At 47.7% G+C, this 57,671-nt stretch carries 54 protein-coding genes (1 of these 54 cut by a window edge); 5 read left to right on the forward strand and 49 right to left on the reverse strand.

The genetic code is table 11. From position 1 onward, the window contains the following. From xseA to BN1360_RS21180, 22 genes are all read right to left on the reverse strand, one after another. Nucleotides 1-787, reverse strand: a 787-nt coding sequence (gene xseA / locus BN1360_RS26070; RefSeq protein WP_069188398.1) for an exodeoxyribonuclease VII large subunit, incomplete at its 3' end; no start/stop codon positions are given. A gap of 504 nt (nucleotides 788-1,291) precedes the next feature. Next, the gene (gene folD, locus BN1360_RS21080; RefSeq protein WP_068781839.1) at nucleotides 1,292-2,149 is read right to left on the reverse strand and encodes a bifunctional methylenetetrahydrofolate dehydrogenase/methenyltetrahydrofolate cyclohydrolase FolD; all 858 of its coding nucleotides are present in this window, start codon (nucleotides 2,147-2,149) and stop codon (nucleotides 1,292-1,294) included. A gap of 508 nt (nucleotides 2,150-2,657) precedes the next feature. Further along, the gene (gene nusB / locus BN1360_RS21085) at nucleotides 2,658-3,110 is read right to left on the reverse strand and encodes a transcription antitermination factor NusB (protein WP_068781840.1); all 453 of its coding nucleotides are present in this window, start codon (nucleotides 3,108-3,110) and stop codon (nucleotides 2,658-2,660) included. 210 nt (nucleotides 3,111-3,320) lie between these two features. Then, nucleotides 3,321-3,554, reverse strand: coding sequence for a DUF2273 domain-containing protein (locus BN1360_RS21090; protein WP_068781841.1), 234 nt, complete (start codon nucleotides 3,552-3,554; stop codon nucleotides 3,321-3,323). An 11-nt stretch (nucleotides 3,555-3,565) separates the two neighbouring features. After that, a complete protein-coding gene (gene amaP, locus BN1360_RS21095; RefSeq protein ID WP_068781842.1) occupies nucleotides 3,566-4,105 on the reverse strand; it encodes an alkaline shock response membrane anchor protein AmaP in 540 nt (179 codons plus the stop codon). A 138-nt stretch (nucleotides 4,106-4,243) separates the two neighbouring features. Further along, nucleotides 4,244-4,651: an Asp23/Gls24 family envelope stress response protein gene (locus tag BN1360_RS21100; RefSeq protein WP_068781843.1), complete on the reverse strand. Its 408-nt coding sequence runs from the start codon at nucleotides 4,649-4,651 to the stop codon at nucleotides 4,244-4,246. A gap of 115 nt (nucleotides 4,652-4,766) precedes the next feature. Beyond that, on the reverse strand, nucleotides 4,767-6,110 hold the full coding sequence (gene accC / locus BN1360_RS21105; RefSeq protein ID WP_068781844.1) for an acetyl-CoA carboxylase biotin carboxylase subunit: 1,344 nt from the start codon (nucleotides 6,108-6,110) through the stop codon (nucleotides 4,767-4,769). A gap of 43 nt (nucleotides 6,111-6,153) precedes the next feature. After that, nucleotides 6,154-6,645, reverse strand: a complete 492-nt coding sequence (gene accB / locus BN1360_RS21110) for an acetyl-CoA carboxylase biotin carboxyl carrier protein (RefSeq protein WP_068781900.1) — start codon at nucleotides 6,643-6,645, stop codon at nucleotides 6,154-6,156. Nucleotides 6,646-6,852: 207 nt separating this feature from the next. Beyond that, nucleotides 6,853-7,662 (reverse strand): SpoIIIAH-like family protein, encoded by an 810-nt coding sequence (locus tag BN1360_RS21115; protein ID WP_068781845.1) that lies wholly within the window; start codon nucleotides 7,660-7,662, stop codon nucleotides 6,853-6,855. A 282-nt stretch (nucleotides 7,663-7,944) separates the two neighbouring features. After that, nucleotides 7,945-8,583: a stage III sporulation protein AG gene (spoIIIAG, locus tag BN1360_RS21120; RefSeq protein WP_179014177.1), complete on the reverse strand. Its 639-nt coding sequence runs from the start codon at nucleotides 8,581-8,583 to the stop codon at nucleotides 7,945-7,947. A 27-nt stretch (nucleotides 8,584-8,610) separates the two neighbouring features. Continuing rightward, a complete protein-coding gene (gene spoIIIAF, locus BN1360_RS21125; protein WP_068781847.1) occupies nucleotides 8,611-9,396 on the reverse strand; it encodes a stage III sporulation protein AF in 786 nt (261 codons plus the stop codon). 27 nt (nucleotides 9,397-9,423) lie between these two features. Beyond that, on the reverse strand, nucleotides 9,424-10,614 hold the full coding sequence (gene spoIIIAE, locus BN1360_RS21130) for a stage III sporulation protein AE (RefSeq protein WP_068781848.1): 1,191 nt from the start codon (nucleotides 10,612-10,614) through the stop codon (nucleotides 9,424-9,426). A 17-nt stretch (nucleotides 10,615-10,631) separates the two neighbouring features. Further along, on the reverse strand, nucleotides 10,632-11,021 hold the full coding sequence (gene spoIIIAD / locus BN1360_RS21135) for a stage III sporulation protein AD (protein WP_068781849.1): 390 nt from the start codon (nucleotides 11,019-11,021) through the stop codon (nucleotides 10,632-10,634). Between the two features lie 10 nt (nucleotides 11,022-11,031). Further along, nucleotides 11,032-11,235, reverse strand: coding sequence for a stage III sporulation protein AC (spoIIIAC, locus tag BN1360_RS21140; RefSeq protein ID WP_036621734.1), 204 nt, complete (start codon nucleotides 11,233-11,235; stop codon nucleotides 11,032-11,034). 57 nt (nucleotides 11,236-11,292) lie between these two features. Beyond that, on the reverse strand, nucleotides 11,293-11,811 hold the full coding sequence (gene spoIIIAB, locus BN1360_RS21145; protein WP_068781850.1) for a stage III sporulation protein SpoIIIAB: 519 nt from the start codon (nucleotides 11,809-11,811) through the stop codon (nucleotides 11,293-11,295). Then, nucleotides 11,804-12,802: a stage III sporulation protein AA gene (gene spoIIIAA, locus BN1360_RS21150; protein ID WP_068781851.1), complete on the reverse strand. Its 999-nt coding sequence runs from the start codon at nucleotides 12,800-12,802 to the stop codon at nucleotides 11,804-11,806. The genes spoIIIAB and spoIIIAA overlap by 8 nt, the downstream gene beginning before the upstream one ends. 137 nt (nucleotides 12,803-12,939) lie before the next feature. Then, the gene (locus BN1360_RS21155) at nucleotides 12,940-13,206 is read right to left on the reverse strand and encodes a YqhV family protein (RefSeq protein WP_068781852.1); all 267 of its coding nucleotides are present in this window, start codon (nucleotides 13,204-13,206) and stop codon (nucleotides 12,940-12,942) included. Between the two features lie 162 nt (nucleotides 13,207-13,368). Then, complete coding sequence (locus tag BN1360_RS21160) at nucleotides 13,369-14,622, reverse strand: aspartate kinase (RefSeq protein ID WP_068781853.1); 1,254 nt, start codon at nucleotides 14,620-14,622, stop codon at nucleotides 13,369-13,371. Between the two features lie 260 nt (nucleotides 14,623-14,882). After that, complete coding sequence (efp, locus tag BN1360_RS21165) at nucleotides 14,883-15,440, reverse strand: elongation factor P (RefSeq protein ID WP_068781854.1); 558 nt, start codon at nucleotides 15,438-15,440, stop codon at nucleotides 14,883-14,885. Nucleotides 15,441-15,475: 35 nt separating this feature from the next. Then, nucleotides 15,476-16,549, reverse strand: coding sequence for a M24 family metallopeptidase (locus BN1360_RS21170; protein WP_068781855.1), 1,074 nt, complete (start codon nucleotides 16,547-16,549; stop codon nucleotides 15,476-15,478). Nucleotides 16,550-16,606: 57 nt separating this feature from the next. Then, entirely contained in the window at nucleotides 16,607-17,044 is a 438-nt protein-coding gene (gene aroQ / locus BN1360_RS21175) for a type II 3-dehydroquinate dehydratase (RefSeq protein ID WP_068781856.1), read from the reverse strand. 127 nt (nucleotides 17,045-17,171) lie between these two features. Continuing rightward, complete coding sequence (locus BN1360_RS21180) at nucleotides 17,172-17,714, reverse strand: YqhR family membrane protein (RefSeq protein WP_068781857.1); 543 nt, start codon at nucleotides 17,712-17,714, stop codon at nucleotides 17,172-17,174. A gap of 260 nt (nucleotides 17,715-17,974) precedes the next feature. Between BN1360_RS21180 and BN1360_RS21185 the strand changes: the two genes are divergently transcribed. Both BN1360_RS21185 and BN1360_RS21190 read left to right on the forward strand, forming a co-directional pair. Next, nucleotides 17,975-18,976, forward strand: coding sequence for a DUF1385 domain-containing protein (locus BN1360_RS21185; protein ID WP_068781858.1), 1,002 nt, complete (start codon nucleotides 17,975-17,977; stop codon nucleotides 18,974-18,976). A gap of 7 nt (nucleotides 18,977-18,983) precedes the next feature. Next, entirely contained in the window at nucleotides 18,984-19,310 is a 327-nt protein-coding gene (locus BN1360_RS21190) for a hypothetical protein (protein ID WP_068781859.1), read from the forward strand. Between the two features lie 216 nt (nucleotides 19,311-19,526). On the opposite strand, the gene BN1360_RS21195 is transcribed toward BN1360_RS21190, so the two are convergent. From BN1360_RS21195 to adhE, 20 genes are all read right to left on the reverse strand, one after another. Continuing rightward, the gene (locus BN1360_RS21195) at nucleotides 19,527-20,504 is read right to left on the reverse strand and encodes a patatin-like phospholipase family protein (protein ID WP_068781860.1); all 978 of its coding nucleotides are present in this window, start codon (nucleotides 20,502-20,504) and stop codon (nucleotides 19,527-19,529) included. 96 nt (nucleotides 20,505-20,600) lie between these two features. Beyond that, complete coding sequence (locus BN1360_RS21200) at nucleotides 20,601-22,226, reverse strand: family 10 glycosylhydrolase (RefSeq protein ID WP_068781861.1); 1,626 nt, start codon at nucleotides 22,224-22,226, stop codon at nucleotides 20,601-20,603. Nucleotides 22,227-22,370: 144 nt separating this feature from the next. Then, complete coding sequence (gene mntR / locus BN1360_RS21205; RefSeq protein WP_068781862.1) at nucleotides 22,371-22,796, reverse strand: transcriptional regulator MntR; 426 nt, start codon at nucleotides 22,794-22,796, stop codon at nucleotides 22,371-22,373. Between the two features lie 285 nt (nucleotides 22,797-23,081). Then, nucleotides 23,082-23,795 (reverse strand): cytochrome c biogenesis CcdA family protein, encoded by a 714-nt coding sequence (locus tag BN1360_RS21210; protein ID WP_068781863.1) that lies wholly within the window; start codon nucleotides 23,793-23,795, stop codon nucleotides 23,082-23,084. 94 nt (nucleotides 23,796-23,889) lie between these two features. Beyond that, nucleotides 23,890-24,693 carry a metal ABC transporter permease gene (locus tag BN1360_RS21215; protein ID WP_068781864.1) on the reverse strand — a complete coding sequence of 268 codons (804 nt, stop codon included), beginning with the start codon at nucleotides 24,691-24,693 and terminating at the stop codon, nucleotides 23,890-23,892. Between the two features lie 71 nt (nucleotides 24,694-24,764). Beyond that, complete coding sequence (locus tag BN1360_RS21220) at nucleotides 24,765-25,523, reverse strand: metal ABC transporter ATP-binding protein (protein ID WP_082790161.1); 759 nt, start codon at nucleotides 25,521-25,523, stop codon at nucleotides 24,765-24,767. Nucleotides 25,524-25,573: 50 nt separating this feature from the next. Beyond that, a complete protein-coding gene (locus BN1360_RS21225) occupies nucleotides 25,574-26,575 on the reverse strand; it encodes a metal ABC transporter substrate-binding protein (protein WP_068781865.1) in 1,002 nt (333 codons plus the stop codon). A gap of 319 nt (nucleotides 26,576-26,894) precedes the next feature. Next, nucleotides 26,895-28,901 carry a methionine--tRNA ligase gene (gene metG / locus BN1360_RS21230; RefSeq protein WP_068781866.1) on the reverse strand — a complete coding sequence of 669 codons (2,007 nt, stop codon included), beginning with the start codon at nucleotides 28,899-28,901 and terminating at the stop codon, nucleotides 26,895-26,897. A 380-nt stretch (nucleotides 28,902-29,281) separates the two neighbouring features. Beyond that, complete coding sequence (yidD, locus tag BN1360_RS21235) at nucleotides 29,282-29,545, reverse strand: membrane protein insertion efficiency factor YidD (protein ID WP_068781867.1); 264 nt, start codon at nucleotides 29,543-29,545, stop codon at nucleotides 29,282-29,284. Between the two features lies 1 nt (nucleotide 29,546). Then, nucleotides 29,547-30,017 (reverse strand): Fur family transcriptional regulator, encoded by a 471-nt coding sequence (locus BN1360_RS21240; protein ID WP_068781868.1) that lies wholly within the window; start codon nucleotides 30,015-30,017, stop codon nucleotides 29,547-29,549. Nucleotides 30,018-30,534: 517 nt separating this feature from the next. Next, complete coding sequence (locus BN1360_RS21245) at nucleotides 30,535-32,829, reverse strand: copper amine oxidase N-terminal domain-containing protein (protein WP_068781869.1); 2,295 nt, start codon at nucleotides 32,827-32,829, stop codon at nucleotides 30,535-30,537. Nucleotides 32,830-33,112: 283 nt separating this feature from the next. Further along, on the reverse strand, nucleotides 33,113-34,717 hold the full coding sequence (gene nagZ / locus BN1360_RS21250; RefSeq protein WP_068781870.1) for a beta-N-acetylhexosaminidase: 1,605 nt from the start codon (nucleotides 34,715-34,717) through the stop codon (nucleotides 33,113-33,115). A gap of 172 nt (nucleotides 34,718-34,889) precedes the next feature. Further along, nucleotides 34,890-36,506, reverse strand: coding sequence for a response regulator transcription factor (locus tag BN1360_RS21255; RefSeq protein ID WP_068781871.1), 1,617 nt, complete (start codon nucleotides 36,504-36,506; stop codon nucleotides 34,890-34,892). After that, a complete protein-coding gene (locus tag BN1360_RS21260) occupies nucleotides 36,481-38,328 on the reverse strand; it encodes a cache domain-containing sensor histidine kinase (RefSeq protein ID WP_068781872.1) in 1,848 nt (615 codons plus the stop codon). The genes BN1360_RS21255 and BN1360_RS21260 overlap by 26 nt, the downstream gene beginning before the upstream one ends. A 27-nt stretch (nucleotides 38,329-38,355) precedes the next feature. Next, entirely contained in the window at nucleotides 38,356-39,183 is an 828-nt protein-coding gene (locus BN1360_RS21265) for a carbohydrate ABC transporter permease (RefSeq protein WP_068781873.1), read from the reverse strand. Beyond that, entirely contained in the window at nucleotides 39,183-40,067 is an 885-nt protein-coding gene (locus BN1360_RS21270; RefSeq protein ID WP_068781874.1) for a carbohydrate ABC transporter permease, read from the reverse strand. The genes BN1360_RS21265 and BN1360_RS21270 overlap by 1 nt, the downstream gene beginning before the upstream one ends. A 141-nt stretch (nucleotides 40,068-40,208) precedes the next feature. Continuing rightward, nucleotides 40,209-41,588 (reverse strand): ABC transporter substrate-binding protein, encoded by a 1,380-nt coding sequence (locus tag BN1360_RS21275; protein ID WP_068781875.1) that lies wholly within the window; start codon nucleotides 41,586-41,588, stop codon nucleotides 40,209-40,211. A 213-nt stretch (nucleotides 41,589-41,801) separates the two neighbouring features. Next, on the reverse strand, nucleotides 41,802-42,542 hold the full coding sequence (gene pflA / locus BN1360_RS21280; protein WP_068781876.1) for a pyruvate formate-lyase-activating protein: 741 nt from the start codon (nucleotides 42,540-42,542) through the stop codon (nucleotides 41,802-41,804). A gap of 73 nt (nucleotides 42,543-42,615) precedes the next feature. After that, nucleotides 42,616-44,886, reverse strand: a complete 2,271-nt coding sequence (pflB, locus tag BN1360_RS21285; protein WP_068781877.1) for a formate C-acetyltransferase — start codon at nucleotides 44,884-44,886, stop codon at nucleotides 42,616-42,618. Nucleotides 44,887-45,131: 245 nt separating this feature from the next. Beyond that, the gene (gene adhE, locus BN1360_RS21290; RefSeq protein ID WP_068781878.1) at nucleotides 45,132-47,750 is read right to left on the reverse strand and encodes a bifunctional acetaldehyde-CoA/alcohol dehydrogenase; all 2,619 of its coding nucleotides are present in this window, start codon (nucleotides 47,748-47,750) and stop codon (nucleotides 45,132-45,134) included. Nucleotides 47,751-48,209: 459 nt separating this feature from the next. Between adhE and BN1360_RS21295 the strand changes: the two genes are divergently transcribed. Then, nucleotides 48,210-48,926, forward strand: coding sequence for a Crp/Fnr family transcriptional regulator (locus BN1360_RS21295; protein ID WP_068781879.1), 717 nt, complete (start codon nucleotides 48,210-48,212; stop codon nucleotides 48,924-48,926). A gap of 120 nt (nucleotides 48,927-49,046) precedes the next feature. On the opposite strand, the gene hemH is transcribed toward BN1360_RS21295, so the two are convergent. The 6 genes from hemH to BN1360_RS21325 form a co-directional block, all read right to left on the reverse strand. After that, a complete protein-coding gene (hemH, locus tag BN1360_RS21300; RefSeq protein ID WP_068781880.1) occupies nucleotides 49,047-50,057 on the reverse strand; it encodes a ferrochelatase in 1,011 nt (336 codons plus the stop codon). A 146-nt stretch (nucleotides 50,058-50,203) separates the two neighbouring features. After that, a complete protein-coding gene (locus BN1360_RS21305; RefSeq protein ID WP_068781881.1) occupies nucleotides 50,204-50,770 on the reverse strand; it encodes an NAD(P)/FAD-dependent oxidoreductase in 567 nt (188 codons plus the stop codon). Between the two features lie 197 nt (nucleotides 50,771-50,967). Further along, the gene (locus tag BN1360_RS21310) at nucleotides 50,968-51,294 is read right to left on the reverse strand and encodes a winged helix-turn-helix transcriptional regulator (RefSeq protein ID WP_068781882.1); all 327 of its coding nucleotides are present in this window, start codon (nucleotides 51,292-51,294) and stop codon (nucleotides 50,968-50,970) included. A gap of 280 nt (nucleotides 51,295-51,574) precedes the next feature. Further along, nucleotides 51,575-52,543, reverse strand: coding sequence for a sugar phosphate isomerase/epimerase family protein (locus tag BN1360_RS21315; RefSeq protein WP_068781883.1), 969 nt, complete (start codon nucleotides 52,541-52,543; stop codon nucleotides 51,575-51,577). A 61-nt stretch (nucleotides 52,544-52,604) separates the two neighbouring features. After that, nucleotides 52,605-53,687 carry a Gfo/Idh/MocA family protein gene (locus BN1360_RS21320; RefSeq protein WP_068781884.1) on the reverse strand — a complete coding sequence of 361 codons (1,083 nt, stop codon included), beginning with the start codon at nucleotides 53,685-53,687 and terminating at the stop codon, nucleotides 52,605-52,607. After that, entirely contained in the window at nucleotides 53,680-54,450 is a 771-nt protein-coding gene (locus BN1360_RS21325) for a sugar phosphate isomerase/epimerase family protein (protein WP_068781885.1), read from the reverse strand. Before BN1360_RS21325 ends, BN1360_RS21320 begins: the two co-directional genes overlap by 8 nt. Before the next feature lie 329 nt (nucleotides 54,451-54,779). On the opposite strand from BN1360_RS21325, the gene BN1360_RS21330 reads away from it, so the two are divergent. Further along, the gene (locus BN1360_RS21330) at nucleotides 54,780-55,610 is read left to right on the forward strand and encodes an AraC family transcriptional regulator (protein ID WP_068781902.1); all 831 of its coding nucleotides are present in this window, start codon (nucleotides 54,780-54,782) and stop codon (nucleotides 55,608-55,610) included. A 100-nt stretch (nucleotides 55,611-55,710) separates the two neighbouring features. Here the strand turns inward: BN1360_RS21330 and BN1360_RS21335 are convergent, their stop codons facing one another. Further along, the gene (locus tag BN1360_RS21335; protein ID WP_068781886.1) at nucleotides 55,711-56,514 is read right to left on the reverse strand and encodes a TerC family protein; all 804 of its coding nucleotides are present in this window, start codon (nucleotides 56,512-56,514) and stop codon (nucleotides 55,711-55,713) included. Between the two features lie 640 nt (nucleotides 56,515-57,154). On the opposite strand from BN1360_RS21335, the gene msrB reads away from it, so the two are divergent. Then, nucleotides 57,155-57,671, forward strand: partial view of a peptide-methionine (R)-S-oxide reductase MsrB gene (gene msrB, locus BN1360_RS21340; RefSeq protein ID WP_068781887.1) — the 5' portion only. Its footprint extends 467 nt past the window's final position; only the first 517 of its 984 coding nucleotides appear in the window; it begins with the start codon at nucleotides 57,155-57,157; the stop codon falls past the right edge of the window.

Raw genomic sequence — 57,671 nt, forward strand, 5'->3', positions numbered from 1 at the left:
GCACAGCGAGCTCTGCCGCCGCGGTGGGCGTAGCCGCTCGCAGGTCGCTGACAAAGTCGGCGATCGTGAAATCCGTCTCATGGCCTACGGCCGATATGACCGGGATTTCCGACTGATAGATCGCCCGCGCGACCTGCTCTTCGTTGAACGCCCACAGCTCCTCAAGCGAGCCGCCGCCCCGGCCGACGATCAAGACGTCGGCCTCGCCCATTTGGTTCAGCCTGCGTATCGCTTTCACGATTGAAGGAGCCGCTGCTTTGCCCTGCACAAGCACCGGGTACAACACAACCGCTGCCTGCGGATAGCGGCGCGCCAGCGTCGTTATAATATCCCGCACTGCCGCTCCCGTCGGAGAGGTGATCACGCCGATCACATGCGGATAACGAGGAATCGGCCGCTTGCGTTCCGGTGCAAATAGCCCCTCCGCTTCCAGCTTGCCTTTTAGCTGTTCAAAAGCCAAATACAGGCTGCCGATTCCGTCAGGCTGCATATGTGTCGCATAGAACTGATACTGCCCGTCCCGTTCATAGACGGAGACATTGCCGCGAGCGATCACCCGCGCGCCCTCCTTCGGAATAAACGGCAAGCGCTGATTATGGGAAGCGAACATAATCGTCTTAATCCGACTGTCTTTATCCTTTAGAGTAAAATACATATGTCCGCTGGAATGATGGGTGAAATTCGATATTTCCCCGCGAATCCACACGTCCTGCAGTAAGGAGTCCGATTCCAGCTTCATACGAATATAACGATTCAATTCCTTAATCGATAAAATACGCTGCTCCATGGGGCCTCCCCCTTTCCAGCCATCCCATAAGCCAATAAGATACCTAAACAAATTCTAACGAAACGTGGTATCGCTATTCGAGCCCAAAAGCGCTCCCAAAAATTTTAACGAAACTGGGTATCGCTATTTGAGCATATTTGGGGTCTTAAGCCCAAATTTCGGGCGAATAACGATATGGTGTTTCGTTAAAATTTTTTTGCTGTTGATTTTGGTGAAATAACGATCTGTAGTTTCGTTAGAAATGTTGCGGCACATCATGGTACCTCTCTACAGCACAGTTCATACCGTACTCCACACTACCACTCTATAACGCTACTTCATACCACCACGCCATTGTGCCACTCTACAGCGACACCTCACGCCGTAGCGGCACTCCATAGCACTACTCCATAGCACTACGCCATAGCGGCACTCCATGCCAGCACTGCATAGTACTACTCAGACGCCGCGCTTCATGCCGACACTACATCCTTACCAACCCAACGGCAGCTCTTCATGCCGTTACTAAGCCAAACCGCCTAACCGCTTGGCGGCAATTAGGGTATTGTTCATCAACATCGTGATCGTCATTGGGCCAACTCCGCCGGGAACCGGAGTAATTGGACCGGAAACTTCCTTCACGCTTTCGAAATCTACATCTCCAGCCAGCTTGCCGTTATCGAGGCGGTTCATACCTACGTCAATGACAACTGCACCTGGTTTGACATAAGAGGCATCCACGAAGTTTGCTTTGCCGATCGCTACAACGAGGATATCAGCCTGTTTCGTCAGTTCCTTCATATTCGTGGTGCGCGAATGACACATTGTCACAGTGGCATTCTCACGCTGCAGCAGCAAGGATACCGGTTTCCCGACAATATTGCTGCGTCCGATGACTACCGCATGCTTGCCTGACATCTCGATCCCGGTGCGCTTGATCAGCTCGATGACGCCAGCAGGCGTGCAAGGAAGCAAACTATCATCGCCGATGACGAGATTGCCGACATTAACCGGGTGGAAGCCATCCACATCCTTCTCCACAGCAATCGCATCGATCACTGACTTCTCGTCGATGTGCCGCGGAAGCGGCAGCTGCACGAGAATCCCGTGAATATTCGCTTGCCGGTTCAACCGATCGACGAGCGCTAACAGTTCTTCCTGGGAAGTAGAAGCAGACAGGCGATGAACCTCAGAGTAATAGCCCAGATCATGGCACGCCTTCTCTTTATTGCGGACATACACTTGTGATGCCGGGTCTTCACCAACAAGAACTACGGCCAGACCTGGCGTCAGTCCTTGCTTCACCAGAGCCTCTACCTCCGCGCGCAATCGCGCACGAATTTCCTCAGACACTTGTTTACCGCTAATAATAGGTGCTGTCATTCATCTATCCCCTTTTCCCATGAAATTGCTCAATAAGTCCGCTTGCGATAAGAAAACCGATCGAGATCATTCAAGGATGAGCGAGCTCGATCCAATTGTTGGTTTTTTCGCGATATAGCCTTTCAATCAAAGCCTTAATAACGAATACATTTCTATATCTAACAGGAAATAACACAGAAAGCTATTCCCATCGAATCTTGAATTCAGCCGGCCAGGCAGATGCTTACGGACTCTTGTTCCTACGAAACTTCCCAGGCACTCATTGCAAACACAAGCTTCCGAGGTCGTGTTCCCCAAAACGTGTGACCCTGCTCCTCAATTCCTAACTTCATTCAAATGAAGTTTCTTAAAACTCACATCGGAACTCTAAGCTTCGGTACTGAAAGCCAGCTTTGATTCACGCATTTAAAGTTGTCCAAAAAGCGTTTTGAAAACTGCATCAAAAGTGCGCTAGACTGGCCATCCTATTTTCCAAAGATACATGACGTCGCTATGGCTGTCGCCCTGATTACGACATTTTCTCTTTGACCTGATCGATTTCATGGACCATCTTGCCGAGTACGCCATTAACAAACTTGCCGGATTCGCCGGTACCAAAATGCTTGGCTACCTCAATCGCTTCGTTCACAGCTACTTTGCCCGGCACATCTTCGCGGTACACCATCTCATAAACAGCAAGACGGAGCACTTGACGATCTACCTTGGACAGACGGCTGATTTGCCAGCCCTTCAAATAGTCCGACAGAACGCGGTCGATCTCTTCTTTGCGGCTCCACGTACCATTCACCAGCTCCAGTACGAACTCCTCAGCCTGATCAACATTCTTGATTTCTACTTCACTTTCGTTCTCTCCGGTAGCCTCAGCGATCAACATCCGCACCGCCTCCTGAGCCTCAACCTCGTTCATTTCCATATGATACAGACTTTGTACTGCTATTTCTCTTGCTAACCGCCGTTTCATGTATTTCCTCCTTGATTAATGGCCCGGGCCCTTGCTTAAGCCGTCAGCCTCATATCGCTACAGATCCATATATCTATTATGAACTAAAATACGACCGATTCTCATTATATTTCTTATAATCCTTGCATTCAAACAAAAAAAACCTGTAACATGTTTTCTCCACAAAAATGACAAACCAAACTCTTTTCCGGAGAAAACATATCACAGGAATCATTTAAAAGGGCGCCAGCGCGTAGCCAGCCATTCTCTCAGCTCTTTCCACGGAACGAGCGGACCTTGATCCAGATCTCTGTTCTTGCCTACCGTATAACCCACAAACAGCAGGAGGGCACAGAACATCATATTCCAAAATCCGAAAAACAGATAGATCGGGCACAGGAATATAGCCGAAGCTACACCTAACAGTCTTCCTTTATGACTCTCCCATAATTGCTTCCAGAACACGGCCACTCCTCCTATTCAACCCGACTTTTAATGACAGGCGAATGGACGAGGTTAGCTATATATACTGAAACATAGGCTACCGGGATACCCGTGATCTCCTCCACGTGATCGTGGACTTGCTTCTGTACTTCTTCGGTCATTGCAGGAATCGATGATTCGCCGTCAACGACAGCCCGAATCATGATCTCCAGACCCGATTCAGTAATCTTAATTCTTGTCTTAACCTCTTTCACTCCACGAACTCGGGATGCCGCCTTGTAGGACAAGTTCTCGATCGTGTCGACGGAAATCTGGATGTCACCATAATCCGTGCGCTGATCGATTGAGGACTGCGTATGGCGCTCGCGACGAACGGAGATGTAGAAGAAACGGATGCTAAGCAAGATCAGCACGGAAGCCGCTACGATCGAAGAGATCAACAGGGTGTGCCCCTGCTCTTTATTAAGCGTTAGCGTGTACGAGCCCGTCATTAGTAGAATAGCTAGAATTGATAATACTCCAACACATAAACTGTATATGAGTAATAGGATTCTGTCCAAAATTTTGGCCACGACAGGGATAGCCTCCTTCACGGGTGGTAGTACTAAGGTTTTATAGAGAGAGTCAATAAGCCTGCTCGATGAGCTCTCTCTTATACAAAAATTATAGTAAACCCCTGACGCATACGGTCGGGGGTTTGTTACTTCATATTATTTCACCCTATGGCTAGGTTCCACTTCTTCAATCTTCTCGGCAGCCTTGAAAATAACGTCGTGAATCTGTACATTTACTTCGATTACGGTCAAACCCGTCATCGTCTCGATCGAACGCTTCACATTGCGTTGAATTTCGGTAGCTACCTCTGGCAAGCGGTTGCCATATTCCACAATCACGGATACGTCAACGGCCGCTTCACGCTGGCCTACTTCCACCTTAACGCCTTTGGATAAATTTTTCTTGCCAAGCAATTCAGCAATGCCTCCAGCGAATCCACCGCTCATACCGGCAACGCCCTTTACTTCCACTGTAGCAAGTCCCGCAATCACTTCAAGGACCTCTGGTGCAATCTGAATCTCGCCAATTTCAGTCCGTTCGAACTCCGTAGGCAATGCACTCATTCTATTCATCCACCTCTCAATAAGTCTTACGCTATGTTCCAAGTCTTAGAAACCGCGCACTTATTATACATACTATATCATTTCAAGCACATTATGACAAACTAGCCGTCCAACCTTAAACCTCGTGTTCTTCAAGGAATTTGATATCGAAGTTACCACGAATAAAGACCGGATGTTCAAGAAGCTTCTGATGGAACGGAATCGTTGTATGAATTCCCTCAATCACAAACTCGGACAGCGCCCGCTTCATCTTGGCTATGGCTTCCTCACGAGTAGGAGCCCAGACGATTAGCTTGGCGATCATGGAGTCATAATACGGTGAGATCATATAGCCGGGATAAGCAGCGCTATCAACCCGTACTCCAGGACCACCCGGAGGAAGATAGAAGCCGATCTTGCCCGGAGATGGCATGAAATTACGCGAAGGGTCCTCGGCATTAATCCGACATTCCATCGCCCAGCCATTCAATTGGATATCCTCCTGGGTAAAGGAGAGCGGATTCCCCTCTGCCACAGAGATCATTTCCTGGATCAAATCGACGCCCGTGATCATTTCCGTCACAGGATGCTCAACCTGAATTCGCGTATTCATTTCCATGAAATAGAACTGTCCATCCGGACCAAGCAGAAATTCCAGAGTACCTGCCCCGGAATAGTCTACAGCAAGCGCCGCTCTTACCGCGGCCTCTCCCATTTCTTGACGCTTCTCAGGGGACAATACCGGACAAGGCGCTTCCTCGACCAGCTTCTGGCGACGGCGCTGTACCGAACAGTCACGCTCCCCTAGATACACAGCATGGCCATGCTTGTCAGCCATGATCTGTATCTCGACATGCTTCATGCCCGTCAAATATTTCTCAAGGTACACACCCGCATTACCAAACGCCTTCTCCGCTTCCTGCTGTGCAGTCGTAATCTGCTGGATCAGGGACGATTCATCCTCGGCAATACGAATCCCTTTGCCGCCGCCTCCGGCGGTTGCTTTAATGATGACCGGATAACCGATATCGCGAGCGATCATAACGGCTTCTTCCACGTCCTCGATCAGACCTTCCGAGCCTGGAATAACCGGTACGTTAGCGAGCTTCATCGTCTGCTTAGCCACCGATTTATCGCCCATCTTCGTGATCGCTTCCGGAGAAGGACCGATAAAGGACAAATTGCATGAGCTGCAGATCTCGGCGAAATCCGCATTCTCCGCCAGAAACCCATAGCCCGGGTGAATGGCGTCGCATTCAGTAAGCGTTGCAACGCTCATCAGATTCGTTAGATTCAAATAACTGTCTTTCGAAGCCGTTGGCCCGATGCAGTAAGCTTCATCCGCCATGCGTACATGCAGAGAATCCTTGTCTGCCTCAGAGTATACGGCAACTGTTGAGATTCCTAATTCGCGGCAGGCGCGAATAATTCGAACCGCGATTTCACCGCGGTTAGCAATTAATATTTTGTTAAATTTCACAGTCTTCCATCCTCCTTGGAAAAGCTAGATGATACAGCCGCGATTACTCAGGCTTCACCAAAAAGAGAGGCTGTCCATATTCCACCAATTGGCCGTTCTCGACTAATACTTCGGTGATCTGTCCTTTGACTTCGGCCTCCAGCTCGTTCATCAGCTTCATCGCTTCGATAATACAGACGACTGTCTTCTCTCCAACCCGATCGCCAACATTAACAAAAGAATTGGCATCCGGAGATGAAGCGCGATAGAACGTCCCTACCATAGGCGATACAATGGTATGTAGGTTCGAATCCTGTTCGGTTGGACGTGCAGGCGCAGGCTCGGCAGCAGCTGGTATCCCTGCAGCAGCGCTAATAGACATAGGTCCTACAGATTGAACCACGGCAGATTCAACTGATGGCTGAACATGCACCACTTCAGTCTTGCCCGGTTTACGGATACAAAGTCTGGAGCCCTCATTCTCAAGCTCTAATTCATGTACGGACGTCTTGTCCACCAATTCAATTAACTCTTTGATTTCATCCAAATTAAACATCATCTTCATGATCACTCCTTCAGCTTCGCAAAGCCTTGGCCTTATTCAGGCATTATAACTTTATGTATTATATCACAATCAATCAAAATGGAAAGAGTCCAAGCTTTGTTGGACTCTCCGGATTATTTCCCGTAATTTCAGCTATTTTGACGTATTTTCATTTATTATGCCGGTTCAAAAAGTCGATTTCTAGCGGTTACAATTCCCTTATTGGGTCACATATTGAACGCTGACCTTATCCTGGGATACGCCCAATTCCTTAATGACCAGGTCCATAATACTGACAGCATCTTTGGCTTCGAGCTTCTCGCTGACTACAAGCACCTGGTAATTATCTCCATTCTCTTTAACAATCGCATTGGAATATTGCTGCTGAAGCTTCTCTTCAATATCATAAATTTTATCTTCTTTCTCTTCCAGGGCGCTTAATTCTTTTTGAGCCATTGCTGCTTCTTCCAAGGTCTTGGATTCATCATTCATGGTTTTCATCAGTTCGTCGTACTTCTTATTGTTGTTATTGGAACGCTCTGCTTGGTAGGCTGTCAAATTATCCAAACCTGAAATGCCTTGCGACTCCAACTGCTTCAAAACATCTTCATCGTTTGTATTTTCCGTGGCCGAGCTGTCTTTCGTCGATTTATCGCCCGCGTTGTCCGGCTGTTTGTTTTTGTCATCCTTGCCTTGGTTATCCTTGCCTTGCCCGGCCGGTTCTTTGCCATCATCAGCAGCCCCGCCCTTGGTTCCTTCATCAGCACTCACTCCTGCAGCATTGTCATCAGTAGCCAGGCTATCATCCTGTGCTTGCCCTGCCTCTACTTCATTGATAACCATGTCATCCTGACTATTTAAAGTATCAAGACCATTTAAGGCCCCTCCATTCTGATCCATCGTGGCTACCTGGCCATCGGTGCTCTTCCCTTTGGTCGAGCTATCCTCTGTGAACAAATAATAAGCTGACAAGATTACCATCAAGCTGAGCATAGATACGAGCCAAATTGTCTGTCTTTTCGATTTCATTGTGTAATTCCTCCTAATCATTTTTAAAAGTGAGTGTTTCAAGATTTGATGTTGAATTCACTTCCTGAATAACTTCATAATCAAAACCAGACTTTCTAAAATTTCCTCATTGCAATCAGGTTCAAAAAGGTCAATTTTCAGTAACCAGAAGGTTCGATAAAAGCTATAGTCTGAGAAGCGCAGCGTGCGTTGCAAGGAAACCTGCTTTTGAGTCGCGGTTGCTCATCCATGAACAGCTTCAATTGGTTTTCCGATCAAAAGTGGCCTTTTTGAATACCTTTTCTATTGTGATTGCTTGCGGGGTACGACCGATATCCGGTAGGCCGGAACATTCAGTCCTTTCTCCACAGCATCTACAATTAATCCTTTGACCGTCTTGTTCTCGGCCCCCTTCGCTACGACCAGGACACCGCGAACCTTGGGCTTGATTTTCTTCGTAATAATCGGCTGTTCATTGCCGGAGGATTCGTAAGTGACGATCTGACCGTCACGAGTATATTGCGTAACATGGCGTTTGCCGCCGTCCTTATCCGTCTCATCCGTTAATTCCTGTGTATCCTTCATATTGCGCTGTACAACAACCTCTTCTGTAGAGTCCACAGTGACCATCACATCAACGGCGCCCACCCCAACGATTTTTTCCAATATCTCTTTGGTCTTGCTCTCCAGAGAATATTCGATCTCGGCAAAAGGCCCCTCCCCTTCTGCTCCCGGTGTAGCCGGAGCCGAGACATTCTGCATCACCGGTGGCTCTCTCCCATCCCCGCCGGAATCAATCTGCTTCACGTTGACAAAGGAATATATGATCATTAGCGCCAGACCGACAAGACCGAGAATTAATACGAGGCGGAAGGATTGCGCTCTTTTGCCGTCTTCTCCTTTGCCGATCCATTGCTCCAGCTTCTTCAACCATCCAGGCATCACTTCACCTCCACAAATAAATGTTCATTATTGCGTCATTACCGTCACTGATTCGCGAGGGACCCCCCACCTCTCGCCTAGCAGGTCTTCGATCTGTTTTTCCAGTCCAGAACCGCTCTTCTTCAGATCCGCTTCAGGAGTCTCAGAGACGGCCCCCTCCTTGTCGGCCATAACGGCCTGCGTCTGGTCATCCAGATTGGGGTTCTCCGATCGATCAGTCGAGGATGAGGATTTCAAATCAACATCGATCTCCACTTGATGGACTGGCGGGACTGTAATTTTCTTATCGGACTGCCCCTCCTCGTCCCCCTTTGCTGCTTCACTCTCCGAAGCCATGACCACCTCAACTAAAGAGTAGACTAATTGCTTCGACTGGGCAGGGAACTCAGATGAATTGCGGGAATCCTGAGTTTCATTGACGAGCTTGACGGTAACGCGGCTAACGGGATGGCCTGTCTCCTGTTCTATCGACTGCTTCATCTGTCGGGCTGCCTCCTCCGCCGTCCATTGGAGAACTTCGGCTTCCTGCTTTTGTCTCATCTCCTCGCCTTGGCGCAAGATTGCCAGCGTACTCTGCTGCGTGTTACTGCTGTTTGAATCGTTCAGGTTATCCGCAAGCGCGATCTCTAACTTCTGCTTGGCTTCCGGTGTAAAGATGCGAACTACAGGAGCAATTAGCGTTAGCAGAATCAACAGGCTGACCACAAAGCGGACATAACGTTCCATCGCCCGATTCGGCAGGAGCAGGTCAATGAAGACCGCGAACAGAACAATAATAATGATTTGCTTCAGCCACTCCCCCAGGAAGTCCATATTGCCTCACCGCCTTACCTCAGTTCCTCATCTCATCATCACCGTCACATTTCCCGCAGTCAGCATAATTGTGATCGCCAGGAAGAACATCAGTCCCACTGCGGCCAAGGCCGCGAATACGTATATCATGCTCTTGCCGATCGTATCGAGACAAGTCACAATCGGCGCATCTCCAAGCGGCTGCATCACCGCTGCAGATAGATTGAAGATTAATGCGAGAACCAATATTTTAATGGCTGGAAAGGCACATAAGAATAACAGGATGATTACCCCAACCAGACCGATTGAATTTTTGACAAGCAGCGAAGCTGAGATCACGGTGTCGGTGGCATCAGCGAACACCTTCCCAACGACCGGAACGAAGTTTCCGGTTAAATACTTCGCCGTCCGCAGCGTTACGCCATCGACGACGGAGCCCGCGATCCCTTTGATCGATATGACGCCAAGGAATACGGTTAGCAGGATGCCCAGCAAGCTCATGCTGATCGTTCGCAGCAAATTGCCAAGTTGGGTCAGCTTATACTTGTCTGATAAAGTGCTGACGATATGCAAAACCGCCGAGAAGAACAATAATGGAAATACCACGGTATGAACCAACGTGCCTACGGTATGAACCATAAATACAACAAGCGGATGAGTCACCGACACTGTTGCCACATTTCCCATGGAAGCAAGTAAGGTGAAGAGCAGCGGGACCATCGCCATCATAAAGTCAATCATCCCGGTAATCGCCTCCGTGGCGTAATTAATCGCTACATGGAAGCTATTGATCGCCAGCACCAGGATGACCATGAAGCAGATCGAGTACGCGACCTTGCTCACTTGCTTTCGCTCAAATGCGGATTGCAGCGTCTCCAGTATCATGCTGAAGATCGACAGAAGTACGATGGTGACCAGGATATGTCCGTTGTACAGCACTTCATGCCACATATATCGCATCAGACCTAGGAAGCCTGTCTTTAAGGAAAATCCCTGATCTTCCTGGACCAACATGTCCATAAAAGAGGGAACCTTCTGATCGGGAAAAAAACCGCCATACTCCTTCATCAGCTTCTGCCAATAAGATTCCACTTCATCCGTCGGCAATTGTTCGGCCTGTCGTTCAATCCAGCTGTTGTCTGGCCCTTCTGCCATGACTCGGATCGGCCACAGGATTAAAAAGCCCAGGACGAGCAGGATCAGCGTCCTATGTGCAAAGCTCAATTGTATTGATCTCATCTCAGGTCCCACCTTAGCTATGTCGGCAGCAGCTTGATGACGGTCTCGATGATGATGCTGATAATCGGAATGGCCAGGACCATAATCATGACTTTGCCCGCCAATTCAATCTTTGAAGCAATCCCCTCCTGGCCGGCATCCCTGACAATCTGTGCTCCAAACTCAGCGATGTAGGCGATGCCTATAATCTTGAGAATCGTCTTCAGATAGATCATTTGCACACCAGAGGAGGCTGCCAGTTCCTCTAACACATCGATGATTCCGCCAATCTTGCCAATCAGATACAAGAAGATATATATACCCGTGCTTGCTCCGATCAGGAAGGCAAACATCGGTTTTTGTTCTTTTATAACGAGGATCAGCACTGTTGCTAATAACCCGATTCCTACAATCTGAATCATTTCCACAGCCGCTCACCTACTGGAACAAGAAGATCGATTTGATCTCCTGGAACAAATTGTCTAGCAGGCGGATGACCATGAACAGCACGACAACAAATCCGATCAACGTCACCCAATGGGCCATGTCTTCTTTCCCCATCTGCTTCAGTACCGTATGGATCATGGCGATAATGATTCCGATGCCTGCAATTTGAAAGATTGCGTTCACTTCTATGTTCATTGATATGGCACCTCACAATTAGTTTCACCGGTGACAATTGGACAAGGAGACTTGATCTCAATACATCACAATGACGATAAATGCCCCGAACAGCAGTCCCAAGCTTCTGAACATCTTCTCGTAGCGGCTCTGCTCTTCACGCGCCTCATGCTCCTCGCTTTCCAACTGACGGACCGCTGTGGCGATATGTCCAAGCTGGTCCTTACGATCGCTTGTCCCGAGCGTATAACTGAACTGCCTCATAATCTCCTGCTCTGCCGTCTTCATGGCTGTCGACTTCCAGCCTGCGTCGATCGCGAGCTGCAGCGCTTCCTGCGCTGTACTGTTATCCGGCGGCTTCATATTCTGCGCCGCCCTGAGGAAGACGGCTCCGACGGCTCCACCGCTCTGCTCGCCAATTCTGATAAGTGCTTCCGGCAGCGGCGTGAAACCATACATGATCTCGGTCTCCAACCGTTTAAGCGCGAGAATTAGGCGCCTGATCTGCTGTGGACGGTTGGCGTATTGCCTTGCCTGCACCCATCCGGCCAGCGTTGTAGCGGCTATGACAAGTACAGCTCCCAGCATCTTAAGCATCCGCTTCCCTGCCTTTCATTCCCGGATTATAGAGCGGAACCCCTCTTCGCTTGCCATCCCAGAGCCGAAATGACAAGCCTTGATCGCTGCGCCTCAAGACCACATACATTTGGAAGAAACCTGATTGAAGCAGCCTGGAGAGCGCTGGTCGAGAGTTCAGGTCATCCATGCCCGACCCGTGCGCGGTAGCTATCACGCGAACTCCTGCGTGCAGCGCCTCCGCCAAAGCCTCAGCATCCTCCGGCCTGCCGATTTCATCAACCACCATCACCTCTGGCGACATGGAGCGTATCATCATCATCATTCCTTCCGCCTTCGGACATCCGTCCATCACATCGGTACGTGGTCCCACATCATAACTTGGAACACCGTTCATGCTGCCGGCAATCTCCGATCGCTCATCGACGATCGCCACCTTTAATCCCGGCCACCTCGCCTCCGGATGGCCCCAGGTTCCGCTGCTAATTTGTCTGGCAAGATCGCGGATCAAAGTTGTCTTCCCGTGCTGGGGTGGCGACAGAATCAGAGTATGGAGCACGCTGTTCTGCTTGAAATCCAGCAGCTGAGGTAATACCGGATCGGCAGCTCCGCACACCTCACGGGCAATCCGGATGTTAAATCCGCTAATATCGCGGATATACTCCACCTTGCCGGCGCTAAGCACTGTCCTCCCTGCAAGTCCGATTCGATGACCGCCTGCAATCGTGATAAATCCACGCCGCAGTTCCTCTTCCATCGTATACATCGAGTGGTTGGTAATTAGATCGAGCAGGTGCTTGCTATCCTGCTTGTCTGTTCTGAATGCAGCGCCGGCATCCCGGGTCATTCCACCTTCCGCCGTAAGGAAGTAGAATCGCCCCCCCGTGTTGACTTCCAGCGGGCGCCCCTCGCGAATGCGAATCTCCTCCAATTTTGCAAAGATCGAGGGAGGCAGCTTAAGCAGCAGATGTCGGAGTTTGTCGGGAAATACCATCAACCAATTCGGGTTCATTCTCGTACCCCCAAAGCCTGCTCTTCTTTTTTGAACATGCGCTTTTAGTATTTTCTCTAGAACTAGCTTTGCTTCTAGTGAAGAATATTCATATCTCATGTGTATGCTTGTACTCGATGATTATGACGGGGAATCTATCATTTTTTTAAAATACCGATTAAGAGACAACCAACACCTATAGCAATCCATAGCATTTTGCCCCATGACAGCTTATCCGCCATTCCTGCGAGCCCAATGGAAGTCGTTACAATCAGCACGGTTGGCCCAACAAGAGCCAGGGCCGAGTTGACGGCCAGCGCCTTATCAACGCGCCCTAGCCTTAGCATAAGCAAAGCTGCCATAATTTCGATCGTTCCTGATAGAATCCGGATCAACGACATACTGGTTACAAATTTATCAAGCATATGAACCTCCTCTCGTCCCATCGCACTCTCTTATCCATATGCCCAAATATCTTCTTTTATTAGAGGTTGTTCAAAAAGAAAGAAGCCGTATAACCGATCACTCGGTCATACGACTTCTACTTCATTTCTCGTCTTATTATATTGAATCGCTTCTATCAGAGCCTAGCGGCGATCTTGCGGACCTCCGACGAATACCTGACTCTCCGTATCCAAGCCGTAAGCGGTATGAAGGGCCTTAATCACTTCATTCAGCTTCGTGCCTTCGATCACACAGGATACCTTGATCTCCGAGGTGCTGACCATCTTGATGTTCACACCCTGCTGCGAGATGACTTCGAACATTTCAGCAGCAACACCCGGGTGGCTAACCATACCGGCTCCTACGATTGAAATTTTGACCAGCCCGTCTTCCGAAGTAACGTCATCGTAAGGAATTTCCGATCGAATCGTACTTAGTACTTTCAGGGCATTCTCACGGTCATCCAGGCCAACTGTAAAGGAGAAATCGGCTTTGCCGTCTTCTACGCCGCTCTGTACGATAATATCTACGTTAATCTTCGCATCGGCCAGAGAGCCAAATACCTTAGCAAGCACTCCTGGAACATGGGAGACTCCCAAAATACTGATTCTTGCTACATTTTTATCATAAGCAATTCCGCTCACCACTACACCTTGTTCCATTGTAGCTTCCTCCTTCACGACTGTGCCTTCATTATGATTAAAGCTCGAACGAACGACGAGACGAACCTGGAACTGCTTGGCGTATTCAACAGCGCGCGGATGCAATACGGCTGCGCCTAGATTGGCCAGCTCCAGCATCTCGTCATACGAGATTTCTTTTAACTTGCGAGCATTTTTTACGATTCTCGGATCTGTCGAATAAATTCCATCCACATCCGTATATATTTCACAATAATCTGCAGCTGTCGCTGCAGCCAGCGCCACTGCCGTAGTGTCGGAACCGCCGCGTCCAAAGGTCGTAATCTCTCCCTCTTCGGTCATCCCTTGGAAACCGGCAACGATGACAATATTGCCCTCGTTCAGAGCCCGCTGCACACGTTCAGGTCGAATATCCGTAATACGCGCTCTGCCATGCTCCGCTTCTGTGCGGAATCCGGCTTGCCACCCCGTAAAGGATAATGCCTTACGGCCCAGCTCATGGATCGCGATCGACAACAAAGCGATCGATATTTGTTCCCCTGTCGTCAGCAGCATATCCATCTCACGTTGTGGCGGATTATCGCTAAGCATATTCGCCTGATCAATCAAATCATCGGTTGTATCTCCCATAGCCGATACGACAACCATCACCTGATGGCCTTCGTCCTGCTTCTCAATAATCCGCCGGGCGACACGTTTCATGCGCTCAGCATCTCCTACCGAGCTGCCCCCGAACTTCATAACATATACTGCCAAACTAACTCCCTCCCTGATATCCAACACTCTTTTGCTTCGTTGTCTCATTACATTTTAGTTTCTATTGCTTCAGTAATGCTTTAAAACAGTATAATACGGAAAACCCGAATGAAGTCAATGCTTTTTGTAGAGATATTTAAGAATTTCCTATTCAAAGGTTGCATTTACATCCGTATATGCACAAAAAACTCTCCACCTAATAATAGATGGAGAGATAAATTATCGTTCCACAGCATTTCGCCGTTCTTGACGCCAGAAAACTACGCGCGGGAAATATATTTGCCTTCGCGAGTATCGATGAGCAGTACGTCGTCTTCATTGATGAACAAAGGGACTTGAACGTTCAGGCCAGTCTCAACCTTCGCATTCTTGGTTGCGCCGGTCGCCGTATTTCCTTTGATGCCAGGCTCCGTCTCAACGACTTTCAGCTCGACGCTGTTCGGCAGGTTAATCCCAAGAATCTCACCTTGATAGCTGACAATCTTCACGTTCATATTCTCTTTCAGGAAGTTGAGTTCCCATTTCAATTGCTCTTCAGACAAACTGAATTGATCGTAAGTCTCGTTATCCATAAATACATGATCTTGACCGCTAGCATACAAATATTGCACATCGCGGTTTTCGATCAAAGCTCGTCCAATCGTCTCACCGGCACGGAATGTTTTTTCCACGGTGTTTCCGTTGCGGAGGTTTTTCAATTTAGAGCGAACGAATGCTGCGCCCTTACCAGGTTTAACGTGCTGGAAATCAAGCACCGTATAAATATCGCCGTCAACCTCGACGGTCAAGCCTGTTTTAAAATCGTTAACTGAAATCACTAAAAGAACCTCCTCAAATAGCTTAAAGAATTAATCTACGAAATAATCGTAAAGTCTTTGCTCGATTCCGTCAAACGACGGTTGCCCTTCTCCGTCATGACGACGTCATCTTCAATCCGTACTCCGCCGAATCCCGGAATATATATTCCCGGTTCAACCGTCACAACCATACCTGGCTGCAGAACGGTATCGCTTCTCATGGACAGGTTAGGGGCTTCGTGAACCTCCATCCCAAGTCCATGCCCTGTACTGTGCCCGAATTGTTCACCATAGCCATAGCGAGTGATGATATCGCGGGCAAGAGCGTCCGCTTCGCGTCCGGTCATACCGGGACGCAGATGCTCAAGCGTATGCAGCTGAGCTTCAAGAACAATGTCATATATTTCACGTTGTTTGGCATCCGGCGTACCCACCATCACCGTGCGGGTAATATCCGAGCAATATCCACCCAGCAGCGCCCCGAAATCCAAAGTAACCAGATCTCCACTCTCAATAACCTTGCCGCTGGCAACGCCATGAGGTAGAGACGACCGCACTCCGGAGGCAACGATCGTATCAAATGAGCTTGAAGTCGCTCCATTCTTGCGCATGAACATTTCCATCTCAAGCGCCATGTCCTGCTCGGTAACCCCTGGCTTGATTACATCCAGCATATGCAGGAAGGTGCGATCAGCCAAATCGGCTGCCTGCTTCATAATCGCCAGTTCACCTTCATCTTTGAACGTCCGCAAACCTTCAACCAATCCCTTGACAGGAACCAGCTCGCAAGGCGCAAGTCCGCTCTCATAGCTGCGGTAGGTCGAGAAGACAACATTGTCCTCCTCGAATCCAAGCCGGTTGATCCGCTCTGTCGCAAGCAGTTCCTTGACCGTATCCGTAACGACCGGGGCATGCTTCACGATTTCGAACCCTTTGGCCTGCTCTGCGGCCTGCGTAGTGTAGCGGAAATCCGTCAGCAAGTAAGCCTTCTGCTGCGTAACCAGGACATAACCAGAAGTTCCGGTAAAGCCCGTCAAATAGCGGCGGTTCACATCACCGGTAACTAAAACGGCTTCCACTTGATGGCTGGCCATCGCTTCGCGGAGCCGAGTAACACGTGTGCTCACCATAATTAACTCTCCTTAATATCAGCTTTCTCTTGCAAATCCATGCGCATCCTGCATTCATTACTTGCTCAGATGACGTTTCAATGCCAACAGGCCCATCTCATATCCGAACGATCCAAAGCCGGAAATCTGTCCAATGGCTATCGGCGCAATGACAGAATGATGGCGAAAGGCTTCACGTGCATGAATGTTGGATAAATGCACTTCAACCACCGGAAGCTTCACCGTAGTCAGCGCATCATGCAGCGCGTAACTGTAGTGGGTAAGCGCCCCCGGGTTAATCAAAATGCCGTCGCATGACCCGTAAGCCGCATGAATCTTATCGATGAGTTCACCCTCATGATTCGATTGAAAGAACGTGAGGGACAACCCCTCGGTTTCTGCCAGCTTACTCAGCTTGACCTCGATATCGCTTAAACTTTCGGAGCCGTAGATTCCAGGCTCACGAACACCAAGCATATTCAGGTTAGGCCCGTTCAGCACCAGGATGTTATACATCGCTGATCACCCTTCCTTTGATATAACCAGTAACGATACCGTTCAAAAAGAGATTATCCGTACTTTTCGAACATGAACCAAAAGTAATTTTAACATAGGAAGGAGTCAATTGAGAAGCTTTTTGTCCCTAATGCTGGGGATTCTCCGTAGGCTTCTTAAGAGGATTCTTGCGCGACTTATCCATCACTTCCTCCGGCTCACGCTTTCTCTCATCCGTGTATTCATGCGCTGCAGAATATCCTACAAAGAGCCCCCATAGCAAATAGAGACAAAATTCACTAATGATCGTATTCATAGACAGCTTGCGGAGCGGATCCATTAAATGCAAGGCCGGGCCGGCCAGAACAAACAGAATTACCCACCAGACAATACCATAGAGAATGCCCGGCAGCGGACCGCTAAACTTGCGGAAAAGAAGCACGTAGATCAGAGTGGCCAGAAGCGAAAAGACGATAAAAGCCCCCCAGCCGACATAATATCCAGGTTGGCTTTTCAAGAATTGGCTTTTGAAAAAAGGCTCCACCATAAATCCGGGAACGACCGTCGTTAAGCGCATAAAATAAAAAACTCCCTTGATTCCCCCCCAGATTAGCCCACCAAACAAACCGATCTCTAATGTAAACATCCAAATATTCGTCCCATTTTTAGGGTTATGACCTTGCGGGTCCATACAGCATCTTCCCTTCTCTTAACAAGGTAATTCAAAAGGTCCCGCTTTTGATTACCGTGCTGGAAATCGACCTTTTTGAACACTTATTCCTAGTTTATGGATTAGTATGCGCAATTTAAAAGGCACTAATCTAAACAAACTAGAATTTGACCGCGAATTTCGATACAATGGAATCATTCCAGTTAGACCTATACTTTTTCGTCCGCCGGAATCGAGAGAATCACTAAATATCAATTAATACTTTAGGGAAGGTGAAATATTTGCCTGAGGAATCAAAACCCGCGATTTACGGCGGTCAAGCCGTCATTGAAGGAGTTATGTTCGGCGGTAAACACGTTAACGTCACGGCAGTACGCCGTAAGGATGGAGAAATCACATTTCTCGAAGTCCCCAAACAAGATAAGAACTGGGTGAAGCGGCTGCGTAGAATCCCGCTCATTCGCGGACTGGTCAGTATTATCGATTCCAGTGCCAAAGGCTCTAAACACCTGAATTATTCGGCAGAGGCAATGGCTGACGACGAGCTGGAACCAGAAGAACGCGCCAAGCAGAAGGAGAAAGAGGAGTCCGGATGGTCAATGGGAATGATTTTTGGCGTTGCTGTCGCCGGAGTACTTTCCTTTATCGTCGGGAAGATAATCTTTACGCTTGTCCCTGCGATTGTCGAGCAATTTCTGTTCCAGCACGCATTTGATAATCAGGCCCTGCATACGCTGGTTGAAGGAGCTATCAAGATCGTCCTTCTGCTCGCCTATTTATGGGTCATGTCCCAGACCCCTGTGATCAAGAGGTTATTTCAATATCACGGGGCTGAACATAAAGTCATTAGCGCCTATGAGGCGGGTGAAGAGCTGATCCCAGAAAAAGTACAGAAATACAGCCGCCTGCATTATCGCTGTGGCAGCAGCTTCATTATTTTGACGGTTATTATTGGAGTGGTTATTTACTCCTTGCCTATCTTTAGTTGGGATACACTATGGGAGCGGGTTTATATCCGTCTTCTCCTGTTGCCTGTAGTTATCGGCGTATCCTTTGAAATGCTGCGGATTACGAACGCGATGAGAGATATCCCCATCCTTCGTTATCTCGGTTATCCCGGATTATGGCTGCAGCTGTTAACGACCAAGGAACCGAATCTGGAGCAGCTTGAAGTATCGATCGCTTCCTTTAACCGGATGCGCGAACTGGATGCGCAGGTTGAACAAGAGGGAGCCCTTCAGCCAGCACCGAATCACCCGGCTCTGGATCCCGTGAAAGGATGATGTAGATATGAAGAAACAGGCCATCATATTTTGGGCACTGATCGCACTCGCAGCTTTTGGTATTGTAGATGGACTGTTTGGCAGAGGATCAACAAATTGGACCGGAATTTTAATCCCGGCCCTGGTCGTAGGAATCGTATTCCTGCTCTATAAGTATCCTCCGCGTAAGTATAGAAAACAGAATCCCAAAGTAAAGCCTTCCGCCCGGACGATGTCCAAATTAGCGGCAGAACGCCGCTCGACCTCAACCGGACAGAAGCGCAAAGCTTATCCTTTTCAAGTGATCGATGGTCAAAAGGGCAAAAACGATGACGACTTGCCGAGGTACCATTAAGGATGTATTAACTTTAATATAATTTTAGCAAGTTCGATTTTCAGCACCGTGAAGGTTGGATGGAACTAGGGACTGAGGAGCGGAGCGTACGTAGTTGGTACGTGAGCAACTGAGATGTTGCCGTAAGGGAACATGACTTCGTAAGCATCTGCTTCGGACCGGTTGAATTCAAGATTCGATGTCGAGACTGCTTCTTCATTTATTTCGTGATCAAAATCAATCTTTATAAATTTCATTAGCCTGCTGATACTTTTTGAATTGCGCCTCATAATATTGGTCATTCCAATCTTTGAAGAAGCGCTCTCCGGATCTGAGTCCGGATTCATAAAGCAGCAGGCTTTCTTCTTGAGTAATATCGAATTGGGTAGTGCCAATGCCGAGGGTAGGGATTTTGATGGTCCGGTAACGATTGGTCTGCTCGATATACCGCTCATCATGAGCAGACAGCATCGTAGCTACCATAGCCTCCAGCATGGAGAACGGGCCGCGGATGAGATGGGGCTGATTGCTGTTCTTGCCAACCATCTGAAAGCCAACCGTCGGAATCCGCTTCTCCCCCCTCCTGAGAGTCTCGCGGTCGAACAGCCATAGTGGGAAATTGCTCAGCAGACCGCCATCAACGATATGCAGGAATTGCTCCGCAAACTTCTTGCCCTTCGCTGCCTTGGGAGGCAGCCTTAGCAGGACCGGGTCGAAGAAATAGGGAATACTGCAGCTCATCCTCACGGCGCGCGCTACTTCAAACCCTTCCGCCTTAATGCCGAGCTTCTCCAGATCATCCGGCAGAACCAGAATCCTACCGCTGGTAATATCCGAAGCGATAATTCTCAGCCGTCCCTTCTCCAGATCACCAAAGGTTCGCACTCCCTTTTTAAGCAATATTTGTCTGATCCATTGCTCCAGGGCTTCACCTGAGTATAGGCCCTTTTTCAAAAGCACTCTCATTGCTGGTCCGATCAGCGCAATATTAAAAATGGGCGCCCGTTTCAAAAATTTGCTGAACGACGTCGTCATAATAATATCCTTTATCTCTTCGGCATCATAACCTGCCGCAATCAAGGAAGCTACAATAGAGCCCGCCGAAGTTCCTGCAACTTTATGGAATTTCCCGCCATGGAGCTCTGCTGCCCGGACCGCCCCTGCAAGCGAGATGCCCCTGACGCCTCCTCCTTCAAATACACCGTTTATCAGCATATAAAAAAGCCCCCATCCCATACACAAGTCTAATGCTTATGTATGATGATAGGGGCTGTTTCTATGACTACTGCTTTTAATCGGGAAATTAAAAACTTATAAATTATAATAATATGATTGCAAAAGAGGTATAAGTCCTAATGGATTCTTTCTCAGCTCCTTGGCGCTGAAGAAGATGCTGCCGCTAACTTCAGGTACGCTGCGGTTATAGGTCAGCTGATTGATAATTTCCTGGGCGCTGTTCCAGCCTGCTTCAGAGGTTCCCAGCTTGTAAGGCGCGTGGCCGATATACAGCTTGACGCGGCTGCCTGCGACCTCCTTCGCCCACCAATCCACCAGCGTGTCATACTTGGCGACACTGAAGCTCATACTCCAATAGATTTGCGGGGCTACATAATCAACCCAGCCATTCTGGATCCAGGCTCTTACATCCGCATACGTACTATCATAAGCGGTGATGCCGGCCTTCGTATCTGAACCTGTCGGGTCTGTACTCTTGTTGCGCCAGACTCCAAAAGGACTGATGCCAAAGGATACACCGGGCTTCACCTGATGAATACTTCTGCCCAAATCGTTCACGAAATCGTTGATATTGTCGCGCCGCCAGTCTCCCTTGTTGTTCAACTGCTTGGAATTGTACTGTTTATAAGTGCTGTCATCCTCAAAATAGCTCGTCTTTGTCTCCCCTGTCGGGTAGAAGTAATCATCCAGATGGACACCGTCAATATCGTAACGGTTCACGACTTCCATGATCGTATCAATTACATGTTGGCGAGCATCCGGTATCCCTGGATTGATATACAACTTATTAGCAAACTTGACGATCCATTCCGGGTGAGCGTTAGCCACATGGTTGTCTGCCAGCTTGGCCGTATTGGTATCCACACTAGCCCGGAACGGGTTGAACCAGGCGTGGAATTCCATCCCGCGGCGATGAGTCTCCTCAATCATGAACTGTAGCGGATCATAACCAGGATCTTGGCCTGAGACGCCTGTCAGATAAGTGCTCCACGGCACAAGATCCGATGGGTAGAAGGCATCTCCGGATGGCCGCACCTGAACGAATACGGCATTGATCCCCATTCCTTGCAGATCATCAAGCAGCTTCACATAATCCTGCTTCTGCGATTCTGCCTTCCCGTTAGAAGTACTGCTTGGCCAATCCAGATTATACACCGTGGAGACCCATGCGCCGCGAAGCTCATTACTGACCTGAGGCGGATTCACAGGCGGCTGCGGGTTCTGTCCTTCCTCTCCGGGCAGCTGAGGATCTCCATCCCGGGAAGTTAGCGATACCGTCTTGAGGGACTGACTCCAGACTACATCGAGTCCAAGCTGCTCACTGACGAAGCGAATCGGTACCATGGTGCGGCCCTGGATGTTCTCAACCGATACGTCGAGCGTAACCAAGCGTCCGTTCACCTCGGCAACACGCTGACCAGTGATTAGCACCAGCTTGTTGCCATTCTTCTGAATGGTCGCCGTCTTTGTTGCCTGTGACCAAAGCACGCTAGCTCCCAGGCCTTCGCTAATGATGCGAAGCGGAACCATAGTGACATTCTCTTTAGGCTTTAAATAAGGCGCAGTATCGCTTGGGAGCAGCTCCCCATTTAGATAGATTTGGATCGGGCTGGCGGATGCTGCTTCCGTCCGTACCGGCCCGGCAAAAGGCCAGGCGATCAATAGAATAAGCAGCGGAATAAACCATGTTCGAAATTTCATCTGATACCTCCGATTGATATGATAGTCGTTTGCGAATAACCGCTCTTAATTCTAACGCTTATCATATGATCGGAGTTGCGGTCAGACGAAAAAATGGTACTAAAGAAACAAAAGACATCTGCCTAAATGAGACAGATGCTAAAGTTATGATTCGCCCAGAAGCTCCTGATGAACTTCACGCAATTCTCGGATATTGGACTCATCCCGTTTGAAATATTCTACGAGTGAAGCGATGCAGGTGATCGAGTCCCAGCTTAAATGATGCTCGATTCCTTCAACATCCTTATAGATGTTGCTATCATCAACGCCAATCAATTCGAGGAATTCTTCAAGCAGTTGGTGACGATCAACAAGACGCTTTCCTACCTTTTTGCCCTTATTCGTCAAGACCAGACCACGGTATTTCTCATAAATTAAATATTCGTCTTTATCCAGTTTCTGTATCATCTTCGTTACGGATGAAGGATGTACCTCCAAACCTTCCGCGATATCGGAAACCCGTGCATATCCTTTCTCATCAATGAGCTTATAGATACGCTCCAAATAATCCTCCATGCTCGGCGTTGGCATCTGACTACCTCTTTTCCATGAGTTCACACAAGCAGAATATATCTGCCCGTTACTCTGTTAATGATACATGTTATGCTTGTCTATTGGCAAGTCCGGACCTCTTAAGAGGCAGTTCATAAACGCTTTCACAGCCGCGTTTCTCGAAAACATACGCTTCATCCGTAGGCCCTGGCTCTGTCCAACTGCAGCGGTTTGCAGAAACACACATTGGAAGTATCCGCCTCGCTGCTGAAAACCGTGCTTTTTAAACTCGCATTTATTCGTTTGTTTCATAGCTTTGGATAACTAGAATTTGAGCCATTCCGGTGTAATAGACTGCAGCCAGATGGTAATTTGCGTCATTTTATTCGTAAACAGAAGCACGCCCATCAATAGCATGAGAGCGCCGCCAACCTTCATTACGACCGCAGAATAACGTACTATCCAACGCGTCTGTCCAATGAAGAAGGCTAATATAAAGAACGGGAGAGCAAACCCCAATGTATAAGCCGTGATCATACCTAACCAGGCACCCGGTTCACTAACAGCCATCGCGATGATCGCTGCTAGAATAGGGCCAACGCAAGGGGACCAGCCCGCTGAGAAACCGATACCAAATATGAAAGAACCTATGTATCCCGCCTTGTTTAGCTTCAAATTCATTTTGCGCTCTTTTAATAGAAATTGCGGTTGAAAGATCCCTAACAAGAACAAGCCCATTGCCATAATTAGCACGGCGGAGAGCTGGCGAATCAGATCGCGATATTGATTAAAGAACTCGCCGAACAACCCAGCCCCAAAGCCAAGGGTATAAAACACAACTGAAAAACCGAGGATGAAGGCCAGTGTATGCGTTAATGTCCGGAAGCGGACCTCTCTGCGATTCTGTTCCGTCTTCAAGGTCTGTACCGACATGCCTGTAATATAGGACAAGTAAGACGGGTACAGCGGCAAGCAGCAAGGAGATATGAAAGAGGCTACTCCTGCCGCAAAGGCGACTCCTAAATGAATATCGGTCATAACAGCCTCCCTGTTCCATTTTCTTGATTCCCGGTGTCTTACCGTATTTCTCTATCATGATCTCTCAACTTGCTATACCCCGAACACCCCTAACTTAGGCGGATAAGCCGCGCTTACCCATAATCGTCAGGATGAGCATAGCAATCAGGAACAATACTATCGTTGCACCCGGGGCCAGATTCCAGACTCCCGCGATGACAAGGCCAACGACGACGGCAATCTCGGAGATAACCACTGAGAACACAACCGATTGTTTGAAGCTCCTGGCAATCAGCAGGCTCGTCGCAGCCGGAATCGTAAGCAAAGCGGAGACAAGCAATGCTCCAACAATCTTAATCGCAGTACTAATTACAAGGGCAGTAAGCACAGTCAGCAGCATATTCAAGACCTTGACAGGCAATCCGCTGACAGATGCTGCATCCTCTTCAAATGTTAACAGGAAGTATTCTTTAAATAGAAGGAATATAGTGATAATGACGATCAGCGTAACCGCACCAACAACATATAGATCAACTTGATCAAGCGTATAGATACTGCCGAATAAATAACTGTTAACATCTGTATTGTAACCCATTCCAAGGGTAAAGAACAATGAGGCTAGCGCTACCCCCCCGGACATGATAATGGCAATGGACAGTTCCGCATACCCCTTATAGGCTTTACGCAGCTTTTCAATTGCAAATGATGCTACAACGGCGAAGAGAAGACCAACTCCGATCGGATACACCTCAATCAGGAATCCAAGCGCAACGCCCGCTATCGTCACATGGGCAAGGGTATCACCGATCATGGACAATCTTCGCAAGACAAGAAAAATGCCGATCAGGGGGGCGGTAAGACCGATCAGCAGCCCGCCTGTCAGCGCTCTTAGAAAGAAATCCGCAGTTAATATTTCCAAGTAAATCCATCTCCTCATTTACGTATCATACAACAGCAGCCTCAAATGATTAGGATTATTCGTTAAATCACTTATAATAAGGAATGCTGCAAATCAGGTATCGCACATTCAGGATCATGGGAATGACGGACGTAAAGTCCGATAGCTCCGCAGTGAGCCCGCGGTTCAACGCCCATGTACCCATGAATAAAATCAAGATCATGAGATACCATGAGAAAAGTCATTTGGTGATGCGCATGCAAATGGCAAATCAATTCAAAGAAATCAGCTTGCGTCTGGGCATCGATGCCGACCGTCGGCTCATCCAGGACGAGCAGATCGGGATGATTAATCATCGCTCTGGCCAAAAAGACGCGCTGCTGCTGCCCGCCGGACAGTTGTCCAATCCGTTTATTTGCAAGATCGCTAATCTTCATGACTTCCAGCGCATCATCACATTTCTTCTGCTCCGCCGCCCCGATGCGACGGAACAATTTCTTGTTGCTATATAGACCCGATAACACCACCTCGCGCACCGTTGCCGGGAACAATGGGTTAAAAGAGTTCTTCTGCGGCACGTAACCGACCCGCTCCCAATCCCGGAATTGGCGAATCGGCTGACCGAACAGCTTGATCTCGCCCGAATTGGGCTGGAGAAGCCCCACCATCATGCGCATCAAGGTTGTCTTGCCCGCGCCATTCGCGCCGATTAGGCCCACGAAATCCCGTTCTTTGACAACAAAGCTGAAATCGGAAATGACCTTCTGATTTTGATAAGCAAATGAGATATGATCGAGTTCAATGACATTATCATGACAATATTCTTGTGGCATTGATATTTCTGGTTTCATAGACAATTTCCTTTCTGCCTTCCTGCTCTGTACGAACCATCTGACTCTCCTTATTGTAGAGCGAGCAGCAGATTTTGCAAGTTCTTCTCCATCAAGGTAAAATAATTCTCCCCGTTCTTCTCTTGCTCCTTCGTCAGTCCTTCCACCGGATTGAGCACCAATGTCTTAACTCCGGCCTCGTTAGCCAATGTCTTCGCCAATCTGTCGGATACCAGTTCTTCGAAGAAAATATATTGGATTCCTTCCTCCTGCACCGTCTTCGACAAAGCTACGATATCCTGCGCTCTAGGCTCAGCATCAGGTGATAATCCCATAATGGCATGTTGTGTCAAGCCATAATCACGGCAGAGGTAACCGAAAGCTTGGTGGGATACGACGATTTCTTTCTTGTTCGTGCCTGCGAGCTTAGTGGAGAACTTCGCATCGAGATCATCCAATTTTTTGGCAAGCTCCGCATATCTGCTCTCATAATCCGCTTGGTGATCCGGATCGACTTCGATGAAGCTATTTTTAATATTCTCTGCGATAATTTTAGCCGATTTCGGACTGACCCAAGTATGAGGATCAATATGATGGCTGCTCTCCGCTTCTGCTTCGCTTCCTTCGTCGTGTTCTTCGTGCTCCACCGCTTCTTCTCCATGGTGATGTCCATCATCACCTTCAGCGGTAATTAAGGATACGCCCTGGCTAACCTCCACCGGCTTCACGACTGCATCGCTGCCAAGCCCCTTCAGAAAGTTAGGTACCCAGCCTTCCAGACCAGCACCATGATATAGGAATAGCTGCGCCTTTGATGTGTTCAGAATCTCTTTACTTCGTGGTGTCCAGTCATGCGGCTCGACCCCGGTCGGCAGCAAATTAGTCACATTCGCTTCAGCTCCGCCAATCTCCTTGGCAAATTCATAGATAGGATAGAAGCTTGTAACTACATTTACCTTGCCTGGAACGATTTCAGCATTGCTCTTTTTGCCGCAGCCCGACAAGATAACGATAAATATCAACATGAGCAGGATTAATCCTGCAGTCCCTAACTTACGTCTTGTTAAAACCATGAATTCACAACCTCCGCACTTAATCGTAATGATTACAATTAGGATTATATGTGCAAATTTAAAGTCTTGTCAACTATATTGTGTATAATAATAAACCCCGTGGAAACAAAGAGCAGCCAAAACTATGCAAGTCTTGACTGCTTCTGCCCCTTTGAATCTATGAGCCGCTAGACGCTCTATCCCGCTCTATATCAGTATTTGTTGACAAGATGTACCCGTTTTATTCGAAGGCCTGATCTGGAGCCGGCTCCAGATATTATCTTCCCAGAAAAAAACCGCCAGAGGCGTTAAGCCCCGGCGGTATTATTATGACTTGCTATTACTTCACGACAGCACCGTTAGCCATCGAATTAGGCACGGTTGCCAGCGTCAACTGATCCCCTTGCGATGCGGCAAGAATCATGCCCTGCGACAGCTCACCACGCAGTTTCACCGGCTTCAGGTTCGTCACACAAATCACCTTGCGCCCTACAAGCTCCTCCGGTTTGTAAAACTTCGCAATTCCCGATACAACCTGACGCTGCTCGAAGCCAAGATCAAGCTGCAGCTTCAGAAGCTTATCCGCTTTTGGCACCGGCTCGCAGGCAAGCACCTCAGCTACCCTCAGCTCCACCTTAGCGAAATCATCAATGCCGATCTCTTCCTTCAATTCCGGCTGTTCCACGGCCGGTGTGTGGGCAGCAGGTGCAGCTTCCGCCGCCGCAGGCACACCTCCCGTCATCGAGTTATCAATAAACTCGATCTCCTTCTCCACTTCAAGACGTGGGAAGATCGGCTCGCCCTTGCCTATTTTTGTGCCTGCCGGAATCAAGCCAAAGCTCTTGGCGCTGTCCCATGCTGTCAATTCGCCTGGAGTGATGCCTAATTGCTCCCAGATTTTCGCCGGAGCCTTCGTCAGGAAAGGCTGCAGCAGAATCGAAATGATCCGCAGCGATTCCACCAGATTCACCATGACAGAAGCAAGCTCATCGCGCTTGGCTTCATCCTTGGCAAGCGCCCAAGGTTGTGTCTCATCGATATACTTGTTCGTCCGGCTAATAAATGCGCTGATTGCGGTCAGAGCAACGGAAAATTCCAGATTTTCCATCACTTCCTCTACCTTCTCTACCGTACGCACCGCCATGTCGGCCAGATCCGTATCATATGCCGTTACATTCGGACGATAGGCAGGTACGCTGCCTTCAAAATATTTGCCTACCATCGCCACGGTACGATTCAGCAAATTGCCCAGATCGTTAGCCAGATCAGAGTTTACCCGCTGTACGAAGCTCTCCGGGGTGAACGAGCCATCGGCGCCAAACGGCACCTCACGCAGCAAATAGTAACGTGTAGCATCGAGGCCATAACGATCGATCAGCACGTTCGGATCAACGACATTGCCTTTCGACTTGGACATTTTGCCGCCTTTCATCAGCAGCCAGCCATGTCCGAATACCTTTTTCGGCAGCGGCAGATCAAGCGCCATCAGCATGATCGGCCAATAAATAGTATGGAAACGAACGATCTCCTTGCCCACCAGATGCACATCGGCAGGCCAATAACGGTTGAACATCTCTTCGTTATCACTGCCATAACCCAGCGCAGTAATATAATTGGTCAGCGCATCGATCCACACATAGACGACATGCTTCGGATCGCCCTTGACTTTAACGCCCCAATCAAAAGTAGTGCGGGACACAGCCAAGTCCTCAAGACCGGGCTTGATAAAATTGTTGATCATTTCGTTTTTACGGGATTCGGGTTGAATGAATTCAGGATTTTCCTCGTAATACTTCAGCAGGCGGTCAACATAATTGCTCATCCGGAAGAAATAACATTCCTCCTTCACCAGCTCTACGGGGTGGCCACTCTCCGGGCTTTTGCCGCCGATAACTTCCCCCTTTTCATTCTTGATGACATCCACCAATTGCGACTCTGTATAGTAAGTCTCATCGGGAATGCTGTACCAGCCTTCGTATTCGCCCTTATAAATGTCGCCCTTCTTCAACAGACGATCAAAAATTTCGGCAACAACCTCTTTATGGCGTGGTTCAGTCGTACGGATGTAGTCATCATTAGAAATGTCAAGCTTCTTCCACAGCTCTTTAATGCCTACAACAATATCATCGACGAACTGTTGTGGTGTTTTCCCGCTCTCCTGAGCTTTTTGCTCGATTTTTTGCCCATGTTCATCCGATCCTGTCAAATAGCGAACATCATAGCCGCGCAACCGTTTGTAGCGTGCTATAGCATCGCCGGCTACGGTCGTATAAGCATGGCCGATATGCAGCTTAGCACTCGGATAATAAATCGGTGTCGTAATATAGAAGGTTTTCTTGTCAGACATACTGTCATCTCCTTAAAAAAAATAAAAAACTCCCGCCCCACCATGGGACGAGAGATCTCTCACGTGTTACCACCCAAATTCCCCGCGCCTTTACAGACGAACGGGCTCAGTTGGTCGCTGTCGCAACCATCCATTAACGCCGGATTCGCGCTGCTCCCTTACCGGTCTAGTTAAACCCGGCTCGAAAGCAATTCCTCCAGGACCATATTCCAAAGCTGTTCCAGACCGGTTCTCAGCTTCCCCGGTTCTCTGCTGCTGGACGCAACGCTCTGTACTCATCCCTTCACTGGACATTTATAAAGGTAATAGTTCAATAAGTTTATACTCATTGAATCTATACATATAGCATTATATTAAGAAAAGACATCTCTGCTGTCAAGTTATACCCGCCCTGCCTTATCTTTATACTTGACATGGGTCTTCTTGGGCGGTACCAGATCCACGCCCCCTGGATGAAATGGATGGCATTTCACGATCCGCCTAGCAGCCAGCCAGGAGCCTTTCAAGGGCCCATGCACTTCGATCGCTTCCAGCGCATACGCCGAGCAGGTTGGATAGAAGCGGCAGGTTGGAGGCTTCAGCGGCGAAATAAATTTACGGTATACATGGATCGGCGCCTGAAAAGTCTTGCGAACGATGCCCATATTATGCGCCTCCGCCCGGTTCCTTACCCTGATTGTAAGCCGGGTCTTGACCCTTGTCAGGGCGGCAATTTTTGCAATAACCAAACACTTCAAATTTATGCTTCACGATCTGGAACTCCTCAGGAGCATCCGTCATTGGCATCGGGCAGAAATGAATGGGGTACGTCTTCTCGCACTGCAAGCAGATCATATGGTGATGATGATGCCCTTCCTTGCTGCAGCCGACTCTGAATTTCAGTCCATCCTCAAATACAACTTGCTCAAGCACGCCGAGCTCTTCCATAACCCTGAGATTTCTGTATACGGTATCGAAGCTAAGCCCGCTGTATTGTTTGCCCATATACTCGTATACATCTTTTGGCGTCAAATAACCTTCCCGTTCTGCGAACAGTTTGGCCAAGCTTTTGCGCTGGTCGGTGATTCGCAAACCCTGGGCAGACATCACACCGATGATATCCTCTGTCGACAGCATGTGACATTCCTCCCATCTGAGCTACCTTCCATGCGTCTTTTACACTACATCTCTCTTAATAATGCCGCAAAAATTGTCCTCCGTCAATGCAACAAGCCCCGTTGTCAATAACCAACGCAAATCCGTATATGTTATGGCAGCGTTTTGTACGATCGTCCAATGTTGTACTTGTAGCGGACAACAACGCTTAAAAGTGAAAAGCAGTCTTTTTCAGATTTTAACGGTCATCGCAGTATTGATTTAAGTATGCTGCGTAATGGTCAAGACTACAAATGGCACATAATACTCATTAATCCAGTTATCGTTAACCCGGTCTTCTTCTTTGGAATTTTTACATATCAATCATGACCACCCGTCAAATGAACTACGCTCCAATTGTTAGACACCATCCAACAATTAGAGAGTTAAAATTGCAGGTATTTTTTTCGCACACTTCGCAAGTTCAACTTGGCTTAAAGATACAACAAAAAAGCGTCCCAAGCCAACATAAATGACTTGGAACGCTTCTAGTAGTAAATTATTGCTTCACTTCAGGCAACGGCTGGAGCAGCAGGTTAACGGACAAGTTGCTGCCCGGTGCAGCTGTGAAGACAAATTCAACGGTCTGTTCGCGATCACCTGTGCGGAACAACACGTTGGCATCATTCGGCGCGCTCAGCGAGCCTCCTGTAGACAATTGTACGATATCGCCGTTCACCATGATCGAACCGGAATATCTGCCACCACGCGGATTAAACGTAATCAGTGTATTTGGAGCCACACGATACAGCTTCACTTTATACAGCACTCCAAAGTTGCCCGCATTCAGCTTATAAGCATTTGTTATGCCATCATACCCAACCTGGAACGGATCATTAGAATTGTCACCGATAAGCAGTCTTTGGCGGGTAGTTCCAACCAGATCACTATATTGCAAATATCGAGTCGAATCCTCATAGGTTCCACGATTGTGAACATCTTCCTTCAAGTTTGGAAGGGATAGCGATTGTGCAATAGCTAGAGGATCTTTATTAGGATCAATCATGATTACATTAAATTCCAATTCCTGATCGCTGTTCATATCAGCAAATAGGGATATTACGTCTCCCTGCTTCATCGTTGTAGCATTAAGCTCAGTCATAATAACCTTGCTCTCGCCTGGAGCAATCCAAACATCCTTATATTGGGCGCCGCTTTGCAAGGATTTGTAGTATCGTTCAACCGAAACTTTTCCGGCAGCTGTTGCATACTGGCTTGGTCCACCAAAACCGAGGCTAGTCTGGGTCAGACGAGTCGTTGTCTCATTCTTATTCGTAGCAACAACATACATCTTCATATTCTTGCCTGTGGCGTTAACATGGTGAACCATAAAGCGAATTGCGCCGCTTGCCGTCTCTTTATATACTCTACCTTCCGAATATACGGTCTCCGGGCTGTTGCTGCGGATCAATGTTACAGGATCGGAAGAAATCGAGTAGTTCACTCTCTCCCAAGATGGAACAGATGTGCCGTCAAAAGCGTATTTCTCGCCAATCGGCGTGAATAATTTATTGAAATCGTCGCGATTATACAACGTCTCGTTCGTGATTGTGATCGTACGTTCCACCGTTGAAGATAGTCCGAATACATTGACTACCTTCAGTCGGATCGTCATTTGCCCCGGCGTAAAGAAGGCGCGGTCATTGTTCTCCCATACGACTTCCTTGATGCCTACCTCATCTGAACTAAGGTCAGTATAAGTGATCAGTTCACCCATCTTATACGTATCTTTGTCCGTCATGAAATTGGCAAGAGGGGGAGTATGCGGCTTCCCAACGTGAATGGTCAGAGAGAACGGATCACTCCACTGCCCATTAGAATCCTGAACACGGTAAGTCACCGTGTAGGCCCCCGGGTCCATGAACTTATCCTGACGTCCTGTCCACTCCTCATTTATGATCTGAAGCCCGTTCGGGGAATAGGAATTTGTCAAGTATTGAACGTCTGTTTCCCCTGCGATCACTTCCTTGTTGCCAATCGAGAAGGAAGCTACAGGTTTCGTCGATAGATTCAGAATTACGCGCTTCCCCACATTATCTACGGAATATTGAATGCCAAGCGCTTTAGTAATTGCCGTCAATGGCACCATGAAATTATTCTTGGCAGAGTAAGACTTGCCCTTCATCGTTGTCACGACACCGTTAACCCGATAATTCGTCGTATTCAGCTTGAAGCGAAGCTCATCACTCCCCCGTGAGATAATCGTCTCTTTTGTACTATTGTCAAAAGAAAGCTGTAAACCGGCACGCTCTACAATCGCTCGGATAGATACGTAGGAGACGCCATCCTTGACTTCCATCGGATAGCCCGCTATGTATTCTTTGCCGTTCTGGTACATCTTGTTGCTATTCATCATAAGAACCAACTGTCCGGCTCCTGCGTTAGCTGCATTCGTATTCGCATTGTTCCCCGTTGTCGTAGCAGGATCGGTCGTTGAAGGATTCGTGCCATCGACATCCTGGCCTTCGTCAGTCCCGGTCGGTTGCTCCGTCTGGCCCTCTTCCGCACCGTTATTATCACCGGTTCCCTCGGTCTTGCCGTTCTCTCCAGTGACAGATGTGTTCTGATCCGTCGAATCATCGTTAGTCGCTTGACCTTCTTGACCAGAATTCGTTGTATCGCTATTCGGAGTGGCAGCATCGTTAGCTCCCAAATTATTTGATGTAACAGAAGATTGCTGCCCCACAACGCTAACCGGATCTTGCTTAACCGCTTCTTCAGCGCTTACGGGAATAACCATTGCTAATTGTGACGCAATAATAATCGTAGTAATAATTAATTTTTTGAAATTCATGTCTAGCTCCTTCTACTCCCATTTTGTCTCTCTGACAACCACATAATGTTAAACGCATGTAAACGAAAAAAGTTGCTTCTTGTCAAAAAATAAAAAAACAACAACGAAGTTATTGTATCTAACATTCCAGATATTTACCAGATTAATTTCTGTTGTTGATCTATTTATCTATTATTTGTGTTGTTATCCTGCGATTCCCCCTGACTTTCCTCATAAAAATAGGCCGGCAAAGAACGATCTCTCTGCCAGGCCTAGACTATAATTATATTAATTAGTTCCCTGATTAATTCAACTTCAGGCTAACCGGAAGTTTTCCTTGCGGGTTAAATTCACCCATCAATACTTTGGCAACGGCATCCAGAGAGAATTGGCGATTTTCGTATAAGCAGATATACGTGCCCACATCCTTAAATGATTCGACATCATACGGATTCCGGGTCGAAATCACGACAACATTGGAGCCGTGCATTCGATTCAGCGCATTGACCAGGTGGCTCTGTCCTTCCGGAATCCCGCCTTCCGCCGTGTAGGTGACCACGACAATTTGTTCAAAATCAGTGCTTCGCTTCAGCACCTCCAGCAATTCCTCTTCATCCGGGCGTGTTCCGATTACCGATAAGCTGACCTTGTCGCTATAGGGCTGCAAAGCGTTGAGCAGTGTGTATTGATGTACCGAAGGCTCATCAACCTCAGTGCGATGCCGCAGCTCCGGCCAGATGACCAGCAGAGGCTTCTGTCCGCTCAGGGGCAGATTGCCGGAATCCCGTACAAGCGTTACACTACGCTCGGCAACTTCCCTTAGCAACGCCTCACTATTCGCTTGAGGCGTCAGTGGAACAGGTACACTCTGAGGGTCGGTCCCCGTGGAAGAAGAGATTCGCTTCGCCTTCAATTCCAAAATCCGCTGCAGCGATTGATCGATTCGATCTTCACTGATTCGGCCACTTGCGACCGCTTCCCGCACTGCTTCAATAGCGGCAATCTGATCGCCAAGCGTGTGACTGACCAGCACAAGATCGGCCCCCGCCTCAATGGCCCGCACCGCTCCTTCGGCGATACCGCAGCTCTTAGCTATAGCATGCATCTCCAGGCAATCCGTTACGATAACACCGTCAAAGCTCATTTCTTCGCGCAAAAGCTCTGTCAGCACACGATGCGACAAGGTAGCCGGGATCTCTTCCTTCTCAAAGGCCGGAAAGATGACATGCGCTGTCATCACCGCATCGGCCCCCGCTTCAATCGCCTTGCGGAAAGGCAGCAATTCGATTTGGTGCAGCCTTTCCTTGTCATGCGGCACAACAGCCAGGCCAAGATGCGAGTCCACCGCCGTATCCCCATGCCCTGGGAAATGCTTAACCGTCGCAATGACGCCATGCTCTTGATAACCGCGGGTGGCTGCTACGCCGTGCCCGGCTACCTTGGCAGGATCCTCGCCAAAGGATCTGACACCGATGACTGGATTGGCCGGATTGTTATTCACATCAATACATGGAGCAAAGTTCATGTTGATACCAAGCGCCAGCATCTCCTCAGCAGCCAGCTTGGCTACATCATAGGTCAATTGCAGATCGTCTACGGCTCCAAGCGTCATATTCCCAGGAATCCGGCTAATTCCGTCATGATCGAGACGGGCAACCATCCCGCCTTCCTGGTCGATCGATATAATGAGCGGAACCTCGGAATGGCTGCGCGGAAGCTTCTGCAGATTGTGCGACAAAGCGGCAAGCTGACGCACCGATTCAACATTGCGACGGAAGTATACAACACCGCCGACATGATATTCCCCAGTTAATGCAGCTATTTGCTCATCAGGCGTCAAGCTATGAAATCCGCAAATAAACAATTGCCCAATCTTCTGCTCAAGAGTCCACTGAGTCAAGTCCAACATTATTCACCTTCCCATTTTTAGAGGTATTTTGAAATCACCCTTTATGTAAGAAAACCAACCGAGGCCACTTCAGGGAGAAGCGACCGCGATTTAACGGCAGGTTCTCTTGCCACACAAAATTTCATCAGCACAGCTGAGAACTTATATATTTTATTTTATTAAACCCCTGTTATTAAGATGCCGGCGAGTCCTTCAAGCGATATTCTGACGGAGTCATACCGGTATACTTTTGGAACACCTTGGTAAAGTAACGACGCTCCTGATAACCTACCTCAGCACCGATCTGTGTGATCGACTTCTCACTGCCGCTTAGCATATACTTCGCCGTCTCAATCCGTTGTCTCGTTAAATACTCCACAAAGGTCTCCCCAAAATGATTTTTGAAGAGCAAACAGAAATAACTGCAGCTAATGCCAAGAAAATCGGAAATATCCTCGATACCAAAGTCAGAGCCCAGATTCTGCTGAATATAGTTCTGCGCCGACATCATCAGTACCTCCGACGATTTCTTCGTTGAGAGCGAATCCTTATAGCGCTCAATCAGTGAGACGATCAACGATATCAGTTCCTTGACGCTAAGCGATTCCTGAAGCCGCAACCAGACGGCTTCCTCTTGTTCTCCAGGGAGCATCTGCATCTCGCGCATTTCACGCAATAAATGAATCAGCAAGTAATACAACAGCTTCTCGGCCCTGCCGACCGAGGTTTCATTCAGACGGGCTACATAAGCTTTCAAATCGCTGATCATTTGCGTCATCGCTTCATAATTGCCATTTCGCAGGCCGCTGCCGAATTGCTCAACCCAGTGCCACTGCGCATCTACTACGCCAAGATCGCCGCCAGGAACAGGCTCAAACAGATCTTCGCTCACATTTGAAATATCGGTAAACCATCCCTGCGACGGGTTCAGAATCAAAATCTGCTGCATGCGCTGATAAACCGCGGATATCTCACTCAAGGAATGAGGTGCTTGCCCCAGACACATACGAATGAGCATATGCGGCTTGTCTTTAACTATCGCCTGCAGGTTCTCATGCACCAAGCTCAGGGCTTCCATCGCTACAGGCTGATTTACAACGGTGTCAAAGATGATGCACCATTCTCCTTCGCGGACCTGAAGCACCGTATAATCTCTGAGCAGGGGCAGGAACAGCTCCTTCAATTTCAGTTTGATCTCCAAATTCCAGGCCTTCCGTTCAGGGGCAGGCCAGGAGATGGACTCGTGCGCGTAGCCGTCCATATCGAGCAGCAGGACAGCATAGCTGTCCGGATGAACCGCGCCTTCTTCATCCTGCCACAATTCATCCTCTTTGACAGCCTCTTGTCCCAATAAGGAATGAATCAGAATATTTTCATTAGCCAGGGAAGCTACCCGGCTTAAAAGCTGCTCTTTGTTCTTCTGCTTCTTCTTCTCGATGATCTGCTTTGCCAGCTTCCTTACCGTGTCTTCCAGTTCGAAGTAGTTGATCGGCTTGCAAATATAATCGCGAACCCCGTAGCGGATTGCGGTACGTGCATATTCAAATTCCTGATAGCCTGTCAGAAGAAGGATTTCCCCGGTTAACCCCTGTTCTCTAACCCTCTGGATCAGCGTCAAACCATCCATTACCGGCATTCGGATATCACATAAAATCAAATCGGGATGATGCAGGGTGGCCGCCTCCAGAGCGTCCACACCATTTTTAGCCAAGCCGATAATTTCAAAGCCCAGATCCTCCCAAGGCAGCACTTTCGATAGATTGTTCAGGATATGAACCTCATCATCAACCAATAACGCCTTCAGTCTCATTTTTATCACCCAATTCATATTTAGGAATCACACATTGAATCACCGTACCGTATCCAGGCTGCGAGCAGATGAACAACCCGTATCTCACTCCGTATTTAAGCCGGAGACGATCATACACACTTCTCAGGCCCAGGCCTCTTCGTTCATGACTTGGATAAGCGCCGGATTCATGGTAGGCCGGATTATCCCAATCCAGGTATTGAATCTTGGACAGCGCTTCGTTCGTCATCCCAATTCCATTATCCTCAACCCGAAGCGTAATCCGATCCGCCTCCATCCTTCCAGTGACCTTGATCATCCCCTGATATTCGATCCCTTCAAAACCGTGCTGGATGCTGTTCTCCACAAGCGGCTGAAGGGTAAGCTTGAGCAGCTGACAGCCCATCATTTCATCCGGAATATCAATTTCATAGTCGAACAGATCATCAAATCTGAACTTTTGAATCTCCAAATAATTTTTTAAATGTTCGATTTCCAGGTTGAGGCTAATCTCCTCCTTGTCCTGAATGCTGATCCGTAAAATGTTGGCAAGCCGCAGCACCATCTCGCTGACCTTGCGGCCTTCATTCTGGACAGCCAGAACATTAATAGATTCCAGTGTATTAAATAGAAAATGCGGCTTGATCTGGGCTTGCAGCACCCGCAGCTCAGCATTCGCCTTCTGGAACTGCTCCCTTTTGACCTGCTCGAACAATTCATTGATTTTGACCATCTGGTTGTTAAAGCCTTGCTGCAGGAGCAATAGCTCATCATCGCCCTTCTCATCCACGCGCGCGCTCAAGTCCCCATCCTCAACCTTGCGCATGAATCTGACGATGACGCCAATCGTGCCTGTAATCCGGTTCATAAACAACAGGTTAAACAGCAGGGCGGTCACAACGCAGACGAAGAAGATAATCACGAACCAATTGGCAAAAGTGACAACCTCACGCGACAAATAACGCCATGATGTTACAGAGACGAGCTTCCAAGGATACTCCTTCAAGTCATAGGCCGAGATAACGCTCTCTGTCCCATTGAACTTGGCCTTGAAGCTCTGATAATTTCCGCCGTCCTCAAGCTTTTTCATAATGTTCGGTTCCAAGGATTGCCCAACCATTTCGGATTGATAATCATATAAGACCTGGCCCTTGTTATTGACCAGCATGAAGCGTGTATCCTTCATACTGCTGCCCAGCCTGAGGCTCTGAAATATTTTCTCAAATTCCCAGTTTTTAATCTGAACAACCAGAATACCTACGCTGCGCAGATTGTTCAAATCTTTAATCAAGCGGATCTGCGTAAATACATTGTCCGAACCGGTTAATTCAGGATATTCATGAGGAGCAATCCATAACGGCACGCCTTTTAGCGATACAACCTCATTATACAAAGGATGTTCCTTGAACTGTTCATAGGGTAAGGTCTGAAAATTTTCTTTGTTGAAAATTGTAATCACATTCGATCCGGCACGCCCATGTACATTGTACAAAAACGCATAATCAATCGCTGGATGATTGTACAGCAGTGACCGGAAGTTCTTCTGGTTGGCATTGAGCTCAAGCTGCTGGCTTGATGCCGTCAAATCCTGCGAATCCGGGTCTTTGGCTATCAGCGCCTGTTGGAACACCCCTTTGGCAATGCCATTATCGGTTACATTATCCATTTCATAAAATACGTTCGTGATGCTATAGGCGATCGCCTTCAACGAATATTCCGACTGCTGACTATACTTCGTCTCTATCGAATTAAAGCTGACCAGAAACGTAATAATGCCCAGGATAAATAAGGGGATAATCACCAGCCCCAGAAAAGCGGTAAACAATTTAATTCGCAGATTCATATGCATGAGCTCCCGACCAATCCATAATTAGCCTTTGACGCTGCCCGCTGTGACCCCTTCAATAATTTGCTCTTGCAAAATCGCGTAGATAATCATAACTGGCAGAACGCTAAAGACAATCCCAGCGGACATTTGTGCGTAGTTCGTGTTGTAGGCGTCCCTGAAACCTACCATACCTACCGGAAGCGTTTTCAGCGCGTCGTTGGACAGGAAATAGTTCGCAAGCAAGAACTCGTTCCAGTTGCCCAGGAAGTTGATGATAAAGACAGTCACGATCGCCGGTATAGTTAGTGGTATTATTATTCTAACAAACAGTCCGGCAGAGCTCAATCCATCCATTACCGCCGCTTCCTCGATTTCTCCCGGAAGAGATCGCATAAAAGCTGCCAGAATCACGACAGAGAATGGAATTGCATTAGCGACGTAAGGCAGGAGCAGAGCCATATGTGTATCGAGAATATCCAGCTTTCTCATGATTCCATAGATCGGAAGAAGCAAAGAGTTGTTCGGGATCAGCATCCCCAGTAAAATCAATTGAAACACAATTGCACTGATCTTATTATAGCGCATACGCGTTACGGCAAAGGACAGCATCGCTGCAAACAGAATCGATACGCAGGCAGCGATGACCCCAATATACAAACTGTTAAAGAAATAAGTACTGATCTTTGCATTGACCCAAGCATTTACGTAATTATCAAATGAGATCGAGCCTGGAAGTCCGAACGGATTAGATGCGATATCCTGATTGTTCGTCTTAAATGAGGAGAAGATGACAAACAGGAACGGATACAGAATGATCAGCAAATAGGCCATTAGGAAAATGTGCGGAATAGTCTTCTTTATTGCTCTCATCAGTATTCAATCCTTTCCGTCCGTTTTGCTATCAAGACTTGATATAGTACTGTGATGATTATCGTAAATACGAAGATCAATACAGCGATGGAATTACCGAAGCCGTGTCTAAAGCTTGTAATCGCATAACGGATCATGTATGTTGCCATAACATCCGTCGAGCCTGCAGGACCGCCCTTCGTCATAACGAGCACAATATCCGCAGCCTTCATCGCACCAGCGATGGACAACATAATAACGACTGATACAATCGGCATAATGAGCGGAAGCGTGATTTTGATAGCTCTTTGGAATCCGGTTGCCCCGTCGATCGCCGCAGCCTCATCCAATTCTTTGGGAATCGAGAGAATAGCTGCAAGCACCATGACGATATAGAATCCGGTCCATTGCCAAGCATTTGTAATCAGGATCGATATCATGGCCCAGTTCTTATCAGACAGCCAATAGACTGGCGATACACCGAAAAGCCCAAGCACTTCATTCGCCAGACCAAAATCCGGGTTGTAGATGAAGCCCCACAAAATCCCGATAACTGCCGTTGACATAATCGATGGCATAAATACCGCTGTCTTATATAACCCCTTAAAGCGCTTCACGTTAGCTATTAACAATGAGAAGATGATAATGAGCGGAACTTGAATCAGACAGGAGAACAAAATAAAATAGACGTTATTTCTGACTGACTTCCAGAAAGCAAGATCGTTAAATGCCTGCACATAGTTATCAAATCCGATATAATGAACGTTCTTGGATATCCCGTTCCAGCTAGTGAAACTGTTGTTGACTGCTGTAAATACCGGATAGATAAAAAAGGCCAGAAACAAGATGAAGGCAGGCAGTATGAACAAGACATATATCAGCGGGTTTCTTAGTGCTTTATTCATGGTAACCTCCGTTGTAATCTTTGATATTTGTTTCTTCTGCTCCTAAATCTATCTATCTTTCCACTTAGACAGAAAGGGCGCCCCCACAAAGTCGAGGCGGGTGGCGCCCTTTTCTAGCTAATAAAGTAGTTCAAAAAGTAATTACTCGCCGGCTGCATTGGCAGCATCTTGAGCGGCTTGCACGTTCTCCAGCATCTTCTGAGGATCGATTTCTCCTCCGATAATTTGCTGGATACCCATGCTCAGCGCTGTATTAACTTCTGCTTGAACAAGTGCATCAAAAGCCGGGAACGAAGTTCCGATTTCACTTACAGCCTTGAAAATATCCTGCATCAACGGATCGTCCGATGTTGTCTTCATTTGCTCCAGATCCATCTTCATGGCAGGAAGCACACCGTCTTCCTTCAGACCGCGAAGCTGCATTTCATCCGTCCACATGTTCTTGATAAATTCCTTCACTGCTGCCAATTTGCGAGGATCTTCAGCAACTGTGCTGGAGAAGCCGTAACCATTGTTGGCATCCTGCATAACTACGATAGGATCGCCTGCATTTACTGGCGGCATATTGAAGTAACCGATCTTACCAACCAGATCACCCGCTTGTGCCGGATCTCTGAATACCGAGTTCGCCCACGATCCGTCCATCATCATGATGGCTTCGCCGGTAATTACTTGGTTTCTCATATCTGCATATTCAAAACCAAGCTCGCCTTTCTTGAAGTAGCCTTTTTGTACCCATTCCTGATGTTTGGCAACAGCCTTCACCATGTTCTCATCTGTCCATTTTGTCTCGCCCGTCTTGAATCCATAAGTGATGTCCGGACCAGCATAGTAGGACCACAGGTTATTCGTTGTCATCAATGGAATCCAGGCATCCTTGGAGGCTTGAGCGAACGGAATCTTGCCGTCTGCTTTAATCTTCTCCGCAATCGCTTCCAATTCTGCGATGGTTGTAGGAACCGTTAGGCCCTTTTGTTCGAAATATTCTTTATTGTAGAAAATACCTTCGATTGAGCCGCCGATTGGCAGACCGTAAACCTTGCCATCTGTTGAAAATGGCGCCAAAGTGGTGAATTTGTCTTTGAGTCCGAGTTCATCAAGGATCGAAGTGATGTCGAGCATTAGGCCTTCTTTAGCATACAACGCTGCATCCGGGCTACCGAATACGTCAAACACTTCCGGCGGCTTACCCGCGGCCATTTCGCCTCTCAGCTTCTCCTTACGGTTAACTTCCGAATCCACACCGTCCAGCTTGATCTTTAATCCAGGAACTGCAGCTTCCGTCTTTTTCACTACATCTTCCAGAATAGCCAAGCGGAATTTCTTTGCTTCCCCAATTTGTGTGTGGCGAATCGTAATTTCAAACGGTTCGTCACTTACCTTTGCTTCGTTAGCAGGCTTGTTATTCGTTCCTGCATTGCCTTTGTCCGCCGTGTTCTTGTCGTTAGAACTTCCACAACCAGCAAGCAATGCTGAAGCTACGAAGAACAGGGATAGTAACAGCGTCAAACTCTTCTTCATATTTCTTTGGACCCTCCTCAAGATCGGTTTGTATGTTACATCTTCATTATAGAAAGCGATTCCATTCTTGATAAGGAGGACATTTTTCTATAATGGGGATAATATTATCTAGTTATAAAATAAGAAAAACGGTTAAATCTGACAAGTGACGTCAAATTCAACCGTTTGTGTGGGTTAGTAATATGGATTAAGTCATGTTAACTGACATAATGATTACTTCGCTGTAACTACCTGCTGCCGCCCCTCTTCGATCAGGCGATTCGCCCGTTCGATCTCCTCCGCTGTTGGAGAAGGAACGCCCTCCAGAGGGTAATCCCAACCAAGCTCCTGCCACTTATAAATCCCCATTGTATGGTAAGGAAGTATTTCAAACTTCTCTACACCATGGAGGCCGCCGATAAACTGGCCAAGATGAATCAAATCCTGTTCATCGTCGTGGATTCCCGGTACAAATACGTGACGAATCCACATTTTACGGTTATGCTCTGACAACCAGCGCGCCATTTTCAACATGCGATCATTGGGTTTGCCAGTCAATTTGATATGCTTCTCATTGTCGATGTGCTTCAAATCAAGCATGACCAAATCCGTCACATCCAGTAAATCGCGGATCTTATCGCCTTCATTATATCCGTTCGTATCCAGGCAAGTATGCAGGTTCCAGCGCTTCTTCACCTCTCGGAACAATTCAGTGACAAATGGCGCCTGTAGCGTCGCCTCTCCTCCGGATACGGTTAATCCGCCGCCTGACGAACGATAGTAGTTCAAATATGGCTCAATTTCAGCCAGAACCTCTTCCACTGTCATTTCCTTGCCTTCCGTCAGGCTCCAGGTATCGGGGTTATGGCAATATTGGCATTGCAGCAGGCAGCCCTGCATGAAGAGTACGAAGCGTATACCCGGTCCATCTACCGTTCCGAATGTTTCTAATGAATGAATACGACCTTTAAGCATATTGTTCGCCACCCTTTCTCATTGAGGCTGCCTGATGTATAGCCACAATCTCTAAGACTGTTCAGATCCGTTATTACATCGAACCGTGGAAGGTACGGTTAATAACGTCAAGTTGTTGTTCGCGAGTCAGCTTGATGAAGTTAACAGCATAACCCGAAACGCGAATGGTCAATTGAGGATAATTCTCTGGATGTTCCATAGCGTCGATCAATTGCTCGCGGTCGAATACGTTAACGTTCAAGTGGTGAGCATCGCTGCCGAAATATCCATCCATCATCGATACGAGGTTGGATTTACGGATCTCAGGTTCTTTACCAAGCGCCTTAGGAACAATCGAGAAGGTATTCGAGATCCCATCCAAGCTGTGTTCGTAAGGAAGCTTAGCTACCGAGCTCAAGGAAGCAAGGGCGCCCTTCTTGTCGCGGCCATGCATTGGGTTTGCACCTGGTGCGAATGGTTCGCCAGCTTTACGTCCGTCTGGAGTGCTGCCTGTTTTCTTACCATATACGACGTTCGAAGTAATCGTCAAGATCGATTGTGTTGGCAACGAGTTACGGTAAGTTTTGTGCTTGCGGATCATGCCCATGAAGGACTCAACGAGCTTAACTGCAATATCATCCACTTTATTATCGTTGTTACCGTAGCAAGGATATTCGCCTTCGATTTCGAAGTCAACAGCGATGCCATTTTCGTTGCGAATCGGTTTAACCTTAGCGTATTTAATAGCGCTCAGGGAGTCAGTAGCTACCGACAAACCTGCGATACCGCAAGCCATCGTACGCAGAATGTCACGGTCATGCAATGCCATTTCAATGCGTTCGTAGCAGTATTTATCATGCATATAGTGAATAACATTCAAGGAGTTAACGTATGTCTTAGCCAGCCATTCCATCATTGGAATGTAGCGTTTCATAACTTCATCATAGTCCAGATATTCCGAAGTAATCGCTGGATATTCAGGACCTACTTGAGCGCCGGATTTTTCGTCTTTACCACCGTTGATTGCATACAGCAATACTTTAGCCAAGTTAGCGCGAGCGCCGAAGAACTGCATTTGTTTACCGATTCTCATAGCGGATACACAGCAAGCAATACCGTAGTCATCGCCATAGATCGGACGCATCAAATCGTCATTTTCGTATTGAATCGAACTTGTCTCGATCGATACATTGGCCGCAAATTTCTTGAACGCTTCAGGCAATTTCTCGGACCAAAGGACAGTCAGGTTAGGTTCTGGAGCAGGTCCCAGGTTATAAAGTGTATGCAGGAAACGGAAGCTGTTCTTGGTTACCAGTGTTCTGCCGTCTTCAGACATACCGCCAATCGATTCAGTTACCCAAGTTGGGTCACCGCTGAACAGATCGTTGTATTCCGGAGTACGCAAGAACTTAACAATACGCAATTTCATAATGAAATGGTCAACTAATTCTTGAGCTGCTTCTTCAGTCAGCGTGCCTTCAGCCAAATCACGTTCAATATAAGCATCAAGGAACGAGGATACGCGGCCAAGCGACATTGCTGCACCGTCTTGTTCCTTAACAGCAGCGAGGTAACCGAAGTATACCCATTGAATCGCTTCTTTAGCATTTTCAGCCGGTCTGGAAATGTCGAAGCCGTACATTTGACCCAGTTCTTTCAATTCTTCCAAAGCACGAATTTGCTCGGAGAGCTCTTCACGAAGACGGATGACATCTTCATCGATCACATCAACTTCAAGGCTGAGCTTTTCTTGTTTCTTTTGCTTGATCAGGAAATTAATACCATAGAGTGCTACACGACGATAGTCGCCGATAATCCGGCCACGGCCGTAAGCATCTGGAAGACCTGTGATGATCCCCGCTTTGCGGCATGCTCTCATCTCAGTTGTATAAGCATCGAAAACACCTTGGTTATGTGTTTTGCGAATCTTTGTAAACAGTTCTACAATTTCACCCGGCAGATCAAATCCGTATGCTTGACAGGAGTTGAGAACCATGTTAATCCCGCCGAACGGATGAATTGTGCGTTTGAATGGCTCGTCTGCCTGCAAGCCAACGATTTGTTCCTTATCTTTATCCAAATAGCCAGCAGCATGTGAAGTAATGGCGGAAGGTGTGTTAACATCTACATCAAGTACGCCGCCTGCTTCGCGTTCTTTCTTGGTCAGATCAGAAATGATCTCCCAGAGCGCCTTGGTGTTAGCGGTAGCTCCTTGAAGGAAGGATTCATTTCCTTCATAGGAAGTAACGTTGTCTTGAATAAAATTGCGAACATTAACTTCTCTCATCCACTTGCCTGCTTTGAAGCCTCTCCATGCGGATTGAACTTCTTGATTACCTTTTACTTCTCTCTCAGTCACCGACATCTTTATTCCCTCCATATATATAGTTTGGAGCACGCGGTTGAAGGATATACTCGCGCCTCGTGATCCCTAAAATTTGTGATAATTTTCACATTTCATTCACTAATGAACCTATGAAAATCAATCACCTACTACTCAAATATGCGGGATCGTTTATGTCATAATCATACATCAATCCCGTATAAATGATTGTGACAAATATCACAATCAAAGTGATATTTGTCACGATTTTCCTTGCATTTGTTCAATTATTCGTCAAATCTTCCGTAGAAGGCATCGCGGTATACTTCCGCCAGTTCGGTAACCAATGGGAGCTTAGGATTTGCTGTTGTACATTGGTCTTCGAAGGCCCGGTCAGCCAAGTAATCTACCTTCGACTCGAAATCCTTCGGATCAAATCCGAGCTCCTGGAAGCTCTCAGGAATGCCAAGCTTTCTGTTCAAATCACGGATCGCATTGATCAAGCTCTTGATGCCTTCTTCTGTCGTGCGAGCCGGCAAGCCAAGAATGCGGGCGATTTCTGCATAACGCTCATCAGCCACGAAATGTCTGTATTTAGGCCAAGCTGCGAATTTGGTCGGTTTCTTGGCATTGTAGCGAATAACATGCGGCATCAGGATCGCATTCGTACGGCCATGCGCTGTATGATATTGTCCGCCCCATTTATGCGCCAAGCTATGGTTAATACCCAGGAACGCGTTGGCGAAAGCCATACCTGCCAATGTCGAAGCATTGTGCATCTTCTCGCGGGCCAGCTTGTCGCCGGTAAGCGCCGATTTCTCGAGGTACTGGAACACCAGTTGAATCGCTTTGATGGCCAGACCATCCGTGTAATCATTAGCCATTACCGAGACATAAGCTTCGATCGCGTGAGTCAATACGTCCATACCGGTATCTGCAACAGCGGTTTTTGGCAGTGTATATACGAACTCAGGATCGATAATAGCTACATCAGGAGTCAATTCATAGTCAGCCAAAGGATATTTCGTATTGCCGTTGATTTTATCAGTAATAACTGCGAACGATGTTACTTCCGAGCCGGTACCCGAAGTCGTTGGAATAGCCACGAATTTCGCTTTTTGACCAAGACGAGGGTATTTGTAAATCCGCTTGCGGATATCCATGAATTTTTGCTTCAGGTTGTGGAAGCTGGTGTCCGGATATTCGTAGAACAACCACATGCCTTTTGCAGCGTCCATCGGCGAACCGCCGCCTAGTGCGATAATGCAGTCCGGCTGGAATTTGCTCATCAGCTCAGTTCCGCGTTCCACCGTCGTTGTCGATGGATCCGGCTCTACATCGGCGAAGACCTCAATCGCAACCGGCGTTTGGCGTTGGCGGAGATAATGCTCCACTCTTTCTACATATCCCAGTTTAACCATCATTGGGTCTGTCACGATCAACACGCGGCTGATGTCAGGCATTTTGGCCAGGTATTGAGTGGCTCCCTTTTCAAAATAAATCTTGTTTGGTACTTTGAACCATTGCATATTCACGGTACGATGATTCACCCTTTTCACGTTGATCAGATTGACGGCTGTTACGTTCGACGATGTCGAGTTGCGTCCATACGAGCCGCAGCCCAGTGTCAACGATGGCAGGTTCGTATTATAGATATCGCCGATACCGCCTTGCGAAGATGGCTGGTTAACCAAGATCCGGCAGGTAGGCATACGGTCAGAGAACTTCTTAATCACTTCATCATCGTTCGAATGGATAACCGAGGAGTGCCCCATTCCGCCGAACGATACGACTTCAAGCGCGAGGTTGATGCCTTGTTCTGCATTTTTCACCTTGTAGCAGGCCAATACTGGGCTAAGCTTCTCAGCGGACAATGGGAATTTAGGGCCTACACCATCGATTTCTGCTACAAGAATTTTAGTTCCTGCCGGTACATCGATCCCGCACATTTCAGCAATTTTTACAGCAGATTGACCAACAATCGCCGGATTCACAGCACATTTATCCGCAATAATCGCTCCCTTGGTCAATTTACCTGCTTCTTCTTTATTTACAAAATAGCATCCGTTAGCTATCATTTTCTTCTTTACTTGATCGAAGATCGGTTCTTCGATAATAACCGCTTGTTCAGAAGCACAAATCATGCCGTTGTCGAATGTCTTGGATAGGATGAGGTCATTGACGGCTTGATCGATGTCCGCGCTTTTCTCGATGAAGCATGGAACGTTACCAGGCCCTACGCCTAAAGCCGGTTTGCCGCAGCTGTATGCCGCCTTAACCATTGCGGAACCACCGGTGGCCAGGATGCAGGCAATGTCGTTATGATTCATCAGTGCATTCGTACGGTCCATGGATGGATTCTCGATCCATTGAATGCAATCGGCAGGTGCGCCATGTTTAACCGCTGCATCAAGCAGGATTTGGGCTGCTTCAGCACTGCAGCGTTGAGCGGATGGATGGAATCCGAAAATAATCGGGTTACGAGTCTTGATCGCGATAAGGGCTTTGAAGATTGTCGTCGATGTCGGGTTGGTTACCGGTGTGATCCCCATGATGATACCAACCGGCTCGGCGATTTTCTGGAAGCTGTCAAATTCATTGTCTTCAATAACACCAACCGTCTTATCATACTTGATGCTGTGGTAGATGTATTCGGTAGCGAACATGTTCTTAATGATCTTGTCCTCGTACACGCCGCGGCCCGTTTCTTCTACGGCCATCTTTGCCAAGTACATATGTTTGTCTAGACCAGCAAGCGCCATTGCCTGTACGATGGAATCAATTTGTTCCTGATCCATACTCATGAAAGCTTCTTGTGCTTTGTTTGCTTTGTCAATCAACGTTTGAACATACTCTTGCGCAGTTGGCTGTTGGACCTTGGTCGCAACTTCATTTTTAACGGCCATCTCTCTCATCCTCCTAAAGTTAATGGATGCACCTGTCTTTTAAACTTCGTGAAATGTTTCACTTGTAGGTCCATCCCTCGGAAGCTTTGTGCTTCTCTTTATGATTTGATCATAGCATATCGATTTTCGTTTGTATAGTGAATTTTTTCACATAGTTTAAAATAGTTGAAAACTTTCATCTTTCGGTGTATATTTTCAACATGTTCTTACATATATTATGCTCCATTTGGCCCGGGATCCAAACTTTAAGCAATTTAACAAACTAAGTTTCACGTTTAGTAAACCTGTTTGCAGTTGGATAACGCTTCCGAAGTGAAATTAGTCACAATGTTAAAAATTAGACACTTTTTGACGTATTAGAGGCAACCCAAAATCAAATAATCGTTATATAATTAATTTAAAATAATTTAAAATTTTCAGAAAATTTAGGACAAATTCGTATAAAAGGGGAAATCGATGATGAGTGAAAGCGTAAATACCACCATGCCCCGCGGCAATACAAGTTGTTTCTCCGAGCAAAACTTCAATAGGCTTCTTGTTACGATGAAGGATAAATCTTATCCCGAGGGGACGCATCTTTTCTGGGAAGGCGATCTTTCCGATAAGCTATTCTACATTAAGCGCGGGCGAGTAAAATTAACCAAATCCACCGATGAAGGCAAAGAACTCATTCTATATATGTACGGTCGCGGCGATCTGGTCGGACAGGCCGATCCTTTCTTTAGTATGAAGCACAGCTTTACCGCTGAAGTGATTGAAGACAGCGAGGTTGGTGTCATCGAGCAGAAGGACCTGGAGATCATGATCTGTCAGCATTGCGATTTTTCAATCGATTTCATGAAGTGGATGGGAATCCATCACCGGCTGACCCAGACTAAATTCCGCGACTTGATGATGTACGGCAAACCTGGTGCGCTCACTTCTACTTTGATCCGTCTTAGCAATACTTACGGTGAGCCTTATGGAGACTCCATTCTGATTAACAAGAAAATCACGCATACCGACTTGTCCAACATGATCGGTGCTACGCGTGAGAGCGTCAACCGTATGCTCAGCGATCTGCGCAAGAAAGATGCGCTTGAATATGTGAATGGCATGATCGTCATTAAAGATCTTGTTATGCTGCAGGACATGTGCCACTGTGAGCTCTGTCCAAATGAAATCTGCCGGATCTGACGATCGGTCCGGCACCATCCCCTTAACCTTCATCTTCTCCAAAAGGAAGATGAAGGTTTTTTTGTATCGATCCATCCTATTGGTTGCGTAAGCCGAATTACACCTGCTCACTTCATTCGTTCAGTCTGTCCAGCCCATAGCATTCTTCTCCACCTGCAAGGATAGAAAATTCAACCACTGCACATGATCATTCAGGCAAGAGGCCGCGAGGTAATGCCCAGCTTCTCCACCTCCGGCAGCAAATTGCTCTCTTCCTTCGATCGCCAGCTCATGCAGCGTCTCCAAGCAATCCGTAACAAGTCCGGGCGAGAAGATCAGCGGCCTCTTGATCCCCCTTCCTGCCAATTGTCCAAGCACTTCACTCGTTGCCGGTCCTACCCACTCCTCCGGTCCAAAGCGCGATTGGAAGGTCACCTCATAACGATCCGGGGCCCAGCCCATCGCGTTAGCAAGCAGCCTGGCCGTCTCCATACATTGCTCTGGATAGGGATCGCCTGTAGCGACATATCGCTTCGGTATTCCATGGAAGCTAAGTACATAATAATCCGGGGCATCAGCCATCTCCTCCAAATAACGGGACAGATGTGACTGCATTGCCGATATGTAGCCAGGTTCGCTATAATATGCGTCCACGAAGCGCAGGGCTGGCACAAAACGTTTGGACACCGAACCGTTAGCACTTCTCCTTCCAAGTGCCGCGAAGCAGGCTTGATCATATACTGAAGCGCTCGTGGTCGATGAATACTGCGGGAATAAAGGAACAATAATAATGCGTGTGATGCCCGCTGATTCCAAGCTAGCCATCGCCTGTTCCATGCTTGGTTCACTATAGGCCAAAGCCAGTTCAACCTGGTACTCGGCTCCAAGTCGGGATTGCAAGCCAGCTTGCTGAGCCAGCGAATGGATTAGCAGCGGCGAGCCTTCCTCCTGCCAGATTTCACGGTACAGCTTAGCAGATTTCCGCGGTCTCGCACGCAAAATAATTCCCCTTAGCAGCGGTTGCCATAGCCATGGAGAGTAATCGATCACCCGCCGATCCGACAGAAAACGGCGCAGATAAGGACGTACGAATTTGGATGTCGGCTCCAGAGGGGTACCGATTTGTGATAATACAACTCCGATAGGAGACATTTCTCAGCGCTCCCTTCTATATCTTAATGCGACCCTAACGTAGCATATACTTCCACTCAGCACAGTACCTGAGATCACAATTCGATCCTTCAATAGACAAAAAGAAAGGCCCTTCAAAATAATGAAGGCCTCTCCTATAATTTAAGTTATTTTAAAATGTCATGGTCAACATAACGTTCACCGTTCAATTCACTAATAATTTCAATTGCGACCTTGGCTCCATCGCCAGCGGTAATAATCGTATGAACGCTAACACCAGCTACTGTACCTGCCGCCCAAATCCGCGGCTTGCTGGTACGTCCGTTAGCGTCCGTGTCAATGACGGTCTTGATACGTGGCTCTCTTCCATCCTTCAGTGTAATACCGATCGACTTCGCTAAATCCGTAAGCGCACCCGTGGCCAAAATAACATGAGAAGCTTCATAGCTGCGTCCCGATTCCGTCTTTACGGTTATTTTCGTTTCACCATTTGTGTCTACGGCTATTACTTTCTCTTCGATGAACTTAGCGCCGAATTTCTCAGCTTGTTCACGGCCTGTCTGCAGTAAATCCGGTCCGGACGTCTCTTTGACACCGTAATGATTCTCAATCCAGGCTCTCTTCGTCATGCTTCCATTGCTGTCCAGTACAAGTGTCTCCTTACCTGCCTTTGCCAGAAACAAAGCTGCACTTGCCCCTGCAGGTCCTGCTCCGATTACTATTACCTCAGCCAAAATTACACCTACTCTCTATAATATTAGGGGTAGCTCAAAAAGTCTGCTTCTGATCACAAAGTGAATCAGACAGCGGCTCAGCATCCGCGTTTTGAAACAACGCACATCGGAAGCCTCAGCTTCGGTGCCAAACCGACCTTTCTGAACTAAAATGTTCGTGCCGCCCCCGTCACAGGTAGCGGCACGGCTTAGCCACGTTACTCAATCCACTCTTCCGCCCAGCATTGGACCTGGTCCATAACGGGACGCAGGGCGCGCCCTTTATCCGTCAATTCGTATTCAATCCGAACCGGTGTTTCCGGATACACATGCCGCACAAGTATACCCTCATTCTCAAGATCCTTCATACGTTCGGACAGCATTTTATCACTCATCGACGGGATGCCATTTGAAATATCTTTGAATCTCCTGGGTCCGTCCATTAAAGTTCGAATAATTAATCCGTTCCAGCGTTTCCCCAGCAAAGAGAAAGCCAACTCAAAGCGCGGACACAACTGACATATGGATGTACCGTTATCATCCATTACATTTCACCTCTTACCTATTTAGAAACAATTACTTCATGAGAAACATTGTCGTTAAAAACTTACAATAAGTTAGTTTGTTTCAGTTTAGCATATTTTTAAATAAATTAACACCGAGATTATACTTTCCTTAACATTTTCACATACTCGGTACTCTTAACATAGGCCTTAAATTAGTATACTATACAAAAAGTTTAGCAATTAAAGGAAACAAAAATAACGGCTGCCGTTTGGGGAGCCGTTATTTTTAAATCTATTTATAACCCGAGGTATTTATGATTTATACCCACCACATTTCAGCGGCAGAGTCCTCCATAATTACTTGCTGTAGATTGCGAACAGCCTTCGTGAAGCCTTCATCAATTGACATCAATCCATCCTCATGCTCGATGCTTACCGCATAATCATAACCATGCAGACGAAGCGCGCTGATAATATCCGCCCAGGTCTTCATATCATGGCCATATCCAACGGTGCGGAATTGCCATGCACGATCCTGCATTAAGGTATAGGATTGCATGTCGGTGATCCCGTGCATATTGACATTAATCGGATCAATTGTTGTATCCTTCGCATGGAAGTGGTGAATTGCGCCTGCCTTACCCAGGATGGCTACTGCCTGAACCGGGTCAATGCCTTGCCACCACATATGGCTAGGGTCCAGGTTAGCGCCGATCACTTCACCAACCGCTTCGCGAAGACGAAGCAAGGTGCCCGGCGTATGCACGGAGAAGCCGCCATGGAGCTCAAGACCGATCTTGACATGATGCTTCTCAGCGTAAGCCCCCCATTCCTTCCAATAAGGAATGACCTTGTTCTCCCATTGCCATGCCAGCACTTCCTGGTAATCGTTTGGCCAAGGAGCAACTGGCCAGTTCGGATATTTCGCATCCTCATGATCACCCGGGCAGCCTGAGAAGGTGTTCACAACAGGCACTTCAAGCAATTCAGCCAGCTGAACCGTCTTGACGAAATCATCATGATCCTGCTGTGCAAGTGCCTTCTGCGGATGAAGCGGGTTACCGTGACAGCTCAAAGCACTGATCATCAGGCCACGGGATTCCACCGCTTTCTTGAATTGCTCGCGAGCCGCTTTATTCTCAAGTAGAAGGTCTGGGTTGCAATGAGCCTTCCCGGGATTCCCACCTGTACCGATCTCTACTGCCTTCAAGCCACGGGATGCAGCCATATCCAACGCTTCTTCGAACGAACGATCTCCAAACAGAACCATAAAGACGCCTAATTTCATTGTATTTCCTCCTACCTTTATTTCTTGTTTATCATATGTTTAGTTCATAGTGTTTAAGCCATTAGTCAAAATATACTGCCTTGCCTGTCTTCGCCGATTCATAAATCGCCTCAAGAATTTCAGTAACTACGAGAGCTTGCTCCGGTTTTACGACCGGCTCTTTGTCTTCAATAACCGCTTCGATCCAGGTTCTCGCTTCACGGACAGCTTCATTCTCCACTTTGCCGTCATAAAACGCTACACCGCCGGCGCCAAGGTCGATCTTTGTGTCATACAAGCGGCTGTTCTTCTCGCCGTTAATGCGCAGACCATTCGTCATATCCGCTCCGCCTTCAGTGCCGCACAGCATCGTTCTTGCTTCGCCGATATCCACCATATTGATCGCCCAGCTTGATTCAAGAATAATGGTCGCACCATTCTTCATCGTAATGAATCCGAATGCAGAATCTTCCACCTTGAACTCTTCCGGATTCCATGGACCAAATGCATTTGCCGCATTCTCACGATCCCCTAACTTATGGAACACTTGTCCGGTTACACTCTTCGGCTCGTAGTTGTCCATCAACCACAGCGTCAAGTCCAATGCGTGAGTACCGATATCGATGAGCGGGCCCCCGCCCTGCTTCTCTTCATCAAGGAATACTCCCCAAGTAGGAACCGCACGACGGCGAAGCGCCAGCGCCTTACCCAGATAAATATCACCCAGTTCCCCTTCTTCGCACAACTGCTTCAAATACATGCTGTCATTGCGGAAGCGGTTCTGATATGCAATGCTCAATTTCTTGCCCGTACGCTTCGCCGCGTCCAGCATTTGACGAGCTTGCTCCGCCGTCTTGGCCATCGGCTTCTCGCACATAACATGGCGTCCGGATTCCAGGGAAGCCACCGTGATCTCAGCGTGAGAATCGTTAGGCGTACATACATGAATCACCTCAACATCCGTCTCTGCCAGCAGTTTGCGAAAATCTGTAAATACTTTGGCGCCTTCTACGCCATATTCAGCAGCCGCCTTGGTCGCGCGTTCTTCGATAATATCGCAAAAAGCGACCAATTCAACTTGTTCTACCTGCGAAAGACTTGGCAAATGCTTGCCGTTTGCGATCCCGCCACACCCGATTACAGCTACTTTTATTGTTTTAGACATTTAGTTTTCCTCCTTCTTGTGCATAAGCGCGTATAAATTCCATACTGGTCTCGATGCTCTTCAATGAATCATTAGCACAATAATCCTGTTCTACAACCAGCCATTCAGCACCTGCCTGGATCGCAGCGTCAGCAATATCCCGAACATTCACTTCGCCCTGGCCCAGTTCAACCGTCTCCGGCGATCCGTCCGCCTTCTGAACGAGATCCTTCCAGTGAAGCAGAGGCATGCGACCGCTGTATTTAGCGATATATTCAAGCGGATCAAATCCCGCGAAGTACACCCAACATGAATCCAGCTCAACCTTGAGCAATTCTTCGGATACTTCAAAGAATATCGCATCAAGTACCGGCTTGTCCTCGAGCTTCTGTGTCAGCTCGAAATCATGGTTATGGTAGAACAGCACCATTCCCTCTTCTGCGCAGCGCTGGCCAATCACTTTCAAATCCTCTATCACTTCGTCCCAGCGCCCGCGGTCCTCTTCTGCCAAATAAGGCATAGCCAAGTAACGGTTGCCGATAGCTTTGTTATAAGCGATCTCCTCATCCAGCGCATGGAGCAAGCGCTCATATGGTGTATGCGCACCTAAAGCAACAAGCCCTGTCTCATCAAGCAATGCCTTCACCTGCTCTGGCGTACGGCCATAGAAACCAGCGAATTCCACTCCCTGGTATCCAAGCTCGGCCACCTTTCGCAGCGTACCTTCAAAATCACGTTCCAAATAATCACGTACCGTATAAAGCTGTAATCCTACCTTCACCATATGATTCACCTCATTACGAATGATTGTAGACGAACACCGAAAATGTGTACTTTATAACTCACAACATCTTCATGTGCGCCGAATTCATAGGTCTTACTTAGCTAGTGCCTATCTTTGGCATTCAGCCAACGACACCACTCCTGAAAAGGATTTTTTATATTAGCACTACAAATCCAATGGTATTTCAAATCGCTTTCATTTAAAATGAATAATATGATTCAAACATGAACAATCTGGTCATTATTTTATTATTATTTAAAGGAGAATCAGCGATGGATTGCCGTAACCTTCAACTGTTAACTGCCCATGGTTCCCCTCGGCAAACCCGCATGGCAGCGCCGACAGAACGCTTGGACTTGCAAATATTAACCGCTAACTACTCTTCTCACCGCAAGCCTTTTCATATGGTGAATCCTGAAGGATTGCATAGTTATCTTATTCGCCTGCAGTCCTTCGGGCGCTGCCGAGCCCGTTTGGACGGGAAGCTAGAGCTGCTGGAACCGGGCGACCTGCTGCTGTTCAAGCCTGGCGAGCCCTACGAGCTTCGAATTGAAGCGGAACAGAACCAGCTCGGTGAGAAAATGGTCTCCAGCGCCGATTACCATATATTTTTATTCGGAGGCTGGGTCGATGAATGGTGGGAGAAATACGACCGACCGCAGAAAATCAAGGTTCCTTTATCCGAGGGGATAATTGGCGCCTTCCGGCAAATTATGCTCGAACAGCGGCGGATTTCCAATCCTACACCTGAAATAGCCGAGTATTACTTAAGAATCCTGTGCCTGGATATCGATCGGAATTTCCTGCAGCAGCCGCTGCCCACTTATCCGTCGTACCTCGCCCACCGCATCAAGAACTATATTGAAGAGAATGCCGCCTCTCCTTTTAAGCTGGAGGATGCCGCGGCCCATGTTGGAATTAGCGTCTCACGAGCCGTCCACCTGTTCAAAGAGACCTTTGGTACAAGCATCATTCAGTATGCGCTGGAAGTACGATTAAATATGGCGCGGGAGCGGATTACCTTCAGCCCTTTGTCGCTGGAGCATGTCGCTGAAAGCTCCGGGTTTCCGAACTATAACTATTTTCATAAAGTATTCCGCAAGAAATTCGGAATGTCTCCCAAGCAATACCGGCAAACCACGCGCAGCCATGGGATATAACTGCTGATTTGAATTCGAATACCGGTTGTTACAAAAAACGCTGCCAGAAGCCATAGATGGTTTCAGCAGCGTTTTTTTATTATGTGAAAATTTGCCTGAATTATCCGTTTGCCTTGCTAGGCTTGTTCTCTACGATCTTCTTGCCCGACAGGAACCAGCCGCCGACAGCGATCAGGATTAGAACGATATAGAATGAGATCTTCCAGGCTGTACTCTCGGCAAAAGTTTCAGGTATGATGTGAAGCGACGGATGCGCCAAGGTGTGTACAGCCAGCTTAATCCCCACCCAGCCTACGATAAGGAACGCCGCGATCTCCAGGCCCGGACGGGAATGAAGCAGCTTCACGAAGAAGTTGGCTGCGAAGCGCATGATGATCAGACCGATAAATCCACCAAGCAAAATGACGATAAATTTGCCGCCATCCATGCCGCCGATATTCGGCAGACCGCTAGGTGGCAAGGCAACAGCTAGAGCAACAGCGGCCAGGATCGAGTCGACCGCAAACGCGATATCCGCCAGTTCCACCTTCAGCACCGTCCCCCAAAAGCCGGAAGTTTTCTTCTTTTTCTCCGGGATGTTCTCATGATCCTGTCCGCCCTCATTTTCAGCTCGATGGACGACCAGCTTGCGAACGATATGATTGATTGCCATATACAACAGATAGATTGCCCCGATCGCTTGAAGCTGCCATACGTCAACCAGGTACGAGATAATAAATAACGAGGCAAAACGGAATACAAACGCACCTGCCAAGCCGTAGAACAGCGCCTTCTTCCGTACATCCTCCTCCAGATGTTTCACCATAATGGCCAGAACCAGCGCATTATCCGCCGCTAGCAATCCCTCCAGCACTACCAGAACAATGAGCACCCAGCCATACTCCATCAGCAAGCCAATATCCATCTTTTTTCCCCCAATTAGTCAATATAATGTTGTTATTGTGGCTCAAAGCTAATAAAAAAAGACCTTTACCGATTGCGGTAAAGGTCTTTATGATTAAACCTCTACCCTGCAATGGTAAAGGTCTCGCTAACAACTTGAAGTTGCCAATAAAGCCGGAGACGTTAATCCCGTAATGACGACTTTACTGAAACAGCTACTCCCCTTTAATCATTTAACACTCATATATGAATTCGTATACTATACCTCATAATATTATAAGATATAAATTTACCTGTCAATATATAACTTCGTGAACAAGCCTACTCCAATTATAAAGTAAGGGCTACGGCTGACCTTCGGATCGGTGGGGAATGCTAACGGAAATGAGAGCCGTTATATCGCTAAAATTGAGAGCTTCCAAATTCTAAAGGAAATGAGATGCGTTATTCGGGGCAAATTCGGCCTATGGCGCTCTCTTTTAGGCAGATAAGGTCCCCCAGTTCCGTTAGAATTCCTGATGGTCTTATTCCGGTTAAATAGCGGCGGTGATTTCCGTTAGCTAGGCTATTTGCCGGAATTATTTCGAATTTTACTTAAAAACAGGTATAATAAGTATCGACACATCCCAAAATCTTACTACTATCGAAACGGAGGGAAAAACATGAACCAAGCACCATTGCCTAATCTGGAATTGGCTACTTTTGCCGGCGGCTGCTTCTGGTGTATGGTGTCCCCATTTGAAGAGCTTCCGGGCATACACGGGATCATCTCGGGCTATACCGGTGGCCATAAAGAGAATCCAACGTATGAGGAGGTTTGTGCCGGGGGTACAGGTCATTATGAAGCTGTGCAGATTACGTTTGATCCGGCCGTTTTTCCGTACCGGAAGCTGCTGACCCTGTTCTGGCAGCAAATTGATCCGACCGATGCAGGCGGACAATTCCATGACCGCGGGGAGTCCTACTATACAGCTATTTTCTATCATAATGAGCGCCAGCGTGAAGAAGCGGAAGCCTCGAAGCTCGAACTGGAGCAGAGCGGACGCTTCGATAAGCCGATCGTAACGCCGATTTTGCCGGCCTCCGTCTTTTATCCGGCTGAAGATTACCACCAGGATTACCACAAGAAGAATCCGCTGCACTACAAGCGTTACCGAATCGGCTCCGGCCGGGAGGATT

This window comes from Paenibacillus sp. GM2 (genome assembly GCF_900069005.2).
Classification (GTDB): domain Bacteria; phylum Bacillota; class Bacilli; order Paenibacillales; family Paenibacillaceae; genus Fontibacillus.

What these genes read in the sequence shown, in the direction of transcription:
- folD (WP_068781839.1), bottom strand. Translation starts at nt 2,149, where the DNA reads ATGACAGCACCTATTATTAGCGGTAAACAAGTGTCTGAGGAAATTCGT.
- nusB (WP_068781840.1), bottom strand. Translation starts at nt 3,110, where the DNA reads ATGAAACGGCGGTTAGCAAGAGAAATAGCAGTACAAAGTCTGTATCAT.
- BN1360_RS21100 (WP_068781843.1), bottom strand. Translation starts at nt 4,651, where the DNA reads ATGAGTGCATTGCCTACGGAGTTCGAACGGACTGAAATTGGCGAGATT.
- accB (WP_068781900.1), bottom strand. Translation starts at nt 6,645, where the DNA reads ATGTTTAATTTGGATGAAATCAAAGAGTTAATTGAATTGGTGGACAAG.
- BN1360_RS21115 (WP_068781845.1), bottom strand. Translation starts at nt 7,662, where the DNA reads ATGAAATCGAAAAGACAGACAATTTGGCTCGTATCTATGCTCAGCTTG.
- spoIIIAG (WP_179014177.1), bottom strand. Translation starts at nt 8,583, where the DNA reads ATGCCTGGATGGTTGAAGAAGCTGGAGCAATGGATCGGCAAAGGAGAA.
- spoIIIAF (WP_068781847.1), bottom strand. Translation starts at nt 9,396, where the DNA reads ATGGACTTCCTGGGGGAGTGGCTGAAGCAAATCATTATTATTGTTCTG.
- spoIIIAE (WP_068781848.1), bottom strand. Translation starts at nt 10,614, where the DNA reads ATGAGATCAATACAATTGAGCTTTGCACATAGGACGCTGATCCTGCTC.
- spoIIIAC (WP_036621734.1), bottom strand. Translation starts at nt 11,235, where the DNA reads ATGAACATAGAAGTGAACGCAATCTTTCAAATTGCAGGCATCGGAATC.
- spoIIIAB (WP_068781850.1), bottom strand. Translation starts at nt 11,811, where the DNA reads ATGCTTAAGATGCTGGGAGCTGTACTTGTCATAGCCGCTACAACGCTG.
- spoIIIAA (WP_068781851.1), bottom strand. Translation starts at nt 12,802, where the DNA reads ATGAACCCGAATTGGTTGATGGTATTTCCCGACAAACTCCGACATCTG.
- BN1360_RS21155 (WP_068781852.1), bottom strand. Translation starts at nt 13,206, where the DNA reads ATGCTTGATAAATTTGTAACCAGTATGTCGTTGATCCGGATTCTATCA.
- BN1360_RS21170 (WP_068781855.1), bottom strand. Translation starts at nt 16,549, where the DNA reads ATGGTGAGCACACGTGTTACTCGGCTCCGCGAAGCGATGGCCAGCCAT.
- aroQ (WP_068781856.1), bottom strand. Translation starts at nt 17,044, where the DNA reads ATGTATAACATCCTGGTGCTGAACGGGCCTAACCTGAATATGCTTGGT.
- BN1360_RS21180 (WP_068781857.1), bottom strand. Translation starts at nt 17,714, where the DNA reads ATGGACCCGCAAGGTCATAACCCTAAAAATGGGACGAATATTTGGATG.
- BN1360_RS21190 (WP_068781859.1), top strand. Translation starts at nt 18,984, where the DNA reads ATGAAGAAACAGGCCATCATATTTTGGGCACTGATCGCACTCGCAGCT.
- BN1360_RS21195 (WP_068781860.1), bottom strand. Translation starts at nt 20,504, where the DNA reads ATGCTGATAAACGGTGTATTTGAAGGAGGAGGCGTCAGGGGCATCTCG.
- BN1360_RS21200 (WP_068781861.1), bottom strand. Translation starts at nt 22,226, where the DNA reads ATGAAATTTCGAACATGGTTTATTCCGCTGCTTATTCTATTGATCGCC.
- mntR (WP_068781862.1), bottom strand. Translation starts at nt 22,796, where the DNA reads ATGCCAACGCCGAGCATGGAGGATTATTTGGAGCGTATCTATAAGCTC.
- BN1360_RS21210 (WP_068781863.1), bottom strand. Translation starts at nt 23,795, where the DNA reads ATGACCGATATTCATTTAGGAGTCGCCTTTGCGGCAGGAGTAGCCTCT.
- BN1360_RS21220 (WP_082790161.1), bottom strand. Translation starts at nt 25,523, where the DNA reads ATGAAACCAGAAATATCAATGCCACAAGAATATTGTCATGATAATGTC.
- BN1360_RS21225 (WP_068781865.1), bottom strand. Translation starts at nt 26,575, where the DNA reads ATGGTTTTAACAAGACGTAAGTTAGGGACTGCAGGATTAATCCTGCTC.
- metG (WP_068781866.1), bottom strand. Translation starts at nt 28,901, where the DNA reads ATGTCTGACAAGAAAACCTTCTATATTACGACACCGATTTATTATCCG.
- yidD (WP_068781867.1), bottom strand. Translation starts at nt 29,545, where the DNA reads ATGGGCATCGTTCGCAAGACTTTTCAGGCGCCGATCCATGTATACCGT.
- BN1360_RS21240 (WP_068781868.1), bottom strand. Translation starts at nt 30,017, where the DNA reads ATGCTGTCGACAGAGGATATCATCGGTGTGATGTCTGCCCAGGGTTTG.
- BN1360_RS21245 (WP_068781869.1), bottom strand. Translation starts at nt 32,829, where the DNA reads ATGAATTTCAAAAAATTAATTATTACTACGATTATTATTGCGTCACAA.
- nagZ (WP_068781870.1), bottom strand. Translation starts at nt 34,717, where the DNA reads ATGTTGGACTTGACTCAGTGGACTCTTGAGCAGAAGATTGGGCAATTG.
- BN1360_RS21255 (WP_068781871.1), bottom strand. Translation starts at nt 36,506, where the DNA reads ATGAGACTGAAGGCGTTATTGGTTGATGATGAGGTTCATATCCTGAAC.
- BN1360_RS21260 (WP_068781872.1), bottom strand. Translation starts at nt 38,328, where the DNA reads ATGAATCTGCGAATTAAATTGTTTACCGCTTTTCTGGGGCTGGTGATT.
- BN1360_RS21265 (WP_068781873.1), bottom strand. Translation starts at nt 39,183, where the DNA reads ATGAGAGCAATAAAGAAGACTATTCCGCACATTTTCCTAATGGCCTAT.
- BN1360_RS21270 (WP_068781874.1), bottom strand. Translation starts at nt 40,067, where the DNA reads ATGAATAAAGCACTAAGAAACCCGCTGATATATGTCTTGTTCATACTG.
- BN1360_RS21275 (WP_068781875.1), bottom strand. Translation starts at nt 41,588, where the DNA reads ATGAAGAAGAGTTTGACGCTGTTACTATCCCTGTTCTTCGTAGCTTCA.
- pflA (WP_068781876.1), bottom strand. Translation starts at nt 42,542, where the DNA reads ATGCTTAAAGGTCGTATTCATTCATTAGAAACATTCGGAACGGTAGAT.
- pflB (WP_068781877.1), bottom strand. Translation starts at nt 44,886, where the DNA reads ATGTCGGTGACTGAGAGAGAAGTAAAAGGTAATCAAGAAGTTCAATCC.
- adhE (WP_068781878.1), bottom strand. Translation starts at nt 47,750, where the DNA reads ATGGCCGTTAAAAATGAAGTTGCGACCAAGGTCCAACAGCCAACTGCG.
- BN1360_RS21295 (WP_068781879.1), top strand. Translation starts at nt 48,210, where the DNA reads ATGAGTGAAAGCGTAAATACCACCATGCCCCGCGGCAATACAAGTTGT.
- hemH (WP_068781880.1), bottom strand. Translation starts at nt 50,057, where the DNA reads ATGTCTCCTATCGGAGTTGTATTATCACAAATCGGTACCCCTCTGGAG.
- BN1360_RS21310 (WP_068781882.1), bottom strand. Translation starts at nt 51,294, where the DNA reads ATGGATGATAACGGTACATCCATATGTCAGTTGTGTCCGCGCTTTGAG.
- BN1360_RS21315 (WP_068781883.1), bottom strand. Translation starts at nt 52,543, where the DNA reads ATGAAATTAGGCGTCTTTATGGTTCTGTTTGGAGATCGTTCGTTCGAA.
- BN1360_RS21320 (WP_068781884.1), bottom strand. Translation starts at nt 53,687, where the DNA reads ATGTCTAAAACAATAAAAGTAGCTGTAATCGGGTGTGGCGGGATCGCA.
- BN1360_RS21325 (WP_068781885.1), bottom strand. Translation starts at nt 54,450, where the DNA reads ATGGTGAAGGTAGGATTACAGCTTTATACGGTACGTGATTATTTGGAA.
- BN1360_RS21330 (WP_068781902.1), top strand. Translation starts at nt 54,780, where the DNA reads ATGGCAGCGCCGACAGAACGCTTGGACTTGCAAATATTAACCGCTAAC.
- BN1360_RS21335 (WP_068781886.1), bottom strand. Translation starts at nt 56,514, where the DNA reads ATGGATATTGGCTTGCTGATGGAGTATGGCTGGGTGCTCATTGTTCTG.